Genomic DNA, 46,394 nt, shown 5'->3' with positions numbered 1-46,394 from the left:
GTCAGGCCAGCCTGGCCCGGGCCTTGACCACGCGGGACAGTTCATTCACAAGCCGTTACCGGCAACCTCATTCTGAGTCACCGCGTGCTCAAGACCGGACCTTAACCGCACATCGTGCGGCGCCACCAACCCTGACACTGAGACTCATTCCTGGCGCCTGGCGCCAGGAATGAGTCATTCACTGCAACGGCGGCGCCCCTGCGCGGGTGCCGGCACCGACTTCGGCTGGTTCGCACACCCGGCCGGCGGCGCCCCTGCGCGACTCCGGTGCGGGGTGCGAGGTCCCGAATGAGTCATTCGCGACCACCGGAGGCGACCCCGCGCGGCCCGGCCAAGGGCCGTCGGCACCCACCCTCGCCTGGCCAAACGTCTTGAATGAGTCATTCAGGTCGCCGGAGGTCCTGAATGACTCATTCAGGACCTCCGAGCACCGGAGCGAACCGGCCGGATGATCGAAACCCGCCCCTTCCAAAGTCGTGACCCGCACGCCATCAGGCAACCCGATCCGGGCTTGCCACGTCGGTAAGCTCGCCGGAGTAGTCGGCAGCGAAGATGTCCGCCGGGGTCCTGGGGGCCCGCCCCCGGCGGGTTCGTCCCCCGAGGGAACGGCAGGGACATGCGAGGGGAAGCGGACACCGGTCTGCGAGTGGGCTTGCTCGGCCCCCTGCGGGCCTGGCGCGGGGCGGCCGAGATCGGCCTGGGCCCCGCTCGTCAGCGCGCGATCTTCGCCGTGCTCGCGGTCAACGCCGGCCGCCCGGTCCCGCGCGCCGAGCTCATCGCCGGGGTCTGGGGCGACTCCGCCCCCGCGAGCGTCGAAGGCAGCGTCCACACCTACGTCTCCGGGCTGCGGCGGGCGCTCGAACCCGACCGGTCGCGCTGGTCGGCCGCCAGCGTCCTCGTGTCGGATCCCGCCGGCTACTCGCTGCTGCTCGACGAGGACGCGCTCGACGCCGCCGTCTTCGAGCGGCACCGCGGACGCGCGCAGCAGCACCTCGACCGCGGTGATCCGCGGGCGGCCGTCACCGAGCTCGACGCCGCCCTCGCGCTCTGGCAGGGGGAAGCGCTCTCCGGCGTGCCCGGCGGGTTCGCCGAGCGGCACCGCGAATACCTCGCCGAGCTGCGGCTGAACACCCTGGAGCGGCGGGCCCAGGCGCTGCTGGCCCTCGGCGGCCACCTCGACCTCGCGCCGGAGCTGGCGGTGCTGGCCGGCGAGCACCCGCTGCGGGAATCGCTGCGCGAGTCGCTGATGCTCGCCCTCTACCGCAGCGGCCGGCACGCCGACGCCCTCGACGTCTTCCGCGACGCCCGCGCCACCCTCGTCGCCGAGCTCGGGGTCGAGCCCGGCCCGGCACTGCAACGCCTCCACCAGCAGATCCTCGCCCAGGACCCGGGGCTCGACGCGCCCGCGGCGCCCGTCGAGGTCACCGGGCACCGGCTCTTCGGCCGGGAAGCCGAGACGGCCCGGCTCGCCGAGCTCGTCGCCGACGTCCGGGCCGGGCGCGGCCGGGCCGTGTGGATCGAGGGCGAAGCCGGCATCGGCAAGTCCGAGCTGCTCACCAGCACCCTGCCGGACGGCCCGGGGTTCCAGCGGCTCTGGGCCGCCGCCGACGAGCTGAGCACCCGGTTCCCGCTGCAGGTGATGCTCGAGTGTCTGGCGATCGACGCGCATTCGCCCGACCCGCGGCGCGCGAAGGTGGCCAAGGAGCTCGCCGGTGAAGGCCCGGTGCGGCGCGGCCTCGGGCCGGCCGACCCGGTGCTCGGCGCCGTCGACCGCCTCCTGGCCCTGGTCGACGAGCTGTGCGCGCGCTCGCCGCAGGTGCTGGTGGTCGACGACCTGCAGTGGGCGGACGAGGCGTCCGTGCTGGTCTGGCACCGCCTCTGCGCGGCGACCCGGCAGCTGCCGCTGCTACTGGTGGCCGCGACCCGGCCGGCGCCGGACCGCGCCGAGCTCGCCCAGCTGCGCCGTGGCGTCCAGGCGCGCGACGGCGTCGTGCTCGATCTCGCGCCGTTGACCGGTGAGGACGTCGGACGGCTGATCGAGGACCAGATCGGCGCCGCTCCCGGGCCCGGGCTGCGCGAGCTGGCGGCTCGTGGTGCCGGGAACCCGTTGTACGTCAAGGAGATGGTCGACGTCCTGCTGCGCGCCGGCGCGGTCGAGGTGAGCGGCGGCCTGGCCGACGTCGACGACCCGGCGGAGTTCGAAGCGCCGCGCTCGCTCGTCGCCGCGGTCGACCGGCGGCTCGACTTCCTCCCCGCGCGGACGCAGGAAGTGCTGCGCTGGGGCGCGTTGCTGGGCATGGAGTTCGCCGTCGGGGACATCGCCGCGGTGCTCGGCACGCGGCCGTCGGACCTGCTGGAGCCCCTCGAAGAGGCCGTCGCCGCGAACGTCCTGATCGACACCGGGACACAGCTCGCGTTCCGGCATCCCCTGCTGCGCCAAGCACTTTACGACCGGCTGCTGGCCGGGACGCGGGCAGCACTGCACCGGCAGGCCGCGGAAGCGCTCGCCGGGATCGGCGCGCCGGTCAAGCGCGTCGCCGAGCAGCTGGTGGCCGCACCGGCCACTGTGGACGAATGGGTGCTGGACTGGCTCGCCGCCCACCACGCGGCGGTGTCCAACCGGGCGCCGCTGATCGCCGTGGAACTGCTGGAACGCGCACTGGCCGCGGGCGCCGGAGACCGCCGCGAAGTCCTGCTCGTGGCCCTGGTCAAGGTGCTGTTCCGGCTGGAACGCAACCCGGAATCCCTGGCGCAGCAAGCGCTCGACGTGGCCACCGAACCCGACGCGGTCGAGGAGATGCGGCACATCCTCGCGGCGCTGCGGCACCGTCGTGGCGACACCGAAGGGGCGGTCGCGACGCTCGCCGCGTCGGTCGACGACCCGGCCGTGCCGGAGCTGTGGCGGGGCAAGCACCGGCAGCTGCTGGCGAACTTCCGCCGCGGCGATCTGTCCGATTTGGACACGGCGGAGAAGGCCGCGTACGAGACCAAGTCGTTCGCCGGCGGCGACCGGTACCTGACGGCGCACGCGCTGCAGTCGTTGTGGCTGGTGGATTCCGTCCGCCGCGAGCACGACTCCGCGCTCGCGCACATCGACGCGGCGATCGAGGCCGTCGGCGACGAGCACGAGCTGGCCGACCTGCACCTCGACCTGCTCGACAACCGCGTGTTCACGCTGCAGAACCTCGACCGGCTCGCCGAGGCGGACGCGTCCTTGCGCGCGGCCGGCGACGTCGCGGCCCGGCACTCGATGCCGGTGGGGCTGCAGGTGTCCGTCGCGGTGCACCGGTACTGGGAAGGCCGCTGGGACGAGGCCCTGGTCGAGCTGGACACGGTCACCGAAGACGGCCCGGCGATCACGTTCTACGGCCTGCGCGAGCCCGGGCCGGCCGCCCTGCTGCTGCACGGCGTCGCGGCCCTGATCGCCGGCCGCCGCGACGACCGCGCGCAGGCGGCGGCCCACCTCGACGCGGCGGAGGAGTACGCCCCGGCGACCGGCGCCGAGCGCGAGAGCTTCGACTTCCTGCTGGTCGCGGACGCGCTCGCGGCCGAGCAGCGCGGCGACCGGGCCCGCGCGATGGCCGTGCTCGAACCGATCCTGAACCCGACGTACGCGCAGATGATGCTGCGCCACCAATGGCTCCCGACGTTCGTGCGGCTGGCGATGGAGCAGGACGACGTCGTCCGCGCCCGCCGGGCCCTGGAGGTCTGCGAGGAGGAGGCGGCGAAGGAACGGCGGCCGGCGCGGGCGCACGCGGCGGTGTCGTGGTGCCGGGGGCTGATCGAGGAGGACCCGGCGGCGGTGCTCGCGACGGCGGAGCACTTCCGCGCGGTCGGCCGCCGGCCGGAGCTGGCTTCCGTGCTCGAAGACGCGGCGGAGCTGCTGGCCCGCGCGGGCCGCCTCGACGCGGCGCACGCGGCGTTCGAGGAGGCGGCGGAGATCTACACGGCGCTGGGGGCGCGCTGGGACCTGCGCCGGGCGGAGACGCGGCTGCGGCGGCTGGGTGTCCGGCGCGGGGCGTTGTTCTCGCCGGTCCGGCCGGGCCACGGCTGGGAGTCGCTGACGCCGATCGAGGCCCGCATCGCGAGCCTGGTCGCGGAGGGCCGGTCGAACCCGGACATCGCGGCGGAGCTGTCGTTGCCGCGGCGGACGGTGCAGGCCCACGTGACGCGGTTGCTGGGCAAGCTGGAGACGCCGTCACGCTCGGGCGTCGCCGACGCCTTCCGGCAGCGGCCCTAGGGCGTTGGCCTTGGCGACCCGGCCGAGGAACCGCCCCGAGTCCTTGACCGTCCGCTCCTGCGTGTCGAAGTCGACGTGGACCAACCCGAACCGCTGCGAATACCCCATCGCCCACTCGAAGTTGTCCAGCAGCGACCACGCGAAGTACCCGCGCACGTCCGCGCCGGCCCGAATCGCGGCGTGGACCGCCCCCAGGTGCTCCATGAAGTAGTTCACCCGCGCCGCGTCGAACACGCGGCCGCCGACGACCTGGTCCACGAAGGACGCGCCGTTCTCCGCCACCACCATGGGCAGCCCGCCGGACCGCGACGAGATCCACCCGAGCAGGTCGGTGAAGACAGCAGGCGCCTGCTCCCATCCGAAAGCCGTCAACGGCGGCGGAGCCGGCAGCACGTCCAGGCCCCGCAACCCCGGCAGCGGGCAGTTGCCGTGCACCGAAAGATCCGCGAGGGGCGTCACCCGCGCGGGCGCGTAGTAGTTCACGCCCAGCCAGTCGATCGCCGCCGCGATGGTGTCCGTGTCGCCGTCGCGAATCGACGCCGCGAACCGGCCACCGTGATGAGCCACGTCGGAAAGCACGTCCTCCGGGTAGCCGCGACCCAGCACCGGGTCGAGGAAGAACCGGTTGTGGATCCCGTCGAACTTCCGGGCCGCCTCGAGGTGCGCCGGTGAAGTACCGTCCGGCAGTGCGGGCGCGAAGTTCAACGCCAGTGAGAACTCCTGCCCGGGGCGTGCTGCCGAAGTCAGCGCCCGGGTCGCCAGCCCGTGGCCCAGCAGCAGGTGGTGCGCCGCGACCAGCGCCGTGTCGTAGTCCTGGACGCCCGGCGCGTGCACCCCGCTGCCGTACCCCAGGAACGCCGCGCAGAACGGCTCGTTGATCGTCGTCCACTGGTTGACGCGGTCACCCAGGGCGTCGTGGACGAAGGAAGCGTAGTCCGCGAACCGGTGAGCCGTGTCGCGCGCGGGCCAGCCGCCCGCGTCCTCCAGGGCCTGCGGCAGGTCCCAGTGGTACAGCGTCAGCACCGGCACGACGTCGCGGCGCAGCAGCTCGTCCACGAGCCGGTCGTAGAACGCGATCCCCGCGGACGACGGCGTCCGGCCGTCCGGCATCACCCGCGGCCACGCCACCGAAAACCGGTAGGCGCCCAGCCCCAGGTCCGCCAGCAGCCCGATGTCCTCGGCGTACCGGTGGTAGTGGTCGCACGCGACCTCGCCGGACGCACCGCCGAGGACGGCACCCGGGCGAGCCGCGAAAGTGTCCCAGATGGACGGTCCCCGGCCGCCCTCCGCGACCGCGCCTTCGACCTGGTAGGCCGCGGTCGCCGCGCCCCACAGGAACCCCGGCGGGAAGGAAAGACCGGTCATACTGGCGCCCCTTTCAGGATCCCCCGGACGATGTGGCGGCCCAGCAGCAGGAACAGCGCGATCACGGGCAGGACGCCCACGGTCGCGCCGGTGAGCATGAGCGCGTAGTCGGTGTAGTAGCCGCTGGCCAGCTGCGACAGGGCGACCTGCACGGTCGGCGTTTCGTTCGGGTCGAGTACCACCAGCGGCCAGAAGTAGTCGTTCCACGCGGCCATGAACGTCAGCATCGCCAGCACCGCGGCCGCCGGGCGCAGCGCAGGGACCGCCACGTGCCAGTAGGTGCGCAGGATCGAACAGCCGTCGACGGTCGCCGCGTCGACGAGTTCGGCGCTGATCGCGTTCTCGCACGCCTGGCGCATCCAGAACACGCTGAACGCGCTGAGCAGCCCCGGCACGATCACCGCTTCGAGGCGTCCGTACCAGCCGAGTTCGCCGACCACCAGGTAGAGCGGGATGACGCCGAGCTGCGCCGGCACCATCGCCGAGCCGACGACCAGCAGGAACAGCGTGTTGCGGCCGCGGAACCGCAGCCGCGCGAAGGCGAACCCGGCCAGGCTCGCCAGCACGACGTTGGACACCATCACCGTGCCCGCGACGATCAGCGAGTTGCCCAGCGCCAGCCAGAAGTCGACGGTGTCGAAGACCCGGCGCACGTTCTCGACGAGGTGCCCGCCCGGCAGCAGCAGCGGTGACGTCTCCCCGATCGCCGAGTTGTCGCGGGTGGCCACGACGAACGACCAGTACAGCGGGAAGATCGACGCGCCGAGCACCCCGATCAGGACCGCGTAGACCCAGCCGCCTGGGCGTCTCACGCCGACCTCACGAACCGGCGCACCAGCCGGTAGTTGACCAGCGCGAACAGCGCGCAGATCACGAACATCACCCAGGTCAGCGCGGCCGCGTAGCCGGCGTCGAAGTGCGTGAACCCCTTCTCGTACAGGTACATCACCAGCGTCTGGAACTGGCGGTCGTTGCCGCCGGTCCCGCCCGACCCGCCGGAGTCGAACAGCTGCGGCTCGGCGAACAGCTGCAGGCCGTTGACCGTGCCAGCGATGGCGGTGAAGGCCAGCGCGGGCCGGATGCCCGGCACGGTGATCGACCAGAACGTCCGCCAGCGCGAAGCACCGTCCAGCGCGGCGGCTTCGTAAAGATCGCCGGGGACGGCCTGCATCGCGGCCAGGTAGATCAGCGCGTTGTAGCCGGTCCAGCGCCAGAGCACCATCGACGCCACCGCGAGGTGCGACGTCCAGCTCGACGCCTGCCAGTTGACCGGCGCGACACCGAACCAGCCGAGGACTTCGTTGACGACGCCGTAGTCGCGGCTGAACAGCTGCCCGAACACGAGCCCGATCGCGACGACGGACACCACGTTCGGCAGCAGGATCCCGGTGCGCCACCAGGTCGCGCCCCGCAGCGGCCGGTCGAGCAGCGCCGCGATGCCCAGCGCCAGCAGGAACTCCGGGACCGCGGCGAGCACGAAGATGCCGACCGTGTTGGCCAGCGCGTTGTAGAAGTCCGGGTCCGCGAGCAGCTCGCCGTAGTTCGCCAGGCCCAGGTAGCCCTGGTCGCCTTCCAGCAGGTTCCAGTCGTGCAGCGAAACCCACGCCGTGTAGAGCAGCGGGAAGGCGCCGAAGACGACGAACAGGCCGAAGAAGGGCGCGACGAACAGCAGCGGCGTGGCCTTGCGGTCGAAACGAGCGAGCACGCGCCGGCTACTTCAGGGCGGCTTGCGCCTGCTGGACGGCTTCCGCCCAGGCCTGGTCGACGCCGTCGGTCTTGTCCTCGATCCGCCCGAGCGCGCGGCCGAACTCCGGCCGGACGTCGGCGTCGCGCAGGCCGCGGTAGTTGGGCCGCAGCCGGTCGGCGGACGCGGCGAAGATTCGGCCGATCGGCGCGTCCCCGAAGTACGGGTCGGTGTGCGCGACGACCTGCGGATCCGCGTACACCGACGGCTCGCTCGGCAGGATCCCGTCGGAGAGGAAGAGCTTCTTCTGCTGCTCCGGCGCGGTCAGCCAGCGTGCGAGCTCGTACGCCTCCTTCGGGTGCGCGCCCTGCTTCGGCACGGTCAGGAACGAACCGCCCTGGTTGCCGCTCTTGCCGGGCACGGTCGTGACGTCCCACTTGCCCTTGCCCGCGTCCCCGCCGGCTTCCTTGATCTGGCTGAGCATCCACGCCGGGCAGGCGACGGTCGCGAAGGAACCCTGCTTGATCGCGACGTTCCAGGCCTGCGTGAACGTCGTCGCGGCCGCCGTCTCCCCTTTGGCCGCGATACCGCCGGAGAGGTAGAAAGCCGTGCGCACGCTGGGGTTGCGGTCGCCGATGAAGGAGTCGTCGGCCGCGGAGAAGTAGTTCTCGGGTGACTGGTTGAGCATCGCGGTGTAGACGGTCCCGGCGGAGTCCGCGAACTTGACGTCCGGCGTCTTCTCGGTGAACCGCTCGGCGGTGGCGGCGTAGGCGTCCCAGTCCGGCATCAGCTTCGCGACCTCGTCGCGGTCCGTCGGCAGGCCCGCGGCCTGGAACAGGTCACGGCGGTAGCAAAGGGCGAGGCTGCCCATGTCGGTGCCGAGGCCGAGGACGAACGCGCCGTCGGTGCCCTGCGCCCACTTCCAGGGCGCCCATTGCTTTTCGAGGTCCCGCGCGCCGTAGGCGGCGAGGTCGGCGAACTTGTCCTTCGCCTTCCGGTACTGCGGGATGTACTGCTCTTCGATCGCGACGACGTCGGCGGCGCCGTGGCCGGTGGCGAGCTGCGTCGCGAGACCCTTGTGGTGGGTGTCGAAGTCGGTGACGCGGTTCTGCACCGTGATGTCCGGATGCAGCTTCTGGTATTCGGCGATCAGGGGCGCGTAGCCGAATTCGCCGAAGGTGGCGATGGTGAGCTTCATCGGGCCGCCGGCGTCACCCGGGCTGCAAGCGGCGAGCGGGATCAACGCGGCGACCGCGGCGGCGGTCCGGCGGGCGATCGTGCGCAACGGGCTTCCTCAGATCACACCGGCCCGCACGGCGTAGGCGACCGCGTGCGGCCGGTTGCGCAGGTTGAGCCGGTTGGTCATGGCGTAGATGACGTTCTTCACGGTCCGCTCCGAGTAGCAGAGCTTGCCCGCGATCTCCGCAGTGTCCCAGCCTTCGGCCATCAGGCGAAGCACATCCACCTCGCGCGGCGTCAGCGCCGCCGGCGACCCCTCGTGCGCCAGCGCCTCGACCTGGTCGCGCAGCGACGTCGTGCGCCCCCGCGCGGCGGCCAGCACGCTGTCGGTGAGCCGGTCGAGCGCGGTCCGCGGCAGCACGGCGGAGACGTGGCAGTCGGCGAGCAGGCCCAGGTGCCCGGGGTCGACGTGCCCGGCGACCAGCACGATCGCGGCGGGCGACTCGGCGGACGCGGCCCGCAGCGCGGCGATCGCCTCGCGGTCGACCTGCCCGACGGCGAACACGAGCACGGCCGCTTCGCCCCGCCGGGCGCGCGGCACGACCAGCAGCTCCGGCCGGGACTTCAGGTGGTTGATCAGCCCCGTGAGCGCAATCGGGTCCGACGCCCACGCCGCCACTCGCACCTGGTCCATCTAGGCCCCTCCCCACTGTCCGTGTCCTGGTGGTGCCAGTCTGCTGAGGTCGCCTTCACGAATTCTCTAACCGCGGTGCAGCCCTTCTTCACATCGTGAAGCGGGCCGTCGACTACCGTCGTGGGGCACGCCGACGAGTGAAGGGACCGATGAACCACCGAAGTCTGGCCGCCATGGGGGTGGCCTTCTCCGCCCTGGTCGTGAGTTCCCTGGTCACGGGCTGTCAATCGGACACCGTTTCCGGGCTGGCGATCCCCCGCTCGCCGGTTCCTCCTCCCTCTTCTTCACGGACGGTCGCCCCGGCCTCGCCCTCTTCCCCCGCTCCGACGTCGGGCCTGACACGGCCCGGTGACTGCGCGTCGCTGGTCAACGGCCTCGACGTCCGCGGCCAGGTCGCGCAGCTGGTCGTCGTGGGGGTCTCCGGCGACAACCCGGGCGCCACGGTGTCCCTGGTGCGCGACAACCAGGTCGGCGGGATCTTCATCGGCGGTAACGCAACAGCGTTGTTGAAAGATCGTTCCCTGGACGCCGTGCAGGCCGCGGCCAAGCTGCCGGTGGCCGTGTCGGTCGACGAAGAGGGCGGCCGCGTCCAGCGCATCGACGACCTCGACGGCGACCTCCCGTCGGCCCGCGAGCTGGCCGCGACGAAGACTCCCGCCCAGGTCCGGGCGCTGGCCGCCGACCGCGGCCGCCAGCTGCGCGCCCGCGGCGTGACGGTCGACTTCGCGCCGGACACCGACGTCACGGACGCCCCGGACGACGACGTCATCGGCGACCGCTCGTTCAGCCCCGACCCGAACCGCGTGAAGACGTACGCCGCGGCGTTCGCGGCGGGCCTGCGCGACGGCGGTGTCCAGCCGGTGCTGAAGCACTTCCCCGGCCACGGCCACGGCTCGGGCGACTCGCACAAGGGCACGGTCGTGACGCCGCCGCTCGCGCAGCTGCGGGCGGTGGACCTGGTGCCGTACCGGAACCTCGCGGACTACGGGCCGGTCGCGGTGATGGTCGGCCACCTCGACGTGCCCGGCCTGACCGGCGGTGTCCCGGCGTCGATCTCGCCGGCCGCCTACCGGCTGCTGCGCACCGAGTTCGGGTTCAACGGCCTGGTCCTCACCGACGACCTCGGCGCGATGAAGGCGATCACCGCGCAGTACTCGTTGCCGGACGCCGTCCTGAAGGCGCTGCAGGCCGGGGCGGACGAGGCGCTGTGGTCGTCCGGCGGCCGGGTGGACGAGGTGCTTGATCGGCTGGTGAAGGCCGTCCAGTCCGGCGAACTGCCCAAGACGCGCGTGCAGGAGTCGGTGACGCGGGTACTCCGCGCGAAGGGCGTCTGCGGCTGAGCCTGCCTAGACTCCCTCGCGAAAACGGCACCTACCTGAGGAGCGGCATGGCGAACCTGGGCGGCACCTTCACCCTCGGCGGCGAAGTCCCCGTGACCCGCATGGGGTACGGCGCCATGCAGCTGGCCGGCCCGGGTGTCTGGGGGCCGCCGAGCGACCACGACACCGCCGTCGCCGTGCTGCGCGAGGCCGTCGAAAGCGGTGTCACCCACCTCGACACCAGCGACTACTACGGCCCGCACACCGTGAACGCGCTGATCAAGGAAGCCCTGCACCCGTACCCGGAAGCGCTCACCATCGTCACGAAGGTCGGCGCGCGCCGGACGCCCGACAAGGCCTGGCCGCCCGCGCTGTCCGCGGACGAACTGACGCAGGCCGTGCACGACAACCTGCGGAACCTCGGCGTCGACGCGCTCGATGTGGTGAACCTGCGGCTCAGCAACGACGCCGGCGACTACCCCGTGCCGATGTCGCTCGCCGAACCCTTCGGCGTGCTCGCCGAGCTGCGGCAGCAGGGACTCATCCGGCACCTCGGCGTCAGCCACGTCACCGCCGGGCAGCTCGACGAGGCGAAGGCGATCGCGCCCGTCGTCTGCGTGCAGAACCAGTACAACCTGGCGCACCGCGAAAACGACGACCTCGTCGACAAGTGCGCCGCCGAGGGCATCGCCTTCGTGCCGTACTTCCCGCTCGGCGGGTTCAACCCGCTGCAGTCCGGGATCCTCGACGACTGCGCCGCCCGCCTCGGCGCGACGCCGATGCAGGTCGCGCTGGCCTGGCTGCTGCAGCGGTCGCCGTCGATGCTGCTCATCCCGGGCACGTCGTCGCTGGAGCACCTGCGCGAAAACCTCGCCGCGGCTTCGCTCGAACTCCCCGCCGACGTGCTGGCCGACCTCGACCGGATCGGTACCGCCTGATCGCTACGCTGTGCGTCCGAGCAGGTACGAGAGCGGAGGACCGCGTGGCGAACTGGGGCGATCTGGTCGCTTACATCAGGCAGGCATACCGGGTGGTGCGCGACGAGCCCGACGAGATCCGCATCCGGCTGATCTTCGGCGACGACCCCGACACCGAGCAGCGGGCCCAGATCATGGTGATCGCCCGCGAGATCCTCGACCAGCGCGAGGACTGGGTCCAGATCGCGACGCCGTTCGCCCGCCACGACGAGGTCGACCTCCTCGAGGTGCTCACCGAGGTCGGTGAGTCGACCATCGTGGGCGGGCTCGCGGTGATGGGCGACCACCTCGTGCTGCGCCACTCGCTGCCGCTGATCAACCTCGACATCAACGAGTTCATCGACCCGCTCGAGCTGGTGGCCGGCGCGGCCGAGCTGCTGGAGCAGCAGTTCACCGGCCGCGACGACTACTGAGTGGGATCACCGCGACGGCGGCGGCCACGGTCAACCCGGCGGCGACGCCGAGCGCCGTGGTCGCTGTGCCGGTGCTCAGGTAGAGCCCGCCGAGCAGGGCGACGCCCAGGGTGCCGCCGAGCTGCTGCACGGCGTTGAGCAGCCCGGCGGCCGAGCCCGTCTCGTGCGGCCGGACGCGGTGCAGGGCGGCGGTGAAGAACGGGACCGTGAACGTCCCCATCCCGAGGCCGCACAGTGCCAGCGCCGGCGTCACCCCGGCGGCGACGCCGAGGATCCCGGCCAGCAAGAGGGCCAGCCCGGCGAACATCACGCGCACGCCGAACTTGGGCACCAGCCAGGACCCGGCGAACCACGACGACACCGCGAGCCCGGCCGAGAGCGGCAGCAGGGTCAGGCTCGCGGTGCGGACGTCGACGCCCTCGCCGAGCTGCAGCCGCATCGGCACGAGGAGCATCAGCCCGGTCATCACCGCGAAGTACAGCAGGGAACCGGCGAGGGCGGCCGGGAACCCGCGGTGGGCGAACAGGCTCGGCTCGACCAGCGGCGCGGCCGTGCGGCGCTGCTGGAACCCGAACCCGACGAGCAGTGCGGCACCGGCCGCGAGCAGCGGCCACGCCGTCCCGCCCGGGCTGATCAGCGGGTAGACGAGCAGTCCGGCACCGGCGACGACGAGCGCGGTGCCCACGAGGTCGAGCTTCGGGCGCGTCGCGGCTTTGTCCTCGCGCAGGAACCGCGCGGCGAGCAGGACCGCGAGGCCGAGCGGGACGTTCACCAGGAACACCGCCCGCCACGACAGCGCCTGCGTCAGCAGGCCGCCGAGCAGCGGCCCGGTGACCGCGGACAGGCCCATCACCGGGCCGATGCTGCCGAGCGCCTTCGCGAGTTCGTCGCCGTCGAAGAGCGCGCGGATGAGACCGATCGTCTGCGGGATGATCAGCGCCGCCGCCGCGCCCTGCACCGCGCGGGCGCCGATCAGCAGGCCCGCGTCCGGCGCGGCCGCGCAGGCCAGCGACGCGAGCACGAAGGCCGTGACGCCGATCTTGAACGCCCGGGCCCGGCCGAAGATGTCCCCGAGCCGGCCACCGGTGATCAAAAGGGCCGCGAACGGCAGGGTGTAGGCCGCGCTGAACCACGGGATGCCGGTGGCCGGCCCGGGCAGGCCGTCGTGGATCACCGGGCCCGCGACCTGGACGATCGTGGCGTCGAGCAGGTTCATCGCTTCGGCGGTGAGCAGCACGGCCAGTGCGGCCCAGCGGTACCGGTGGCGGGTCGTGGTCGGCAAGAGGTGCCCCCTTTCGTCGGCACCGACCTTGACCCGCGTCCGGTCACGGATTCCACTTCTTGCCGTCGTCTGGCTGATTTCTTCCACGTCGTGCGCTTTGATGAAAGATATGACCATCCTGGACGACGTCGATCGCGCGGTGATCCACGCGCTGCACATCGACGGCCGGGCGCCGTTCACGAAGATCGGGGACGTCCTGGGCGTCTCGACGCAGACGGTGGCGCGGCGCTATCGCCGGCTACGCGCCGAAGCTGCGCTTCGCGTCGTCGGCTTGCCGGACCCCCAACGCGCCGGGCAGGCCGAGTGGATGGTCCGGCTGACGGCGACCCCGAACGCGGCGCGCGACGTCGCGCTCGCCCTCGCGCGGCGCGCCGACACCGCGTGGGTCAAGCTCGTGTCGGGCGGCACCGAGATCTGCGTGAACGTGTCCACGCCGGCCGCGAGCGACCATTCGCTGCTGCTGCGGGACATCCCGCGCTCCGCGAGCATCACGGCGGTGTCGGCGCACCAGCTGCTGCACCGGTATTTCGGCGGCCCGACGGCGTGGCTCGGCCGGGCCAGCTTCCTGGACGCCGCCCAGGTCGCGGCGCTGACGCCGGCGTTCTCCGGCGAAGGCAAGCCGCTGACCGGCGACGACGACGCGCTGATGGCCGCGCTGCAGCGTGACGGCCGCGCGAGCCTGGCCGAGCTGGCAACGGCCACCGGCTGGTCCGCGGCCACCGTCGCGCGCCGGCTGGCCGACCTGCAGGCCGGTGGCACGGTGTTCTTCGACCTGGAGGTCGACCCGGCGGCCCTGGGCGCGACGACCCACGCCCTGCTGTGGATGTCGGTCGCCCCGGCGCACCTCGACGACGTCGCCCGGGAGCTGGCCACGCACCCGGAACTGGCGCTCGTCGCGGCGACGACCGGGCCGGCCAACCTGGTCGCGCACGCGCTCTGCCCGGACGCGGCGGCGCTGCACCACTACCTGACCCGCCGACTGGGCGCGCTCCATGCGGTCCACACGCTGGAGACGGCGCCGGTCCTGCGGACCATCAAGGCGGCCGCGTCCCGCTGAAGCGCTTTCACGTGAAAGCTCCGAGCCCTGCTTTCACGTGAAAGCGGCGGATCAGCGCGCCTGGGGAATCCGCACCTTCACAGCCGGGGCCAGCTGCGCGATCCGCTGCAGCCGGGCCCGGCCCAGCCGGTGGAGCATCTCCCCGAGCTCTTCCGGCGCGATGCTGCTTTCGAGGTCGAGCCGCGTCACCTTGACGACGCGGTCGATCTCCGCGGCGGGGAGCCGCCCCACGAACTCCCCCGCCAGCCACACACCGACTTCTTCGACGACGTGGTCCGCCTGGTGGCTTCGTACGGTCATCGCTCTCTCGCTCTCCTCGTTCCGGATCGCCTTCGCCTGGTCGGAGCCGGAAAATCCCGGCCCGACGCAGGTCGGACGAGCCCACCCCCGACCCATGACGCCGATTCGCGGAAATTAGGGGCAGAAAAGCTTTGCGTGTCCGGACCGGTGAGTACCGTGACGATCTCGGTTCACTCACATGGGCTGTTTGCCGCCCCAAGTTGTCGGCCGATCGGGTGGAAAACGGGAGAACAGTGCCCGGACCGCGCGTGCGTCAGGACTCTGGAGACGTCCGGTAGTGCGGGCGTTCCCGTGCGGGACGCGGAAACGGAGACGCGATCCATGGCCCGGTACGACCGGACCGACCTCGGGGCGTACAGCCTGGGGTTGCTCGACGCCGCCGACTCGGCCCAGGTGGAGCGGCACCTTTCGGCGTGCCCGGACTGCCGCCAGGAGGTCCGGGAGTTCGAGGCCGTCCGCTCGATGCTCGACCACCTCGGCCGCCTTGAGTCCACATAGGACTGATCCGGGAACTGTCGGTGCCCGCCGGTACCGTGCGCGCCGTGACCGACTTCCTGACCACGACCCGCCACGCCTATTCGATCGTCGCCGAGACCTACGCCCGGTTCTCGGCCCCCATCACCGAGGACCTCCAGGACCGCGCGCTGCTCACGGCGTTCGCCGACCTCGTCCGCGCGGACGGCGGCGGCCCGGTCGCCGACCTCGGCTGCGGAACCGGCCGGGTGACGGCGTACCTGGCCTCGGCGGGGCTCGACGTCACCGGCATCGACCTGACGCCGGAAATGCTCGCCGTCGCCCGCCGCGACCACCCGGAGCTGCGGTTTTTTGAGGGGTCGCTGCTCGCGCTGGACCTGCCGGACGGTGGTCTCGCGGGCGCGGTGGCGTGGTACTCGATCATCCACACGCCGCCGGCCCGGCTGCCGGAGGTGGGCGCGGAGTTGTTCCGGGTGCTGCGCCCGGGAGGCCACCTGCAGCTGGCGTTCCAGGTCGGCGACCTGCGGCAGCACCTGACCGAATGGCACGGCCACGACGGGCTTTCGCTGGACGCCTACCGGCAGCCGGTGGAGCGGGTGTGCGAGCTGGTGGCCGGCGCCGGGTTCGAGGTACTGACGCAGGTACTGCGCGACCCGGCGGCGCGGGTGCCGCAGGGCCGGGTGCTGGCGCGGAAGCCGGCCGGAGAGCCCACGGCCGACTGAGCCCAGCGCCGGGCCGCCGGGTCGCGCGGGGCCGACGCCCGGAACCCGGGCGTTCGGCGGCAAGTCCGCCGGACGCCAGGCCGTGGCGCGCACACCCGTTGCCCAAGGCTGGCAGGCTTGCACGCCCCTCGGCACCCGGCCCGCCCAATCGAGCGGGGCGACGCGCCAGGCCGCCGGGCGCGCAGACCCGTTGCTCGAGGCGGGCAAGCTCGCGCGCCGGCAGCAGACCACTTGGCACCGGTGCAGCGGCTCACGCCGGTCGGCTGGACCGGAGAGCCCGCGGCGGGCTGAGCCCGGCGCCGGCCCACCCGATCACGCGGGACCGACGACCGGAACCCGGCATTCGGCAGCACGTCCGCCCGGCGCCAGGCCGAGGCGCTCAGACCCGCTACCGGAGGCGGGCAAGCTCGCGCGCCAGCAGCAGATTTCTCGGCGCCGGCACCCGATCAAGCGCGGCCGACGCCCGGAACCCTGGCGTTCGGCGGCAAGTCCGCCCGACGCCAGGCCGGGCGCGCAGACCCGCCGCCCGAGGCGGACAAGCCCGCGCACCGGCAGCACGCCCCCTCGGCACCGACGCGGCGGCTCACGCCGGTCGCCCCCGGCGCCGCCCGGCCGGCGTCGTGATCGCCGAAACCCCTTCCGCCATCCGGTTCAACTCGGGAGTCGTTCGCGCACACCCCTTGCCCGGACCACCCGAATCCTTGACTGGACTAGACCAATCTGCTCTAGTGACCGGTGTCACCCTCGTTCCGGCCGGTCGAGCACACCCCCTCCGACACCGGGCGCCCCCGCGTCCGGACTCCGTCGTGGCCGAAGGAGTGAGCCAGTCTTGAGAAGACGTCTTGTCGCGGTCCTGTCAGCATTCGCCGCCGCCGCCGCACTCGTGCTCGGCGTGCCCGCCGCCACCGGTCAGGCCCCGCAGGCCGCGGCCGCCGCCTGCAGCGGGCCCAACTGGGTCGCGGGCCAGTGGTACGACGTGGGCGCGGTCGTCAAGTACACCAACGGCAGCTATTACCGCGCCAAGAACGCGAATCCGGGTTACGACCCGATCATCAGCACCTGGTACTGGGAGCCCTACAGCTGCGACGGCGGGGGCGGCGGCACCACCTGCAACGCGCCCAACTGGGTCGCGGGCCAGTGGTACGACGTCGGCGCGGTCGTCAAGTACACCAACGGCGGCTACTACCGGGCCAAGAACGCCAACCCGGGCTACGACCCCGTCATCAGCACCTGGTACTGGGAGCCCTACGACTGCGGCGGCGGCACGAACCCCGGCAACCCGGGCTCGTTCGTCATCAGCGAAGCCCAGTTCAACCAGATCTTCCCGGGCCGCAACAGCTTCTACACCTACAGCGGCTTGACCGCGGCCCTGTCGGCCTACCCCGGCTTCGCCACCACCGGCAGCGACACGGTGAAGAAGCAGGAAGCCGCCGCGTTCCTCGCGAACGTCAACCACGAAACCGGCGGCCTGGTCTACATCGTCGAGCAGAACACGGCCAACTACCCGCACTACTGCGACTACGGCCAGCCCTACGGCTGCCCCGCCGGCCAGGCCGCGTACTACGGCCGCGGCCCCATCCAGCTGAGCTGGAACTTCAACTACAAGGCCGCCGGCGACGCCCTCGGCATCGACCTGCTCGGCAACCCCTGGCAGGTCGAGCAGAACGCGGCCGTCGCCTGGAAGACCGGCCTCTGGTACTGGAACACCCAGAGCGGCCCCGGCACGATGACCCCGCACAATGCGATCGTCAACGGCCGCGGCTTCGGCGAGACCATCCGCAGCATCAACGGCTCCATCGAGTGCAACGGCGGCAACCCGGCGCAGGTCCAGAGCCGGGTCGACAAGTACCGCCAGATCACGTCGCTCCTCGGCGTCGACCCCGGCGCCAATCTCTACTGCTGATCCGACGCGAGCGGCTCACCCGTCCACTGGGTGAGCCGCTCGCCGATCAGTCCGCCCACCTCCCCGAGGTTGTCGTTCAGGTAGAAGTGACCGCCCGGGAACGACTTCAGCTCGAAGGGCCCGGACGTGTGCTCCGCCCACCGCCGCGCCTGGACCTCCGTGACCCTCGAATCACGGCCGCCGAACAGCGCGAAGACCGGGCAGGAGATGTCGAGCCCCGGCCGGTAGTGGTAGCCCTCCGCCGCCTTGAAGTCGTTGCGCAGCACCGGCAGCACCAGCCGAAGGAGCTCGGGGTGCGCCAGCACCCGCGGATCGGTGCCGCCGATCCGCCGGACGTCGGCGAGCAGCTCGTCGTCGGTCCGCTCGGGGACCGGCCCACCGGAGAATGACACCGATGCGCGGCGCCCCGACACGAACAGGCCGAGCAGCCCGGGTCCGAGCCGCCGCGCGACCTCGAAGGCCAGGCTGGCGCCCATGCTGTGCCCGAAGAACGCCGTCGGCCCGGTGACCTCGGCGGCGAGTACCCCCGCCAGCCGGTCGGCGAGCAGGAACAGGTCGTCCACCAGCGGTTCGGCGTGCCGGTCCTGCCGGCCCGGGTACTGCACGGCCAGCACGTCGACCGCGGGGGCCAGCGTGGCCGAGAGCGAGTGGAAGTAGCTCGCCGTCCCGCCGGCGTGCGGGAAGCAGACGAGCCGCGGCGCGCCGGGCTCGGCCGGGTGGAAGCGCCGGAACCACGCTTTCGAATCCGTCATACCGGCGAATCTCCCAGGCCCGCGCGGGCCGGGTCGACGCCAATCGTGCGGAAGTCCGGCGCGTCCCTCCTCAGGGGCTCACTCCGCCCGCCACAGCGCGGGGACGGCCGGTGGTTCCCAGCCCGGCTGAGCGGTGTGCGCCTGCAGGCACACGTAACCGCGGCCGCCGTAGGTGACCCGCGCACCCGCCGCGTAGCCGGTGCCCGCCGCCCACGTGGTGCCTCCAGGCGGCGTCGAGGTGGACGTCGGTGGCGTCGAAGTGGACGTCGGAGACTGCGGGACGTTCAGCACGAAGTCGAACGCGGCTTCCTTCGCGGTGCCGTTGTCCCGCACGGTCATCAGGAGCCGCGCGTCGAAGATCGTGTCGGTGTTGTTGCGCGGCTCGTTCGGGAAGTAGAGCTGAGTGGTGAGGATCGGCCGGCCGGGCGCCTGCACCTTGACGTGGATGTGCCGGGTGCGGCCGGGGTAGAGGCCGGGCACGATCGTCGAGAGCCGGAACGCGCCCCGGGCGTCGGTGTACTGGTGGCCGCGGAAGGTGTAGCCGGTGTTGTCGTACGCGCCGTTGACGTCCGCCTGCCAGAAGTCCAGCAGCGCGCGGTTCACCGGCAGGCAGGCGAGCCCGAAGACGTAGCCGCTCACCGTCAGGCGCGTGCCCTGCGTGCCGGGGGTGACCAGGTCGGTCCGCTCCGGCGAGTTCGGCTTGAAGTAGGGGCCTTCGGTCTGGGCCGGTGTCGGATCGTCGTCGTCGTGGCACGCCGGCGTCAGTTCCGGGGCCTGGCCGCCGGCGACGGCCGTGCGGGCGAGCGCCGGCCCGCCGATCAGCGCGACCGGCGCGGCGACACCCGCGGCCAGCGCGGCGCGCAGCACCGTCTTGCGGCTGAGCTTGGTCTCTTCGTCCATGCCTGCTCCTCGTGGGGGCTTCGGGAATCCCCTCGAACGTAGGCAGCGCACCGGGTGCGCGACGATGGACTGACTCGGTCAGTCGTGGTGATTCTGCCCGCCGCGGCGGAAATCGCCGGGGCTCAGCCCGGTTTCGCGGCGGAAGAACCGGCAGAAGTAGGCCGGGTCGGCGAACCCGACGCGGGTCGCGACCTGGCGCACGGTGAGGTCCGTCCGGAGCAGGAACCGCTGGGCTTCCCGGATCCGTGCCTCGCGCAGCAGCTGCGCGGCCGTGCGGCCGGTCGCCGCCTTCACCGCCTCGGTGAGGTGACCCGGCGTGACGCCGATGCGCCGGGCGTGCGCGGACACCGACCACGACCCGGGGTCCGGGCGGCCGGTGAGCCGGGCGAACTCCGCCGCCACCGCTCCGGCGGGCGCGGGCGGCGGTGTCCCCAGCAGCCGTCCGGCGCGCACGACCAGGACGTGCACCAGCGCCCGCAGCACGGACTCTTCGCCGTGGCGGTGCTCCTCTTCGAGGTCGGCGATCACCCGTGTGACGGCCGCGCCGGCGTGCGCGTCCAGCCGGAGGCACGGCTGTTCGCTCAGCCGGCGCAGCAGGTCGCGGTCGGCCGGGTGGTCGAGGAGGAAGTCGTCGGTGAACAGGACGACGTGGCCGGTCAGGCCGCGCACGCCGGCCCACTGGTGCACCTGCCCCGGCGCGATGACGGCGAGCTGCGGTGGCCGCAGCGGCCGGCGCGTCAGGTCGACGACGTGCGCGCCGGTGCCGCCGGTGACGTGGACGAGCTCGTGGAAGGTGTGCCGGTGCGGGAACTCCGCGCGCGAAAGCGGCCCGATCTCGTCGAACGTGCCGACCGCGAACGGCGGCGCGTGCGGGGCCGGCACCTCCAGCCGGTGCATCGGCAGCTCCCCCGCCCGCGGCCGTTCGCAGGGCGTCCCGGGCGGAACGGTCGTACCGCGCATGGCCTCGTCCCTTCGCCGTCCGGGCGAAAAGTCTAGACCAATGCGGGTGCGGTTCGCCGCTTTCGCCCCGATGGTCGCAATCCGATGGTCGGGTACGAAAACGGGGCCGGTCCACTGTGGACCGGCCCCGTTCCCGGGTACTGCTTGCTGCTTACGCGCGGCTGCGACGCCGGTTCACCAGCAGCATCAGCGCGCCGCCACCGAGCAGCAGGCCGCCCACGGTGAACGGAACCGCGGCGTCGACACCGGTGTTGGCGAGCTCGCCGCCCCCGCCGTTCGAGCCGGCCGGGGTGGTGCTCGGCGCGGTGGTCGGGGCACCGGCCTCGGTCCAGCTGGCGGGCGCGTTCGCGGTGACCTCGGTCTTCTCCGAGTCGGCGACGATCAGCGACTGCGCCGGCTTCTTCGCGTAGTTCTCGGCGACGAACAGGCGGCCGGTGTCCAGCTCGCCGGTGGCCTTGAGGGTGAAGGCGCCCTTGCCCGGCTTGGTGCCCGCCGGGATGTCGACGAACAGCTTGCTGCCGTCCTTGACGTCCGTGCCCTTCAGCTCCTTGCCGTCGGCGTCGGTGATCTTGACACCCTCGGGCAGCTGGCTGGTCAGCGAGGTGATGTCCCCGCTGGTGGCGACGCTGTACGGGCCGACCTTGGAGCCGGCGGTGCCCTCGGTCTTGTCCGCGGCGATGTTCAGCGTCGGCTTCGGCTGCTCGCCGATGCCCTTGTTCTGGTCACCGGTGAAGTAGGCGTAGAGCGCGGCGACGTCGGCGTTGGCGTCGGCCGACTTCTCCTCGGCCAGCGGCTTGGTGGCGTCCAGGTTCACGCCGTCGCTGAAGTGCCACACGGCGGCCTGCGTCGCGGCGATGGCCTCGCGCTCGGAGACGCCGTCGTGGACCTCGACGCCGGCCTTCTTCAGCGCCTTGCCCAGCGCGTCGAGGCCGGTGCCCGGGTAGCCGTTGTGCAGCACCCAGTTGATCTTGGTGTTGTTCTTTTCGAACGGCGAGTTCTCGGCCGGGTACTTGCTCCACGGACGCTCGACCATGTCGACGTCCGTGCGCAGGCCGACGGTGATCTGCACGCAGTAGAGCTTCAGCGTGCTGCCGTTGGACAGCTTCATCTCGAACAGCTCGGCGATGTAGTCGCCGCCCTTGCCGAGGTTGAGCCGGTAGCCGACGGTGGCCTTGGCGTTGCCGTGGTCGTCCGCGACGACGCGGCCGCGCGCGGCACCGTCGTCGGCGAGGGCGGCCGGCGAACCGATCATGACGGCGGCGGCCGCGGCGAGAGCCGCGATCCCGCCACGCACGAGAGTGGACCTGACCTGCATAAATCTCCTATCCGAGCCCGAACCGACGACGTAGCAGCCATCCACCCCCGCAGGCGGCCACTGATTCGGGTGAGTGATCACCCGGTCAAGCGAAACCGGAGCCTACACGGACCTCACAAGTACTACTCAGGGTGTCCCCGTTATCTCGAATGGGTCAGAAAACCGAAAGAAACGGCGTTCAGGAAAGCCGCAGGCCACGGATTCACGTGACGACGGGCCGCAATCCCGAAGCCATCCTCCCGATCACCGCCGCATACTCCGATTTGAGCCGCGATTTGTCCGAATCGGCCGCTTCGGCCAGCGCCATCCCGGCCGTGCCGAGCATGCCGAACACCAGGCGCGTCGTGGTTTCCAGTGGCTGGTCGTCGATGTCGCCGCCCTCCACCAGGGCCTTGATCAGCTGCTCGACGAGGCCGTACGCGTACTGCTCCTCGGCCGCCTGCCAGCGCAGCCAGCCGAGGGCGAGCGGCGCCTCCTGCCAGACGAGCTTGCCGTACACCGGGTCGCAGCAGCGGTCGAGGAACACGTCGAGGGCCGCGAACGCCGCCGACCAGGGGTCCGCCGCCCGCGCCGCCGCGGCCGCGGACAGCTCCATCGCCTCGGTTTCGAGCTGCGCGAAGACCGCCTCGAACAGCGCCGTCTTGTTCGCGAAGTGGTGGTAGATCGCGCCGCGCGTGGCCTGGATGTCGCCGGCGATGTCCTCCAGGGCCGCCCCGGCGAAGCCGTGCTCGGCGAACCGGCGCGTGGCCGCCGCCAGCAGGGCGGTCCGGGTGGCCTCGGAGTACTGCTCCCGCCGGCTCTTGACCGTCGACATGCGCAAAGCATAGGACATACACTGCGCATGTCACCGACACAGTGCATGTGGGGGTTGCCATGACCGACGTCAACGAGCTCCTGTTCAACCCGTTCGCGCCCGGCTTCTTCGAAAATCCGTACGAGCAGTACAAGACGCTGCGCGACGAGGACCCGGTGCAGGAGCACCCGCTGGGGTTCTGGTTCGTCACGCGTTACGAAGACGTCTCGGCGCTGCTGAAGGCCGGCCTCTCGGTGGAAATCGGGAACCTGGCGCCCGGGCCGTTCCTCGACCAGGCCACCGCGTTCACCCCGGACGCCGATCGGGGCGCGCTGAACCTCTCGATGCTCGACCGCGACCCGCCCGACCACACGCGGCTGCGCTCGCTGGTGACGAAGGTGTTCACCCGCCGCGCGATCGCCGCTTTGGAGCCGAAGATCGTCGGCCTCGTGGACGCCGCACTCGACCGCATGGCCGAAAAAGGCGACTCGGACCTGGTCGAGGAGCTGGCGTTCCCGCTGCCGTTCGCCGTGATCTCCGAGATGCTGGGCATGCCGCCGACGGACCACTCCCGGATCCGGGAGCTGAGCGGAACCCTGGTGCGGTCCTTGGAGGTCGTCGCCGACGAGGAGACGGCCCGCGCGATCATGGCGGCGGACGCGGAGCTGACGGCGATCACGCGCGACGTGATCGCCTGGAAGCGCGATCACCCGGCGGACGACCTGCTCACGGCCCTGATCCAGGCCGAGCACGACGGCCAGGTCCTCGACGGCGACGAGCTGGTCGCCCAGGTGGTCCTGCTCTACGTGGCCGGCCACGAGACGACGGTCAACCTGATCGCCAACGGCGTCAACGCGTTGCTGCGCCACCCCTCGCAGCTGGCTTTGCTGAGGGCACAGCCGGATCTCGCCGCGAACGCGGTGGAGGAGTTCCTCCGCTACGACTCCCCGGTCCAGCAGACCCGCCGGATCACGACATCCCCGTACGAAGTGGCGGGCAAGGAGATCCCGGCGGGCACGTTCGTGCTGGCGTGCTTGGGTTCGGCGAACCGCGACGAGCGCTTCTTCGGCCCGGACGCCGCCGAGCTGCGCCTGGACCGGCCGAACGCGCGCCACCAGGTGTCGTTCGGCGCGGGGCCGCACCACTGCCTCGGCGCGGCACTGGCCCGGCTCGAAGGCCAGGTCGCCGTCAGCCGGCTGGTTCAGCGGTTCCCGGAGCTGCGCTTCGCGGGCGAGCTGACGTGGAACGGCCGGATCAACCTGCGCGGGCCGGCGAAGTTCCCGGTCACCGTGCACGCCTGACGGGGCGCGGGCCGCCGGCTCAGCCGACCGGGCCTCGGCGTTCGAGGAACACGGTGTCGTGCCAGACACCGTCGCGCCGCGCGATGCGTTCCCGGACACCGAGGGTCCGGTAGCCGGCCGCGCGGTGCAGGGCGATCGAGGCGCGGTTCTCGGTGAAGACGGACGTCTGCAGCGTCCAGAGCCCGGCGGCGTCGGCTTCCGTGACCTGCGTGCGGATGAGGGCTTTGCCGACACCGCGGCCTCGGTGGCCTTCACCGACGTAGATCGAAGTTTCGGCGACGCCGGAGTAGCACTCCCGCGCGGACACCGGCGTGGCGGCGGCCCAGCCGACGACCTCGTCGTCGATCTCGGCGACCCAGCGGTGGCCGGGCAGCCACTTCGCGTGCAGCTCGTCTCGGCTGGGCACCGCGGTTTCGAACGTGGCGATGCCGGTCGCGATGCCTTCGGCGTAAATGCGCCGGACCGCGCCCCAGTCTCCCCGGCCGAGAGGGCGCACGGCGACGTCGTCCGGGACGTCTTCGGGGCAGCAGGGCCGCGGCGCGAGCAGGCCCATGACCGCGTCAGCCGCATGCGGGAGTCCGACACAGCAGGCTTCGTTGACCGTGACGACGGTGGCGGTGCCCCGTTTCCGCAGGAGCAGGAACCCGACGTCGGCGAGCTTGCGGACGTGGTGGGACACGTTGCCCTGGCTGATGCCCATGATCTCGGTCAGCCCGCCGATGGTGAGCTCGCGGTTCGCGGTCGCCACGGCGTGCAGGATCTTGACCCGCGTCGGCTCGGCCAGGCAGGAGAACCACTCCGCGTACGTGGCGGCCTCGGCGTCGGGCAGCACCGGCGGCGTGACCGGCAGGGTCGTCGTCATGCCGTCGAGTATTGACGGTGATCGATGGTTGCGTCAATCGATGACGGTCGATACATTGCTCGGCAGCTCCATCGAGCGATATCGATGAAAGGATCTGGGGATGGACGAGTTGCCTGTTGTCGTCGTGGGCGCCGGCCCGGTAGGGCTCGCCGCGGCCGCCGAGCTGCTGGAACGCGGCCTCGAGCCGCTGGTGCTCGAACGTGGCGCCCAGGCCGGCGCCGCGGTGGCGGAGTGGAACCACGTCCGGCTGTTCTCCTCGTGGTCGGAGCTGGCCGCCCCGGCGGCCGCACGCCTGCTCGAGCCGACCGGCTGGACCCGTCCGGACGGCGGCAGCTACCCGACGGGCCGCGAGTGGGCACAGCACTACCTGCGGCCGCTCGCCGAAGCACTCGGCGACCGCGTCCGCTTCGGTACCGAGGTGGTGGGGGTCGCGCGGCGGGGCCGGGACCGGATCGTCGACAGCGGCCGCGACGACGAGCCGTTCTCCGTGCACGTCCGCACCGCCGACGGCGAAGGGCGCGTCCTGGCGCGGGCGGTGATCGACGCGTCCGGGACCTGGACGACCCCGAATCCCCTGGGTGGCGAGGGCCTTCCGGCGATCGGCGAGCGCACCGCGGCCGACCGGATCTCCTACCGGGTCCCGGACCTCGCCGCCGAGCGCGCGCGGTACGCGGGCAAGCACGTGGTCGTGGCGGGCAGCGGGCACTCCGCGCTGACGGCGCTGGTCGCGCTGACCGCGCTGGGCGGTGGCACGCGGATCACCTGGGTGCTGCGCCGCGGCGGCATCGGAGACACCTTCGGCGGCGGTGAAGCCGACCAGCTGCCGGCCCGTGGGGCACTCGGCCTGCGCGCGAAGGAGGCGGTCGACGCCGGGCTCGTCACGGTCGTGACCGGCTTCCGCACCGAAGCGGTCGAGCGCACCGGCGGATCGATCGCGCTGGTTTCGGCCGCCGGGCGCCGGATCGGGGACGTCGACGAGGTGATCGCGCTGACCGGGTTCCGGCCTGAGCTGTCGTGGCTGTCGGAGATCCGCCTGGAGCTGGACCCGACGCTGCAGGCGCCGGTCGCGCTGGCCCCGCTGGTCGACCCGAACGTGCATTCCTGCGGCACGGTCTACCCGCACGGCGCGAAGGAACTGTCCCACCCGGAGCGGAACTTCTACCTGGCCGGGATGAAGAGCTACGGCCGCGCGCCGACGTTCCTCGCCCGGACCGGCTACGAGCAGGTCCGCAGCATCGCGGCCGCCCTCGCCGGCGATCACGAGGCGGCCACCCGGGTCGAGCTGATCATGGCCGAAACCGGGGTCTGCGGCGGCGCCGGGCTGTTCGACGAAGCCGCGCCTGCCGCCGGCGGGTGCTGCGGCGCTCCCGAGCCGGAGGTGCTGACGCTGTCGGCGCCGCCCGCCGCGTCGCACTGACCCGGTGCCGGCGAGCACGGGCGCCACGTCCTTGAGCAGGTCGGGGCTGCGCCGGGTGCTCGCGATCTTGTGCGTCACGCAGATCACGAGCTGGGGAATCCTCTACTACGCCTTCCCGGTGCTCGCCCCGGACATCGCCCGCGCGACCGGCTGGCCGACCACGGCGGTGGTCGCGGCGCTGTCCGGCGCGCAGCTGGTCACCGCCGTGGCGGGGATCCCGGTCGGGCGGTGGCTGGACCGGCGCGGGCCCCGCGCGGTGATGACCACCGGCTCGGTGCTGGGGGTGTGCGCGCTGGTCGCGATCGCGACGGCGCAGAACCTCGCGTGGTTCGTGATCGCGTGGGCGGTGGCCGGCGCGGCGATGAGCGGGGTGCTGTACCCGCCGGCGTTCGCGGCGTTGACCCGCTGGTACGGGCCGCGGCGGGTGTCCGCCCTGACCGTCCTCACCCTGGCCGGCGGTCTGGCGAGCACCGTGTTCGCGCCGGTCACTGCGCTGCTGGCCGCGCACCTGGACTGGCGCCACACCTATCTGGTGCTCGCGTTGGTCCTGGCGGCGATCACCATCCCGTTGCACGCGTGGGGGTTGAAGGGTCCGTGGCCGGAGGCCGGGCTTCCGCCGGCGGACCACGCCGATCCGCGGCGGATCGCCCGCAGTGGCGCGTTCGTGGTGCTGGTCGTCGCGCTGAGCATGGCGACGTTCTCGGCGTTCGCCGTCGTGGTGAACCTGGTGCCCCTCCTGACCGAACGCGGCGTCGGCCCCGGAATCGCCGCGGTCGCCCTCGGCCTTGGCGGCGCCGGGCAGGTCCTCGGCCGCCTCGGGTACGCCACGCTGTCGCGGCGCACGAACGTCCGCGCCCGCACGGGGTTGGTCCTGCTGGCCACGTCGGTCACCACGGCGCTGCTGTCGGTTCTGACCTCGGTGGTCGCCTTGATCGCCGCGACGGTCGTGGCCGGGATGGCCCGCGGGGTGTTCACGCTGCTGCAGGCCACCGCGATCACCGACCGCTGGGGTGCTGTCCACTATGGACGGCTCAGCGGGCTGATGTCCGCGCCGATGACCATCACCATGGCGCTGGCCCCGTTCGCGGGCGCGGCGTTCGCCGACGTGCTCGGCGGCTACGCCCACGCTTTCCTCGTCCTCGCCGCGGTCAACGCCGCGGCCGCCGCGCTGGCCATGGCCGGCAACCCGTCTCCCAGGAGAACCCCATGAGCAAGCACGACGCGATCGTCATCGGCGGCGGCCAGACCGGCCTGACCTTCCCCGGCTGCCTCGACGCCGACATCCGCACCCACCGCCGGGTCGACGCGGTCACCCGTGACGACGGCGTGTTCACCGTCCACACCACCCACAAGGAGTCTCAATGACCAACGAGACGGTCGGCGGATTCGCCGGCGACCCGGCCGAAGCCTTCACCCCGCCCGCTTCCAGCGGCTGTTGCGGCTCCACGCCCGCCACGGCGACCGCGACAACGTGCTGCGGCACCACCGAGGCCGCGACCGCGGCCGGCACCTGCTGCGACCCGGCCGCCAAAGCCGACGGCGCCGGCTGCTGCGGATGACCACGACCCGCCCCGCACCGGCCGTCTCCGGTGCCCGGCTGCGGGCCACGGTGACCACGCTGGCCGAGGACCGCTTCACCGGCCGCCGGGTCGGCACCGCGGGCGGCCGCGCAGCCGCCACCTGGCTCGCCGGGCAGCTGCGGGCGATCGGCGCGACGGTCACCACCGACGAGTTCCCGGTGCCCGGCGTGCGGGAGCTCTACCGCACGCCCCAGCTCACCTGGGATGGCCGGGCGCTGGTGCACCGCCGGGATTTCGTGGAACACCTCGCGTCCGCGGACCTGCCCGCACTCCGTACCGGCGAGCTGGTGCGCGCCGATGCGGAGGAGCTGGGTGGTCGTTGGGTGCTCGCGCCGGACCTGGGGGTTTCGGCGCGAGCATCCCGCGAGGGCGCAGTGGGTCTGCTGGTGCCGCGGGGGACCGACGAGGCCGGGTGGATGCCGAAGATGATCGCCGGCCCGCCGCCCGGCGACCTTCCGGTCCTCGCGGTCCGCACCGAGCTGCACCGGCAGCTGGCGGACGCGTCGACGGTGTCCGCGTCGGTGCCGCTGCGCACGGTCGACGTCACCGGCTCGAACGTGCACGGCGTGCTCCACCAACCTGCTGCGCAGGGAGTGAACGTCTTGCTCACCGCGCACTTCGACGGCGTCGGGGACGATCCGGACCAGCGGCTGCCCGCCGCGGCCGACAACGCCTCCGGTGTCGCCGCTGTCCTCGAAGCCGCCCGTCTCCTCGCACCGGCCATGCCGGACGGCGCGGGGCTCGCGGTGGCGTTCCCCGACGCCGAGGAAGCCGGCGCGCGCGGCTCCGCTCACCACGCTCCGGCCGTGGCGCCCGGCACGGTGGTGATCAACCTCGACGGCGCAGCCGAGCTCGGCGACGCCGCGGCCGTGGAAGCCGGCGGTCCGGCCCACGCGCTGCTGGCCGCGCTCGACCAGGCCGGCCGCGAGACCGGAGTTCCACTGCGGGCCGGCGCGATGGCGTCGGACAACCGCCGCTACGCCGCGGCCGGCCTGCCCGCGGCCGGGATCGGCATGGGTATGCCTGGCTACCAGACCCCGGCCGAGACACCCGGCCGCGTCGAGACCGGCACCCTCGTCGCGGCGACCCGGCTCGTCGTTGCCACGGTTCGGCAGCTGGTGGCTCCGGTCACCGGCTGAGGGTGAGCTGGCGCTGGTGGAAGGCGAAATGCTGGGCCGGATAGCGGTAGAGGTCGGCGAGGGTCATGTACGGCTGGAAGAACGGGTCCCAGCGCGGCGGATAGTGCATCCCGCGCGCCAGGGCCGCGTCGTCGGCCCGATCCAGGCTTCGGTGGAGCGAGGCGATGATGCGGTCGAGCCAGCGGCCCGCCCGGCGGGGTCCGATCAAGCCGCCTCCGCAGGAACCGAGGTAGTTGATCACGTGGAACGGCGGCGTCGCCGCGTTCAGCACCGCGGCGAACCCGCGGCTCACCGGGTCCGGCAGGCGCCCGAACACCCGGACCAGCACCAGCAGCGCGCGCACGATCTGGTAGCCGAACACCAGGTGGAACAACAGCTGCTGGTTGGTCCACCGGGTGCCGTCCGACCGGCGGCGCAGATCCGCGGTCGTCGCGGCGGCCACCAGTTCGTGGAACGTCGCCCGGTCCTGTTCCCACTGCTCGTGCACAGCCTGCCGGTCCATCGCCCAACCTTCCGGGTGCCCCGGACGAGCATCTCATCGAACAGCTGAAGCCGCTCTCAGTCAGCTGACCGGAGGAGGTCACTTGGGTTGCGGGGTCTTCTCGACCCAGCGTTTGCGCAGCCACAGGCTCACGTACACCAAGCCGACCAGTACGGGTACCTCGATCAGCGGGCCGACCACACCCGCGAGGGCCTGGCCGGACGTCACGCCGAACACGCCGATCGCCACCGCGATCGCCAGCTCGAAGTTGTTGCCCGCGGCTGTAAACGCCAGCGTCGTCGTGCGCGCGTAGGACAGCCCCGAGGCTTTGCCGAGCAGGTAGCCGCCGCCCCACATGATCGCGAAGTAGGCCAGCAGCGGCAGCGCGATCCGGGCGACGCCCAGCGGCCGCGAGGTGATCGTTTCCCCCTGCAGCGCGAAGAGCACGATGATCGTGAACAGCAGCCCGTACAGCGCGATCGGGCCGATCTTCGGCAGGAACTCGCCCTCGTACCACTCGCGGCCCTTGCTGCGCTCCCCGATCCGCCGCGACAGGTAGCCGGCCGCGAGCGGGATGCCGAGGAAGATGACCACACTCAGCGCGATCTCCCACGGCGAGAAGCTGACGCTGGTCGTGTCGAGACCGAGCCAGCCGGGCAGCAGGTCGAGGTAGAACCAGCCCAGCACGCCGAACATGATCACCTGGAACACGGAGTTCAGCGCGACCAGCACCGCGGCGGCTTCGCGGTCACCGCAGGCGAGGTCGTTCCAGATGATCACCATGGCGATGCAGCGCGCGAGCCCGACGATGATCAGCCCGGTCCGGTACGCCGGCAGGTCCGGCAACAGCAGCCACGCGAGCGCGAACATCAAGGCAGGGCCGAGAATCCAGTTCAGGACCAGCGACAGGACCATGGTGCGCTTGTCGCGGGTGACGGTGTCGAGCTTGTCGTAGCGGACCTTCGCCAGCACCGGGTACATCATCAGCAACAGCCCGAGCGCGATCGGCAGCGACACCTGCCCGATCTTTACGGCTTCCAGTACGCCTTGCAGGCCGGGGATCACGCTGCCGAGCCCCAGCCCCGCGGCCATCGCGGCGATGATCCAGACGGGCAGGAACCGGTCCAAGAAGGACAGTCGATGCAGAACGTCGGCGTCAGCGGTCCGAGTCACGGACCGGACCTCCTGGCGAATCGTCGAGGAGCTCGGCGACGAGTCCGCGGACGCGGCGGTCGATCTCGTCGCGGATCGGGCGGACGGCGTCGACGCCCTGCCCGGCCGGGTCGTCGAGGGGCCAGTCCAGGTATCGCTTGCCGGGAAAGATCGGGCAGGTGTCGCCGCAGCCCATGGTGATGACGACGTCGGAGGCTTCGACGTCCTCTGTGGACAGCTTGGCCGGCACCTCGGCGGTGATGTCCAGGCCCCACTCGGCGAGCGCCTCGGCGGCGGCGGGGTTGACCTTGCCGGCCGGTTCGGACCCGGCCGACCGCACGGCGATCCGGCCGAGTGCGTAGTGCTGCAGCAGCGCGGCGGCCAGCTGCGAGCGGCCGGCGTTGTGCACGCAGACGAACAGCACCTCGGGAGTGCGGGACATGAACGGTCCTTCCGGAGTCGAGCGGACCGGCTGGATCGAAGTCCGCCGATGCAATTGAAGACGTTTGGATCGACACTTGTCAATCCAGCAGAGGTACGATCGAGATCACCCGGCCGTCGAGGAGGAGTCATGGCCGCGCACAACGGTCACGTCCGGGCGAAGCCGGTGACTCTCCTGCTGGCCGAGCCCGCCGCCGTCGTCACGGATGCCGAGGCCGAGACGGCCGCGAAGCTGTTCAAGGCCCTGTCCGACCCGGTCCGGATCCGGCTCGTGTCCCTGATCCGGCACTCCCCCGGCGGCGAAGCGTGCTTCTGCGACCTCGCCGAGGACTTCGACATGCCGCAGCCGTCGCTGAGCCACCACCTGCGGGTCCTCGTCACGGCCGGCGTCCTCACGCGCGAGCGCCGCGGCACCTGGAGCTGGTACAGCCTCGTGCCCGAGCCGCTCGAGGCCCTGGGCCACCTGCTCCGCGAGGGCGGCCCCCTCGCCGACCGGCTCGCCCGGTAGCCGCTGACACCGATCAGAAATCCTCCGCCACGTCGTCAGTTCTGGTAGCCCCGCACACCGGTGGAAGGATTGACGACCATGACCGACGCCAGGCCGCCGGCCGCCGACGAAGCCACGTTCATCGCGGCGGTCCGCTCGGGCGATCCGGCGCGGTTCGCGCTCATCACGGAGCGCCACCGGCGTGAGCTGCAGGTGCACTGCTACCGGATGCTCGCGAACTACGAGGACGCCCAGGACATGACGCAGGAGACGTTCCTGCGAGCGTGGAACAAGCGGGAGACGTTCAAGGGCCACGCCGCGCTGCGGACCTGGCTGTACCGGATCGCGACGAACGCCTGCCTCGACTTCCTGGACAAGCGCGAGGACCGCACACCCGTGCCGTCCGGGCTGGCGGACTCCGAGGTGCTGTACCTGCAGCCGTACCCAGACCGGATGCTTCCCGAGGACCCGCAGGAATCGGTGGTGGCGCGGGAGACGATCGAGCTGGCGTTCATCGTCGCCGTCCAGCACCTGCCGCCGCGGCAACGGGCGGTGCTCATCCTGCGTGACGTCCTCGGCTGGCCGGCGTCAAAGGCCGCCGAGGCCCTCGAGCTGACCGTCGCCTCGGTGACGAGCGCCCTGCAGCGGGCGCGCGTGACGATGCGCGAACAGCTGCCCGGCCGCCGCCTCGACTGGCGGAACCCCGAGCTGTCGCATGACGAGCGCGACGTGGTGAAGTCCTACATCGACGCCCACGAGCGCAACGACCTCGCGGGGCTGACGTCCCTGCTGCGCGAGGACCTGCGCTTCGCGATGCTGCCCGAGGCGGGCACCTTGACCACGACGGCAAAGGACGCGGTGGACGGCTGGGTCTCCGGCGGGCTCTTCCAGCCCGGCCACGACGACTGGCGCGGCATCCCCACGACGGTCAACCGCATGCCGGCCGCCGCGCTGTACCTCCGCACCCCCGACGACCCGGAGTACCGGCTGTTCGCCATCGCGGTCCTGCACGTCGTCGACGGCAAGATCGCCGAGCTCACCGGATTCGACGCGACCGGCAAGCCATGGCTGGACCTGCCCCCGACGCTGTGATCTTGTCCCGCGCTCATCGCTTCGTCTCGTAACGGGTCAGCACCACGCCGCCGGGAAACGTCCGCGTCTCCACGAGGGTGAGGTGTACCCAGCTGTCCAGCGCGGTGAAGAACGGCGTGCCGCCGCCCACCAGGACCGGCACGGTGGCCAGCACGTACTCGTCGACAAGCCCGGCCCGCACGGCAGCCCCGGCGAGCGTCGCGCCGCCGATGTCCATTGGGCCGCCGTCCTCGGCCTTGAGCCGGGTGATCTCGGCGACCGCGTCGCCGGTGACCAGGCGGGTGTTCCAGTCGACGTCGTCGATGGTCGAGGAGAACACCACCTTCGGCATGTCCCGCCAGCGACGGGCGTATTCGATCGCCGCCGAGGTGGCGCCGGGCTGCCGGTCGGCGGTCGGCCAGTGGGAACTCATCGCCTCCCACAGCTTGCGCCCGTACAGAGCCAGGCCCGTCGCCGCCACCCGATCGGACCACCACTGGAACAACTCATCACTCAGCGGCCCGCCCCAGCCGATGTCGCCGCCGGGCGCGGCGATGTAGCCGTCCAGGGTCACGTTCATGCCGAAGGTCAGTTTCCGCGTCATGCCAGCCTCCTGTGTGTCGATCTCACACGTAGAGACGGCCGCGGCGCGAAAACCTGATCGGTGCGCGGTGAGCCAGGTGTGGTGCCCCCGACGGGGTTCGAACCCGCACTTTGTCGATTTTAAGTCGACTGCCTCTGCCAGTTGGGCTACGGGGGCACCGCACACTCTAGGTGATGGTCGTCAGTGCAGGGTCCACGACTGGTTCGCCGCTCCCGTGCACGTCCAGATCTGCAGCGGTGTTCCGTCCGCCGAACTCGGGCCCGTTGCGTCCAGGCACTTGCCTGACGCGGGGTTCACCAGCTGGCTTCCCGAGGCCGTCCACTGCTGGGCGCCCGTTCCGTTGCAGTCGTACAGCTGGACGCGAGATCCGTTCGCCGTTCCCGCCGAGGCGACGTCCAGGCACTTGCCGAGCGCTCGCAAGGTTCCCGAAGAAGCTGTCCACTGCTGCGCGTTCGTCCCGTTGCACGTGTACAGGTCGACCACGGTTCCGTTGGTGGCAGAAGCGCCAGCCACGTCCACGCACTTGCCGCCGTAGCCGGTGATCGTGCCGCCACCGGCAGGCGGCGGTGTTGTCGTGCCGCCCGTGATCGCGTTGAAGATCCTCGAGTACGCGTACCCCGTCGCGCGGTCGTAGTCCTGGAGCTCCCAGAACGACAGCTCCGCGACGCCGTTCTGAGAAGCGAACGTCTCCAGCTGCTGGGCGTCCGACTGGCTGAACTGCGCGCCGTCGTCGTTGCGGCCCGCGATCGGGGTCAGACCCATCATCGCGTACGCCGCCGACGTCGAGATCCCGTACAGGCTCGCCAGTTGCGACGCCGATGCGCGCGCCGCCGAGAGGGCGTCGCCCAGGACCGGCTGGCCGTCGTAGAAGTCCATCACCATCAGGTTGACCACGCTGACCTTGACGCCCTTGCTCTTCGCGTCGCGCAGGAGGTCGAGCTCGTTCGACGGGATGCCCGTCGGGTCGACGGCGAGGGTGTAGTCGACCTGGACCGCCGGGTTCTGCTGCTGCAGCGCGGCCAGAGCGGAGTTGCGGCGCTGGTTCGACGCCGTGTCGTTCAGGACGCCGCCCTCGATGTCGAAGTCCAGGCGCGGGGTGCCGTAGGTGTTCACGACGTTGGCGTACGCCGCTGTCAGGCTCGCGGTGTTCGTGCAGGTCTGGGCCAGCTCGCCGCCCTCGGCGCCGCCGAACGACGGGATCACGTTGCCGCCCGCCGCCTGCAGGGCGCTGATCTGCGCCTTGAACGAGCCGACGCCGGTGCCGTTCGCCTCCCACACCGGCGTGCAGCCGGACTGCGGGGTCAGGAACGCCAGCGTGAAGAACTTCGTGCCGGTCGCGTTCATGTCGGCGGCCATCTGGCCGGCGTCGGCGTCGCTGATCTGCAGGTACGGCGCCGCGTAGTGGGCCGGGAAGGCCGGGCCGGCCGCCTCGGCGGTGGACGGTGTCAGAGCGAGAGCGGCGACGACGGGCAACGCCGCCACGAGTGCCGCTCTGGTACGGGAAAAGGACATGAAGAGCTCCAAGGGGGACCGTGGGGAGAGGAGCCGGAGCGGACTTATTCCGCGTTGTGAAGAAAGGGTTTACCCGCTCAGCCGCCCAGTTGTCCAGACCATGTCGCTCACCGGCACACAGCCGGTCATTTCCCTGCAATAGCCCCGAAAACGACGAAAGCCCCCGGCCATCACGGCCGGGGGCTCTCAGCGAAGGAACGTCAGGACTTCGAGACGCGCGCGAACTCGTCCTTCGGGTTGTTGATCTGCCCGAGCGAGATCACCTCACGCCGGAACAGCCCGCCGAGGATCCAGTCGAACAGGATGCGGATCTTGCGGTTCCACGTCGGCATCGCCTTGAGGTGGTACGCGCGGTGGAAGAGCCACGCCGGGAAGCCCTTGATCTTCAGGTTCAGCGCGTCGGCCACGCCCTTGTGCAGGCCGAGGCTGGCGACCGCGCCGAGGTTCTTGTGGTAGTAGTCCTTCGGCTTGCCGCCGCGGAGCACCTTGATGATGTTCTTCGCCAGCAGCGTCGCCTGGCGGACCGCGTGCTGCGCGTTCGGCGGGCACGTCGCCGTCGGGTCCTCCTCCGTGCGGGAGAGGTCCGGGATCGCCGCGTTGTCGCCCGCGGTCCACACGTCCGGGTGGCCGACGACCTGCATGGCGGCCGTCGCCTCGAGGCGGCCGCGCTTGTCGACCGGCAGGTCCGACTGGCCCACCACCGGGTTGGCCTTCACACCCGCGGTCCAGATGATCGTGTCGGTGTCGAACTCCGTGCCGTCCGAGAGCACGACGTGACCGTTCTCGAACGACTTCGCCGCCGTCGACAGGTACACCTCGATGCCGCGCTTCTCCAGCTGCTCGACCGTGTACACGCCCAGGGTCTCGCGGACCTCGGGCAGGATCCGCCCGGCGGCCTCGACGAGCACCCAGCGGACGTCGGACGGCTGGATGTTCGGGTAGTAGTTCTCCACCGCGAACCGGGTCATGTCCTCGAGCTCGGCCAGCGCCTCGATGCCGGCGAACCCGCCGCCGACGACGGTGAATGTCAGCAGGCGCTTGCGCAGCTCGGGGTCCAGCGTGCTGGCGGCCTCGTCGAGCTTGGTCATGATGTGGTTGCGGAGGTAGATCGCCTCGCCGATGGTCTTGAAGGCGATGCCCTCTTCGACCAGGCCCGGGATCGGGAGGATGCGCGCGACGGCGCCCAGCGCGACGACCAGGATGTCGTAGCCGAGCTGCTCGATGTGGCCGTCGGCCGCCTCGACCGTCACCGACTTCTTCTCGTTCTCGATCTTGGTGACGCGCGCGGTCAGCACGTGGCAGCGCTTGAGCACGCGACGCAGCGGCACGACCACGTGCCGGGGTTCGATCGCGCCGGCCGCGGCCTCCGGGAGGAACGGCGCGTAGGTCATGTGGGGCTGCGGGTCAACGACGGTCACGGAGGCCTCGTTGGCCCGGAGCATCTTCTGGAGGCCGTACGCCGTGTAGAGCCCGACGTACCCACCACCGAGGACGAGGATCCGAGTCGGTTCCGACTTCGACTTCGCAGCAGCCATGTCCTCATGGTGACACCTTCCGGAGCACCTCGCTCGGGGACCCCATCCGGCTGTGACCAGCGTCGCTGCGGTTTCCGTAACGATTCAGTCCGGCCCTGTCACCGAGGTCGCGGCACGGAAGACGTCGGCCACCATGGCGTGGGTCACGAGCCGAGTCTGGACATTCCGCGGCGATACGTGGTAACAGCCGAAAAGCCGCAGGTCGTCCAGTTCCACGACGGCGCCGTGCGCGAAGACCGGACGCGGCCGCGGCACCGGCCAGCCGGCCTCGGCGAGCACGGGCAGTAACGCCTGCCAGCCGAACGCGCCGAGCACGACGATCGCGCGCAGTGTCGGACGTAACAGCGCCAGTTCCTCCGCGAGCCACGGACGGCACGTGTCGCGCTCGGCCGGCGTCGGCTTGTTCTCCGGCGGGGCGCAGCGCACCGGCGAGACGAGCCGCGTCCGGTACAGCTCGAGGCCGTCGCCGAGCCGCTCCGACGTCGGCTGCGACGCGAGCCCGACCTCGTGCAGCACCCGGAAGAGGAAGTCACCCGATGGGTCACCGGTGAACATCCGGCCGGTGCGGTTCGCACCGTGCGCCGAGGGCGCGAGCCCCACCACGGCGATCGACGCGTCCGGCGGCCCGAAGCCCGGCACGGGCCGCGCCCAGTACTCCTCGCCGCGGAAGGCCACCTTCGTGCCCGCGACGCCTTCGCGCCAGGTCACCAGCCGCGGGCAGGCGCGGCACCCGGCCACGGCGGCGTCCAGCTCGGCCAGTGACCTCATGCCAGCGCCGCCCGATCGGTCGGCAGTCGGGACTCGCGCAGGCAGGAGCCCGAGGTCGAGCAGCCGGTGTGGACCACGCTGCGGTGACCGGTCGCGAGGTACCCGGGCCTGCTGCCGTCGTGGAATCGCCCGACCGAGCCGACCGGGGGCACCCGGGGGCGGTGCAGATCGGACTCGTCGCGCCCATCGACGGACCAGGGCTCGAGGATGCCGGACGCCGGGCACCCGGTCAGCAGGCCGGCGCGGCGGGCGAAGGCGAAGCGCCGAGACCGCGCGGCACCGTGGCTGCCGTCGCCCAGCACGCCGCGCTGCTGGTCCAGCGGGATCGACACCGGCTGCACCTCGTGGAGAGCGTACGGACCGGCCTTGCCCGTGACCCCGGCTCGCGCGCGCCCCGTCCGCTTCCGGGTCTCCGAGATTACGGTCGGCACGGCAGCCCGGTGCTCGACCTCGGCGCCGGCCACTCCCGCCTCGGGGAGGTCGTCGGTGAGGTCGACCCGGCCGCGCAGCCGTTCCTGCACGGCGAGCGCGTCTTCGACCGTCGCCGGCCAGTCCCCGGTGTGCACCAGGTCACCCTGCCACAACTAGGTTGGGTCCATGGCGGACACGACCCCCGAAGAGGCCCCCGAGAAGAAGGCTGGATCTCCCTCGGAAGCGACCGAGATCCCGGCCGAGCCGACCGACGACATCGTCACGACCCAGCACACGATCACCGTGAAGCGGAAGAAGCTCGCGTACACGGCGAAGGCGGGCCGGATCGTCCTCCGCAAGGAGATCGTCAAGGACGGCAAGTCGGAGGGGCACAAGGCGAAGGCGGAGGTGTTCCTCACCTCCTACACCCTCGACGACGCCGATCCGGGCACGCGGCCGGTGACGTTCGCCTTCAACGGCGGCCCCGGCTCGTCGAGCATCTGGCTGCACATGGGCCTGCTGGGGCCGCGCCGGGTGCTCTCGGGCGACGTCGACGACCTCGTGCCGCCGCCGTACGGGCTGGCCGACAACCCCGAGACGCTGCTGGCGCACAGCGACCTCGTGTTCATCGACCCGGTGTCGACCGGCTACTCGCGCGTTTCGGGCGGCGAGGAGACGAAGGACTTCCACGGCTTCAAGGGCGACATCGAGTCGGTCGGCGAGATCATCCGGCTGTGGGTGTCCCGGCACCAGCGCTGGCTGTCGCCGAAGTTCCTGGCCGGCGAGTCGTACGGCACGCTGCGCGCCGCCGGGCTGGCCGCGCACCTGCAGGAGCGGCACGGGCTCTACCTCAACGGCCTGCTGCTGATCTCCTCGGTGCTCGACCTCGGCACGCTGCGGTTCACCGAGGGCAACGACCTGCCGTACTCGCTGTACTTGCCGACGTACGCGGCGATCGCGCACTACCACGGCCTACACGGCGACCGGCCGCTCGACGACGTCCTGGCCGACGCCGAGGACTTCGCGGCGAAGGAGCTGCCGTACGTGCTTTCGCGCGGCGCGCGGCTGTCCACTCAGGACCGCGCGGAGGCGGTCGCCACGCTGGCGTCGCTGACCGGGCTCACCGAGTCCTATGTGGACCGGGTGAACCTGCGGATCGAGCACGTCCGCTTCTTCACCGAGCTGCTGCGCGACCGCGGCCTGACGGTCGGCCGGATGGACGGCCGCTTCACGACGTGGGAGCCGGACGGCGGCCGCGAGCACATGAGCGACGACCCGTCGATCTCCCGCGTGATCGGCGCGTACGCGGCGGCGTTCAACCACTACGTGCGGGCCGAACTCGGGTACGAGAACGACCTGCCGTACGAGCTCATCCACGAGGACACGTTCAAGGCGTGGTCGTACTCGGACTTCGAGGGCCGCTCGGTGTCGGTGGTCGATTCGCTGAGCGCGGCGATGCGCGCGAACCCGCACTTGCAGGTCCACGTGGCGTTCGGCCACTACGACGGCGCGACGGCCTACTTCGCGGCCGAGCACGTGCTGGCCCACCTGCAGATCCCGGAGGAGCTGCGCGACAACATCGACACGGCGTACTACCCGGCCGGGCACATGATGTACGTCCACGAGCCGACGCGGGTGCAGCAGGCGAAAGACCTCGCGAAGTTCGTCAAGAAGGCCTCGAACCGCTAGCGCTCTCCGGTGGCGTCCGGTCCGGACCGGGCGCCACCGTCCGCGTGGCTTGCCGGTGGTGACCAGTCGACGGGCGTGCCCGGATCCGGCGGCAGCGGTCTCCCGTAGTGGCCCGGTGGCAGCCTCCGCTGCCGGCGCCAGTGCAGGATGCCGCTGATCGTCTGGAGGACCACGACCACCGCGATGTAGCGGACCAGCCACGGCGTGACCTCCGCGGGCGGCCGGTAGTCGGGCAGTAGCACCAGCTCCATCGCGATCGGGAAGACCACGAACGCCGGCATCGCGAGGTAGATCCGCTCGGTTCGCAGCGCGCGCTGGACGGCCAGGGACTCCGGGGCCTCGCCGAAGACCGGGCCGCGGAGGACGCCCGTCAGGATCCAGCCGCAGCAGAGCGCGTTCAGGACGAGCAACCCCAGCCAGCTCACCGCGTACGTCCGGGCCGGTGTCGTGAAGTACATCGTGACGGCGAGCGCGACCCCGCCGCCGAACGCGGCCACGAGGGAAGCCAGGTACCAACCACCCAGGACCCGCCGCCAGGGCTCGGCCGAGCTCCGCGACGGTACCGACGCGCCGAGTTTCCGCTCGCGCTGCCGGATGCCGTCCCACAACGCGAGCTGGATCCCGAAGTAGATGAAATACCCGACGCCGCTCTGGGTCGCTCCGGAAAAACCGAACAACACCGGATAGCCACCGCCGAGGATGCCAACGCCGATCACGATCGCGAAGTAGCGCCTCATACCGCGACCTCGCGGATGTCTCAGGGCGATCAGCGCGGTCAGCAGTGGCATCGGGCGTCCGACGCGCTGCCCCCGCTTGGCGAGCCACCTCAGCGCGGCCCCCTCCTCGGACGACGTCACTTCGATCATCGGGCCTCCCGCGGCGGCGACCAGTCGACGGGCGTGCCCGGGTCCGGTACCGGCGGTGTGCCGTAGTGGCCCGGTGGCAGCGTGCGGCGCCGGTACTGCGTGTAGCGGCCGACGAGCAGGGTCGCGAAGGCGAGAACGACATAACCGATGAGCCACGGCGTGAACTCCGGCGCACGCCACTCCGACAAGAGGGGGTCGACGAGCACCGGCAGGGCGAACAGTCCCGGCATGGCGATGAGCGGATCTTCGGCGCGCACCACCGCATCGATCCTCAGTGACGAGTCGTCCTCGGCGATGACCGGCCGCCGGAACACGCCGTTCAGGACCACCGCCACCACGACCGCGCCCGACGCCAGCAGGGCCAGCCAGGTCAGCGCCCAGACCCACCGGAAGGTCACCACGCCCATCACGACGGCCAGGACCGCACCACCACCGAAGGTGATCAGCACCGACGTCAGGTACCAGCCGTTCACCGGCTCCCGCCACGACGGCCGTGACACGTCGAGGCGCCGATCGCCCAGCCACGTCGCGGCCCGCCGGTCGGCCGACCGCACCGGGAGCCAGATGAACAGCACCAGGCCGGCGTATATCAAAAAGATCCAGCTGCCCTGGAACCGGTCGGCGCGGGCCACGCCGAGCAGGAGGGGCAGGAGCTGGAGGACGACAGCACCCACTATCAGCACCACCACCATCACCACGTACCTGGCCCAGTAGTCCGGCGAGCGCGCGCCGCGGCGGACACCCAGCCGCAGCGCCAGCAACGGCGTCGGCTCCGCCACGTCGACGCCGCGCTTGGCCAGCCACTTCCTGGCGGCTCTGACTTCGGTCTCGGTCGGTCCGTCCACGTACTGCCCCCTCACGTCGGGGAGTACACGCACGAACCCGCCGAAAGGTTGACCCGAAAACGGCCCGCTCCCTCGCAGGAGCGGGCCGTTCGCGTGAGAACTGCTACTTCAGGTACTGCGTCCCGCGGGTCACCGCCGCGTACGCGTCGACCGCGCCGTGGCCGTAGAAGCCGTTGAACGACGGGTCACCCTGGCAGGTCGCCGTGAACTCGGGCCCGCGGCCCTCGTCCACGTAGTCCACCGTCCGCGGCGTCGGGCAGGCGACCTCCGTCGCCGTGCCTTCGAGCACGCGCTGGACCTTGTCCGGGTCCAGCCCGAAGCCGGAACCCGACTTCTTGCCGTACTGCGAGACGATCAGCGCCGAGACACCCGTCGCGTGCGGGGTCGCCATCGACGTGCCCTGCAGCCACTGGTAATAGCCGACCCGGCCGTCGGCCGCCGTCGCCTTCTGGACTCCGAGCGCGACACCTTCCGGCGTCACGTTGCCCGCCGCGTCGATATTGCCCTCGGCCACACCCACGTTCTTCGGGTACGTCGAAAGGATCTCGTTCTCGACCGTGCGGAACCACGGCGTGCCGAAACCGTCGCGGAAGTAGCCGCCCGGCGCGGAAACCGAGATCTGCTCGGTGCCGTAGTTCGAGTAGTCCGCCTTCGCCTGCGACGGGCCGAAAGCGCCGACGCCGATCGTGTGGTTGCCCTCGACCGGCAGGTTGAGGCACGAGGTGTTGTCGACCGTGCGCGGGTGCGTCGAGTTGGCCGGGTAGTCCGGGCTCGTCGTGTCCGGCTGCGGCGCGCCGAGGTCGGTGTGCTGGTTGCCCAGCGCGACCACCATCGTGACGCCCTTGCGGTGCGCGTAGTTCAGCGCGCGCTGGGTCGCCTCGATGATCGTGCGCTGCTCGGCCTGCTCCGCGGCCGAGTCGGCCGGGTTCGCGGCACAGTTGTACAGCCACGGATCCGTGTAGAAGCTCATGTTGACGACGTCGATGCCCGCGTCGCCGGCGTAGGTCAGCGCGTCGACGGTCGGCTGCAGGAAGAAGTAGCCCGAGTCCTGGCCGGCGCGGATGTTCACCAGCGTCACGTTCGGCGCGACACCCGAGACGCCGAAGCCGTTGGCCGCGGCGGCGATGGTGCCGGCGACGTGCGTGCCGTGGCCGCCGTCGTCGTGGTCGGCCGGGTCGACGCAGCCGCGGAACTCACACGGGCCGTCGACCTCGACGCCGTTGACGTCGAACGGGATGTCCTTGGTGAAGTTGCGCGAGTCGGCCGCGTCGAAGTTCGGCGCGATGTCCGGGTGCGTGCCGTCGATGCCGGTGTCGATGACCCCGACCTTGACCTGCTTGCTGCCCGCCTGCTTGGTGCGCGCGAGGTCCGAGCGGACGGACTTGAGGCCCCAGAGCTGGTCGTCCAGCGGGTCCATCCCGACGGCCTTGTTCGCCGAGGCCTTCTTCGAGGCGGCGCCGCGGCCTTCCTTCTCCGCGTTGTCGTTCTTGGCCTTCTTGCCGTTCTTCGGCAGCGAGCCGATGACCTGGGCCTTGGCCGCGCCGAACACGGCCCGGTCCGCCGAGACGCGCTCGGTGAATCCGGTCGCCGGGGCGCTGGCCTTGATGAGGCCGACGGCGGTGTTCGTCTCCAGCACGGTGCCGCCCGCGGCGCGGATGGCCTGCTGGGCGGAGCCGATGCTCTGCGCGTCCTTGGCGAGCACGGTGAACTCGGTCGCGGGGCCGGCCAGCGCGGGCTGCGCCGACGCGACCGGGACCGCGACCGCCGAGAGCGCCCCGAACAGCGGGACGGCCATGGCCGCGGCGAGAAGCCTGGGTCTCTTCACTTTTCTCCTCCTCGGGAAAGCGGTTCCTGCACCGTATAGACCGGACATAGCGCAAACAACGGCCAAACGTACGTTATGGAACAACCGACTTCTGCTCCGCGAAGTGACAAGCTGACAAGTGACCGTCCGTCCTCGGCACCAGCTCCGGCACTTCCGTCGCGCACCGGTCCTGCGCCTTCCAGCAGCGCGTGCGGAACCGGCACCCGGACGGGGGATCCAGGGGACTCGGGACATCGCCCTCGAGCCGGATGATCTGCCGCTGCCCGCGCACGGCCGGGTCCGCGACGGGCACCGCGGACAGCAGCGCCTGGGTGTACGGGTGGGACGGTCGCTCGTAGATCTCTTCGTCCGTCCCGATTTCGACGATCTTGCCGAGGTACATCACCGCGACCCGGTTGGACAGGTGCCGCACCACCGAAAGGTCGTGCGCGATGAACACGTAGGACAGGCCGAACTCGTCCTGCAGGTCGCCGAGCAGGTTCATCACCTGCGCCTGGATCGAGACGTCCAACGCGGACACCGGCTCGTCGCAGATGATCACCTTCGGCCGCAGCGCGAGCGCCCGCGCGATGCCGATGCGCTGGCGCTGCCCGCCGGAGAACTGGTGCGGGTAGCGGTTGAGGTGCTCGGGGTTGAGCCCGACGACCTCCAGCAGCTCCTGCACCTTCTTGGCCCGCGAGCCCTTCGGCGCGACGTCGGAGTGGATTTCGAACGGCTCGCCGACGATGTCGCCGACCGTCATCCGCGGGTTCAGCGACGTGTACGGGTCCTGCAGCACGATCTGGATCTCGCGCCGCAGCTTCCGCAGTTCGTTGCCGCGCAGCGAAAACATGTCGCGGCCTTCGAACTTCGCGCTGCCGCCGGTCGGCTCTTCGAGGCGCATCAGGACCTGCGCCAAAGTGGACTTGCCGCAGCCGGACTCGCCGACGACCCCGAGCGTCTCGCCCGGCATCAGGTCGAACGAGACGCCGTCGACCGCCTTGACCTGGCCGATCGTGCGCTTGAACAGGACGCCGGTGCGCACCGGGAAGTACTTCTTGAGGTCGGAGACCGAAAGGATGGGATCAGGCACGGGTGTTCACCACCACTTCTTCGGCGAAGTGACACGCGCTGGTCCGGCCGAACCCGATGCCGTGCTGCGCCGGCACCTCGACGGAACAGCGGTCTTCGGCTCGCTTGCACCGCGGGTGGAACGGGCAGCCCGGCGGGATGTCGAGCAGGCTCGGCGGCAGGCCCTTGATGGTTTCCAGCGTCTGTCCTTTGAGGTCGAGCCGGGGCAGGGAGTCCATCAGCGCGGCGGTGTAGGGGTGGGCGGGCGCGCGGAACAGCTCGACGACGTCGGCCTGCTCGACGATCCGGCCCGCGTACATCACCGCGATCCGGTCGGCGACTTCGGCGACGACGCCCAAGTCGTGCGTGATCAGCACCAGGCCCATCTTGCGTTCGGCCTGGATTTCGCCCAGGAGGTCCATGATCTGGGCCTGGACGGTGACGTCGAGCGCGGTGGTCGGCTCGTCGGCGATGAGCAGGTCCGGGTCGAGCGCCAGGGACATCGCGATCATCGCGCGCTGGCGCATGCCGCCGGAGAACTGGTGCGGGTAGTCCTTGATTCGCCGGTCCGCGGCCGGGATGCGGACGGTGTCGAGCAGTTCGATCGCGCGCTTGCGGGCGTCCTTCTTGGACATCCCGAGCCGGACGCGCAGCTGCTCCTCGATCTGGAAGCCCACGGTGAACACGGGGTTCAGCGCGGAGAGCGCGTCCTGGAAGATCATCGCGATCTCGCTGCCGCGCACCTCGCGGCGGCGCTCGTCGGACGCGGTCAGCAGGTCCTCGCCGCGCCAGCGCACCGCGCCGCCGGTGATCACGCCGGGTGGCGTGTCGAGGATGCCCATCACCGTCTGCGCGGTGACGCTCTTGCCGGAGCCGGACTCGCCGAGCACCGCCAGGGTTTCCCCGGCGTGCACCGCGTAGCCGACGCCGTTGAGCACGTTCGCCACGCCGTCGGAGGTCCGGAACTCGACGTGCAGATCCTCTACTTCGAGCAGGAGTTCGTTGTCGGACAAGGGGATCTACCTCGACTTCGGATCGAGCGCGTCGCGGATGCCGTCACCGAGCATCACGAAGGCCAGCACGGTCAGGGTGACGAAGGCGCCGGGGAACAGCAGCATGTGCGGGTCCACCCGGAAGTAGTCCCGCGAGTCGCTGATCATCACGCCCCACGAGATCACCGGCGGGCGCACGCCGATGCCGAGGTAGGCCAGCGTCGCTTCGGCGCCGATGAACGCGCCGAGTGCGATGGTGGCGTACACCAGCACCGGGGCGAGAGTGTTCGGCAACAGGTGCCGGAAGATGATCCGCGGGGTGCTCGCGCCGAGGCCGCGCGCGGCCTTGACGTAGTCGAGCTGCTTGGCCACCAGCGTCGCCGAGCGCATGATGCGCATGGCCACCGGCCAGCTCAGCACGGCGATGGAGCAGACCACCTGGACGATGATCGTCACCGCGCCGGGGTTCGAGCCGGGCGCGTTGAACGTCGTGAGGATGACGATCGCGCCGAGCACGAACGGCAGGCCCGCGAAGATGTCGCCGAAGCGCGACAGGATGCTGTCGACGAACCGCCCGTAGTAGCCGGCGAAGATGCCGACGAGCGATCCGAAGAGGACGGTCAGCAGCGTCGAGAACACCCCGACCAGCAGGGACGCGCGGGCGCCGTAGATGGTGCGGGCGTAGACGTCGTAACCCTGGTTGTCGTAGCCGAACCAGGCGTCCGCGGACGGGCCTTCGTTGGCGTGCGTCAGGTCGCTGAAGCCCGCTTCCCGCGAGCTGAACAGGCCGGGCGCGATGGCGATCAGCACGATCAGCAGGATGATCACGGCGGAGATGACGAACGCCGGCTTGCGCCGCAGCTGGCGCCACGCGTCGCTCCACAGGCTGCGGGGTTTCTGCGGGCCGGTGCCGGAGTCGTCGATGCGGGACAGCTCGGCCGCGTCGGCACCGCCGCCGCCCACCAGGTTCGGGTCAGTCATAGCGGATCCTCGGGTCGAGAACGGCGTACAGCAGGTCGACGACGAGACTCATCAGCAGGTACACCAGCACCAGCAGGACGACCACACCGACGACGGTCGCGCTCTCCCGGTTCTGGATGCCGCGGAAGATGAGCCCGCCCAGGCCGTTGATGTTGAACACGCCCTCGGTGACGATCGCGCCGCCCATCAGCGCGCCCAGGTCGGTGCCGAGGAAGGTCAGCACCGGGATCACCGAGTTGCGGAGCAGGTGGACGCCGACGACCCGGCTGTTCGGCTGGCCCTTCGCGATCGCCGTCCGGACGTAGTCGGCGCGGCGGTTTTCGGCGATGCTCGTTCTCGACAGCCTCGCGACGTAGGCCATGGACAGGCTGCCGAGCGCGATGCCGGGCACGATCAGCTCGCCGACGCTCGGGTTGTCGGACACGCTCGCCTCGATCAGGCCCAGGCCGTTGCTGCCCAGGGCGAGCTGCAGCACGATCGCCGTGACGAACACCGGCAGCGAGATCAGGAACGTGGTCGAGACCAGGACCAGGTTGTCGAGGAAACCCTTGCCGCGCAGGCCGGTCAGTACCCCGGCGGTGAGCCCGATGAGCGCCTCGATGACCACGGCGATCACGGCCAGGCGCAACGTGATCGGGTACGACGTGGCGATCAGCTCGCCGACGGAGGTGCCGTTGAAGGTCTCGCCCCAGTCGCCGGTGAACAGGCTCCCGAGGTACTTGAAGTACTGGACGAAGAGGTTGTCGTCGAGGTGGAACTTCTCCGTCATCTGGGCGATGTAGGCCTTCGGGCAGGCGGTCTGGCCGCACTTGCCCGAGAACGGGTCGCCGGGCACGGCCCAGACCAGGACGTAGATGAGGAAGGTGGTGCCGAAGAACACCGGGATCAGCTGGAGCAGCCGTCGCAGGACATAACGGATCATGACGTTCCTAGTGCGCGCCGGGCGGGGGGGGGGGGGGGGTGTGGGTGTGTTATCATGGAGTTATAAGAAACAAAACAGTGGGGTGGGGGGGGGGGTTTTGGGGGGGGCGATTTTTAGTATAAAAATCTTATTTG

At 71.2% G+C, this 46,394-nt stretch carries 45 protein-coding genes and 1 tRNA gene; 17 read left to right on the top strand and 29 right to left on the bottom strand.

Going from position 1 to position 46,394, the window contains the following annotated elements; translation table 11 throughout:
* Positions 1 to 616: 616 nt before the first annotated feature.
* Positions 617 to 4,240 carry a BTAD domain-containing putative transcriptional regulator gene (locus AB0M83_RS36115; RefSeq protein WP_364524134.1) on the top strand — a complete coding sequence of 1,208 codons (3,624 nt, stop codon included), beginning with the start codon at positions 617 to 619 and terminating at the stop codon, positions 4,238 to 4,240.
* Here the strand turns inward: AB0M83_RS36115 and AB0M83_RS36110 are convergent.
* From AB0M83_RS36110 to AB0M83_RS36090, 5 genes are read right to left on the bottom strand one after another with little or no spacing between them, the layout of a single operon-like run.
* Positions 4,199 to 5,605 carry a GH1 family beta-glucosidase gene (locus AB0M83_RS36110; RefSeq protein ID WP_364524132.1) on the bottom strand — a complete coding sequence of 469 codons (1,407 nt, stop codon included), beginning with the start codon at positions 5,603 to 5,605 and terminating at the stop codon, positions 4,199 to 4,201. The two genes, AB0M83_RS36115 and AB0M83_RS36110, sit on opposite strands and share 42 nt — an antisense overlap.
* Complete coding sequence (locus AB0M83_RS36105) at positions 5,602 to 6,417, bottom strand: carbohydrate ABC transporter permease (protein WP_364524130.1); 816 nt, start codon at positions 6,415 to 6,417, stop codon at positions 5,602 to 5,604. The genes AB0M83_RS36110 and AB0M83_RS36105 overlap by 4 nt, the downstream gene beginning before the upstream one ends.
* Positions 6,414 to 7,310 carry a sugar ABC transporter permease gene (locus tag AB0M83_RS36100; RefSeq protein ID WP_364524128.1) on the bottom strand — a complete coding sequence of 299 codons (897 nt, stop codon included), beginning with the start codon at positions 7,308 to 7,310 and terminating at the stop codon, positions 6,414 to 6,416. The genes AB0M83_RS36105 and AB0M83_RS36100 overlap by 4 nt, the downstream gene beginning before the upstream one ends.
* A 7-nt stretch (positions 7,311 to 7,317) precedes the next feature.
* On the bottom strand, positions 7,318 to 8,574 hold the full coding sequence (locus AB0M83_RS36095; RefSeq protein WP_364524126.1) for an extracellular solute-binding protein: 1,257 nt from the start codon (positions 8,572 to 8,574) through the stop codon (positions 7,318 to 7,320).
* A gap of 9 nt (positions 8,575 to 8,583) precedes the next feature.
* Positions 8,584 to 9,162, bottom strand: coding sequence for a LuxR C-terminal-related transcriptional regulator (locus AB0M83_RS36090; RefSeq protein WP_364524124.1), 579 nt, complete (start codon positions 9,160 to 9,162; stop codon positions 8,584 to 8,586).
* A 149-nt stretch (positions 9,163 to 9,311) separates the two neighbouring features.
* Here AB0M83_RS36090 and AB0M83_RS36085 point away from each other — a divergent pair, with 149 nt between their 5' ends.
* Genes AB0M83_RS36085 through AB0M83_RS36075 form a run of 3 tightly spaced genes read left to right on the top strand, consistent with a single transcriptional unit; the run spans position 9,312 to position 11,871 of the window.
* Positions 9,312 to 10,502 carry a glycoside hydrolase family 3 N-terminal domain-containing protein gene (locus AB0M83_RS36085; protein ID WP_364524122.1) on the top strand — a complete coding sequence of 397 codons (1,191 nt, stop codon included), beginning with the start codon at positions 9,312 to 9,314 and terminating at the stop codon, positions 10,500 to 10,502.
* 47 nt (positions 10,503 to 10,549) lie between these two features.
* On the top strand, positions 10,550 to 11,419 hold the full coding sequence (locus AB0M83_RS36080; RefSeq protein WP_364524120.1) for an oxidoreductase: 870 nt from the start codon (positions 10,550 to 10,552) through the stop codon (positions 11,417 to 11,419).
* Positions 11,420 to 11,463: 44 nt separating this feature from the next.
* Complete coding sequence (locus AB0M83_RS36075; RefSeq protein WP_364524118.1) at positions 11,464 to 11,871, top strand: hypothetical protein; 408 nt, start codon at positions 11,464 to 11,466, stop codon at positions 11,869 to 11,871.
* On the opposite strand, the gene AB0M83_RS36070 is transcribed toward AB0M83_RS36075, so the two are convergent.
* Positions 11,849 to 13,153 (bottom strand): MFS transporter, encoded by a 1,305-nt coding sequence (locus AB0M83_RS36070; RefSeq protein ID WP_364524116.1) that lies wholly within the window; start codon positions 13,151 to 13,153, stop codon positions 11,849 to 11,851. The two genes, AB0M83_RS36075 and AB0M83_RS36070, sit on opposite strands and share 23 nt — an antisense overlap.
* Before the next feature lie 109 nt (positions 13,154 to 13,262).
* Between AB0M83_RS36070 and AB0M83_RS36065 the strand changes: the two genes are divergently transcribed.
* Complete coding sequence (locus AB0M83_RS36065; protein ID WP_364524114.1) at positions 13,263 to 14,210, top strand: AsnC family transcriptional regulator; 948 nt, start codon at positions 13,263 to 13,265, stop codon at positions 14,208 to 14,210.
* Positions 14,211 to 14,261: 51 nt separating this feature from the next.
* Here the strand turns inward: AB0M83_RS36065 and AB0M83_RS36060 are convergent, their stop codons facing one another.
* On the bottom strand, positions 14,262 to 14,510 hold the full coding sequence (locus AB0M83_RS36060; RefSeq protein WP_364524113.1) for a hypothetical protein: 249 nt from the start codon (positions 14,508 to 14,510) through the stop codon (positions 14,262 to 14,264).
* A 321-nt stretch (positions 14,511 to 14,831) separates the two neighbouring features.
* Here AB0M83_RS36060 and AB0M83_RS36055 point away from each other — a divergent pair, with 321 nt between their 5' ends.
* The 3 genes from AB0M83_RS36055 to AB0M83_RS36045 all read left to right on the top strand — a co-directional run bounded on the left by AB0M83_RS36055 (position 14,832) and on the right by AB0M83_RS36045 (position 17,609).
* The gene (locus tag AB0M83_RS36055; protein WP_364524111.1) at positions 14,832 to 15,008 is read left to right on the top strand and encodes a zf-HC2 domain-containing protein; all 177 of its coding nucleotides are present in this window, start codon (positions 14,832 to 14,834) and stop codon (positions 15,006 to 15,008) included.
* A 44-nt stretch (positions 15,009 to 15,052) separates the two neighbouring features.
* Positions 15,053 to 15,706, top strand: coding sequence for a methyltransferase domain-containing protein (locus AB0M83_RS36050; protein WP_364524109.1), 654 nt, complete (start codon positions 15,053 to 15,055; stop codon positions 15,704 to 15,706).
* An 883-nt stretch (positions 15,707 to 16,589) separates the two neighbouring features.
* Positions 16,590 to 17,609, top strand: coding sequence for a chitinase (locus AB0M83_RS36045; RefSeq protein WP_364524138.1), 1,020 nt, complete (start codon positions 16,590 to 16,592; stop codon positions 17,607 to 17,609).
* On the opposite strand, the gene AB0M83_RS36040 is transcribed toward AB0M83_RS36045, so the two are convergent.
* The 5 genes from AB0M83_RS36040 to AB0M83_RS36020 all read right to left on the bottom strand — a co-directional run bounded on the left by AB0M83_RS36040 (position 17,600) and on the right by AB0M83_RS36020 (position 22,350).
* Positions 17,600 to 18,361 carry an alpha/beta fold hydrolase gene (locus AB0M83_RS36040; protein WP_364524107.1) on the bottom strand — a complete coding sequence of 254 codons (762 nt, stop codon included), beginning with the start codon at positions 18,359 to 18,361 and terminating at the stop codon, positions 17,600 to 17,602. The genes AB0M83_RS36045 and AB0M83_RS36040 overlap by 10 nt on opposite strands.
* Before the next feature lie 78 nt (positions 18,362 to 18,439).
* On the bottom strand, positions 18,440 to 19,261 hold the full coding sequence (locus AB0M83_RS36035) for a carbohydrate-binding protein (protein ID WP_364524105.1): 822 nt from the start codon (positions 19,259 to 19,261) through the stop codon (positions 18,440 to 18,442).
* 78 nt (positions 19,262 to 19,339) lie between these two features.
* The gene (locus tag AB0M83_RS36030) at positions 19,340 to 20,221 is read right to left on the bottom strand and encodes an AraC family transcriptional regulator (RefSeq protein WP_364524103.1); all 882 of its coding nucleotides are present in this window, start codon (positions 20,219 to 20,221) and stop codon (positions 19,340 to 19,342) included.
* Between the two features lie 151 nt (positions 20,222 to 20,372).
* Positions 20,373 to 21,536, bottom strand: a complete 1,164-nt coding sequence (locus AB0M83_RS36025; RefSeq protein WP_364524101.1) for a thioester domain-containing protein — start codon at positions 21,534 to 21,536, stop codon at positions 20,373 to 20,375.
* Positions 21,537 to 21,738: 202 nt separating this feature from the next.
* Positions 21,739 to 22,350, bottom strand: a complete 612-nt coding sequence (locus AB0M83_RS36020) for a TetR family transcriptional regulator (protein WP_364524099.1) — start codon at positions 22,348 to 22,350, stop codon at positions 21,739 to 21,741.
* A 59-nt stretch (positions 22,351 to 22,409) separates the two neighbouring features.
* Here AB0M83_RS36020 and AB0M83_RS36015 point away from each other — a divergent pair, with 59 nt between their 5' ends.
* Positions 22,410 to 23,630 carry a cytochrome P450 gene (locus AB0M83_RS36015; RefSeq protein ID WP_364524097.1) on the top strand — a complete coding sequence of 407 codons (1,221 nt, stop codon included), beginning with the start codon at positions 22,410 to 22,412 and terminating at the stop codon, positions 23,628 to 23,630.
* Between the two features lie 19 nt (positions 23,631 to 23,649).
* On the opposite strand, the gene AB0M83_RS36010 is transcribed toward AB0M83_RS36015, so the two are convergent.
* Positions 23,650 to 24,492 carry a GNAT family N-acetyltransferase gene (locus AB0M83_RS36010; protein WP_364524095.1) on the bottom strand — a complete coding sequence of 281 codons (843 nt, stop codon included), beginning with the start codon at positions 24,490 to 24,492 and terminating at the stop codon, positions 23,650 to 23,652.
* Between the two features lie 100 nt (positions 24,493 to 24,592).
* Here AB0M83_RS36010 and AB0M83_RS36005 point away from each other — a divergent pair, with 100 nt between their 5' ends.
* The 5 genes from AB0M83_RS36005 to AB0M83_RS35985 are packed head-to-tail and all read left to right on the top strand — an operon-like array spanning position 24,593 to position 28,628.
* Positions 24,593 to 25,909: an FAD-dependent oxidoreductase gene (locus AB0M83_RS36005; protein WP_364524093.1), complete on the top strand. Its 1,317-nt coding sequence runs from the start codon at positions 24,593 to 24,595 to the stop codon at positions 25,907 to 25,909.
* Between the two features lie 4 nt (positions 25,910 to 25,913).
* On the top strand, positions 25,914 to 27,119 hold the full coding sequence (locus AB0M83_RS36000) for an MFS transporter (protein WP_364524091.1): 1,206 nt from the start codon (positions 25,914 to 25,916) through the stop codon (positions 27,117 to 27,119).
* Positions 27,116 to 27,274: a hypothetical protein gene (locus tag AB0M83_RS35995; RefSeq protein WP_364524089.1), complete on the top strand. Its 159-nt coding sequence runs from the start codon at positions 27,116 to 27,118 to the stop codon at positions 27,272 to 27,274. Before AB0M83_RS36000 ends, AB0M83_RS35995 begins: the two co-directional genes overlap by 4 nt.
* A complete protein-coding gene (locus AB0M83_RS35990; protein WP_364524087.1) occupies positions 27,271 to 27,468 on the top strand; it encodes a hypothetical protein in 198 nt (65 codons plus the stop codon). The genes AB0M83_RS35995 and AB0M83_RS35990 overlap by 4 nt, the downstream gene beginning before the upstream one ends.
* Positions 27,465 to 28,628 (top strand): M28 family peptidase, encoded by a 1,164-nt coding sequence (locus tag AB0M83_RS35985; RefSeq protein WP_364524085.1) that lies wholly within the window; start codon positions 27,465 to 27,467, stop codon positions 28,626 to 28,628. The genes AB0M83_RS35990 and AB0M83_RS35985 overlap by 4 nt, the downstream gene beginning before the upstream one ends.
* Here AB0M83_RS35985 and AB0M83_RS35980 read toward each other — a convergent pair.
* From AB0M83_RS35980 to AB0M83_RS35970, 3 genes are all read right to left on the bottom strand, one after another.
* Positions 28,618 to 29,130 carry a DinB family protein gene (locus AB0M83_RS35980; protein WP_364524083.1) on the bottom strand — a complete coding sequence of 171 codons (513 nt, stop codon included), beginning with the start codon at positions 29,128 to 29,130 and terminating at the stop codon, positions 28,618 to 28,620. The genes AB0M83_RS35985 and AB0M83_RS35980 overlap by 11 nt on opposite strands.
* 78 nt (positions 29,131 to 29,208) lie before the next feature.
* Positions 29,209 to 30,282 carry an ACR3 family arsenite efflux transporter gene (arsB, locus tag AB0M83_RS35975; RefSeq protein ID WP_364524081.1) on the bottom strand — a complete coding sequence of 358 codons (1,074 nt, stop codon included), beginning with the start codon at positions 30,280 to 30,282 and terminating at the stop codon, positions 29,209 to 29,211.
* Complete coding sequence (locus AB0M83_RS35970; protein ID WP_364524079.1) at positions 30,266 to 30,703, bottom strand: arsenate reductase ArsC; 438 nt, start codon at positions 30,701 to 30,703, stop codon at positions 30,266 to 30,268. Before AB0M83_RS35970 ends, arsB begins: the two co-directional genes overlap by 17 nt.
* A 129-nt stretch (positions 30,704 to 30,832) precedes the next feature.
* Here AB0M83_RS35970 and AB0M83_RS35965 point away from each other — a divergent pair, with 129 nt between their 5' ends.
* A complete protein-coding gene (locus tag AB0M83_RS35965) occupies positions 30,833 to 31,210 on the top strand; it encodes a metalloregulator ArsR/SmtB family transcription factor (RefSeq protein WP_364524077.1) in 378 nt (125 codons plus the stop codon).
* 78 nt (positions 31,211 to 31,288) lie between these two features.
* On the top strand, positions 31,289 to 32,281 hold the full coding sequence (locus AB0M83_RS35960; RefSeq protein ID WP_364524075.1) for an RNA polymerase subunit sigma-70: 993 nt from the start codon (positions 31,289 to 31,291) through the stop codon (positions 32,279 to 32,281).
* A gap of 13 nt (positions 32,282 to 32,294) precedes the next feature.
* Here the strand turns inward: AB0M83_RS35960 and AB0M83_RS35955 are convergent, their stop codons facing one another.
* From AB0M83_RS35955 to AB0M83_RS35930, 6 genes are all read right to left on the bottom strand, one after another.
* Complete coding sequence (locus AB0M83_RS35955; RefSeq protein ID WP_364524073.1) at positions 32,295 to 32,864, bottom strand: dihydrofolate reductase family protein; 570 nt, start codon at positions 32,862 to 32,864, stop codon at positions 32,295 to 32,297.
* A 79-nt stretch (positions 32,865 to 32,943) separates the two neighbouring features.
* Positions 32,944 to 33,020: transfer RNA gene (locus AB0M83_RS35950), tRNA-Leu, on the bottom strand.
* A gap of 24 nt (positions 33,021 to 33,044) precedes the next feature.
* Positions 33,045 to 34,376 (bottom strand): ricin-type beta-trefoil lectin domain protein, encoded by a 1,332-nt coding sequence (locus tag AB0M83_RS35945; protein WP_364524071.1) that lies wholly within the window; start codon positions 34,374 to 34,376, stop codon positions 33,045 to 33,047.
* A 200-nt stretch (positions 34,377 to 34,576) separates the two neighbouring features.
* Positions 34,577 to 35,911, bottom strand: coding sequence for an NAD(P)/FAD-dependent oxidoreductase (locus tag AB0M83_RS35940; protein WP_364524069.1), 1,335 nt, complete (start codon positions 35,909 to 35,911; stop codon positions 34,577 to 34,579).
* An 84-nt stretch (positions 35,912 to 35,995) separates the two neighbouring features.
* Positions 35,996 to 36,679 (bottom strand): uracil-DNA glycosylase, encoded by a 684-nt coding sequence (locus AB0M83_RS35935; RefSeq protein ID WP_364524067.1) that lies wholly within the window; start codon positions 36,677 to 36,679, stop codon positions 35,996 to 35,998.
* Complete coding sequence (locus AB0M83_RS35930) at positions 36,676 to 37,245, bottom strand: hypothetical protein (protein ID WP_364524065.1); 570 nt, start codon at positions 37,243 to 37,245, stop codon at positions 36,676 to 36,678. The genes AB0M83_RS35935 and AB0M83_RS35930 overlap by 4 nt, the downstream gene beginning before the upstream one ends.
* A 31-nt stretch (positions 37,246 to 37,276) precedes the next feature.
* Here AB0M83_RS35930 and AB0M83_RS35925 point away from each other — a divergent pair, with 31 nt between their 5' ends.
* Complete coding sequence (locus AB0M83_RS35925) at positions 37,277 to 38,779, top strand: peptidase S10 (RefSeq protein WP_364524064.1); 1,503 nt, start codon at positions 37,277 to 37,279, stop codon at positions 38,777 to 38,779.
* On the opposite strand, the gene AB0M83_RS35920 is transcribed toward AB0M83_RS35925, so the two are convergent.
* The 7 genes from AB0M83_RS35920 to AB0M83_RS35890 all read right to left on the bottom strand — a co-directional run bounded on the left by AB0M83_RS35920 (position 38,776) and on the right by AB0M83_RS35890 (position 46,260).
* On the bottom strand, positions 38,776 to 39,516 hold the full coding sequence (locus tag AB0M83_RS35920; RefSeq protein WP_364524062.1) for a hypothetical protein: 741 nt from the start codon (positions 39,514 to 39,516) through the stop codon (positions 38,776 to 38,778). The two genes, AB0M83_RS35925 and AB0M83_RS35920, sit on opposite strands and share 4 nt — an antisense overlap.
* Positions 39,517 to 39,641: 125 nt before the next feature.
* Positions 39,642 to 40,490 (bottom strand): hypothetical protein, encoded by an 849-nt coding sequence (locus AB0M83_RS35915; RefSeq protein WP_364524060.1) that lies wholly within the window; start codon positions 40,488 to 40,490, stop codon positions 39,642 to 39,644.
* Positions 40,491 to 40,593: 103 nt separating this feature from the next.
* Positions 40,594 to 42,285 carry a S8 family serine peptidase gene (locus tag AB0M83_RS35910; protein WP_364524136.1) on the bottom strand — a complete coding sequence of 564 codons (1,692 nt, stop codon included), beginning with the start codon at positions 42,283 to 42,285 and terminating at the stop codon, positions 40,594 to 40,596.
* A 103-nt stretch (positions 42,286 to 42,388) separates the two neighbouring features.
* Complete coding sequence (locus AB0M83_RS35905; protein ID WP_364524058.1) at positions 42,389 to 43,387, bottom strand: dipeptide ABC transporter ATP-binding protein; 999 nt, start codon at positions 43,385 to 43,387, stop codon at positions 42,389 to 42,391.
* Positions 43,380 to 44,378, bottom strand: coding sequence for an ABC transporter ATP-binding protein (locus AB0M83_RS35900; RefSeq protein WP_364524056.1), 999 nt, complete (start codon positions 44,376 to 44,378; stop codon positions 43,380 to 43,382). Before AB0M83_RS35900 ends, AB0M83_RS35905 begins: the two co-directional genes overlap by 8 nt.
* A gap of 6 nt (positions 44,379 to 44,384) precedes the next feature.
* Positions 44,385 to 45,338, bottom strand: a complete 954-nt coding sequence (locus AB0M83_RS35895) for an ABC transporter permease (protein ID WP_364524054.1) — start codon at positions 45,336 to 45,338, stop codon at positions 44,385 to 44,387.
* Positions 45,331 to 46,260, bottom strand: a complete 930-nt coding sequence (locus AB0M83_RS35890) for an ABC transporter permease (RefSeq protein WP_364524052.1) — start codon at positions 46,258 to 46,260, stop codon at positions 45,331 to 45,333. The genes AB0M83_RS35895 and AB0M83_RS35890 overlap by 8 nt, the downstream gene beginning before the upstream one ends.
* Positions 46,261 to 46,394 lie beyond the last annotated feature (134 nt).

It is taken from the genome of Amycolatopsis sp. NPDC051106, assembly GCF_040682775.1.
Lineage (GTDB): Bacteria > Actinomycetota > Actinomycetes > Mycobacteriales > Pseudonocardiaceae > Amycolatopsis.
The sequence above is the reverse complement of the archived record's forward strand: the minus strand, read 5'-3'. Positions and strand labels throughout refer to the sequence as shown.

Bases quoted from the DNA above. Each gene is read 5' to 3' on its own strand.
- AB0M83_RS36115 (WP_364524134.1), top strand. From the start codon at position 617: ATGCGAGGGGAAGCGGACACCGGTCTGCGAGTGGGCTTGCTCGGCCCC.
- AB0M83_RS36110 (WP_364524132.1), bottom strand. From the start codon at position 5,605: ATGACCGGTCTTTCCTTCCCGCCGGGGTTCCTGTGGGGCGCGGCGACC.
- AB0M83_RS36090 (WP_364524124.1), bottom strand. From the start codon at position 9,162: ATGGACCAGGTGCGAGTGGCGGCGTGGGCGTCGGACCCGATTGCGCTC.
- AB0M83_RS36085 (WP_364524122.1), top strand. From the start codon at position 9,312: ATGAACCACCGAAGTCTGGCCGCCATGGGGGTGGCCTTCTCCGCCCTG.
- AB0M83_RS36080 (WP_364524120.1), top strand. From the start codon at position 10,550: ATGGCGAACCTGGGCGGCACCTTCACCCTCGGCGGCGAAGTCCCCGTG.
- AB0M83_RS36065 (WP_364524114.1), top strand. From the start codon at position 13,263: ATGACCATCCTGGACGACGTCGATCGCGCGGTGATCCACGCGCTGCAC.
- AB0M83_RS36060 (WP_364524113.1), bottom strand. From the start codon at position 14,510: ATGACCGTACGAAGCCACCAGGCGGACCACGTCGTCGAAGAAGTCGGT.
- AB0M83_RS36055 (WP_364524111.1), top strand. From the start codon at position 14,832: ATGGCCCGGTACGACCGGACCGACCTCGGGGCGTACAGCCTGGGGTTG.
- AB0M83_RS36040 (WP_364524107.1), bottom strand. From the start codon at position 18,361: ATGACGGATTCGAAAGCGTGGTTCCGGCGCTTCCACCCGGCCGAGCCC.
- AB0M83_RS36035 (WP_364524105.1), bottom strand. From the start codon at position 19,261: ATGGACGAAGAGACCAAGCTCAGCCGCAAGACGGTGCTGCGCGCCGCG.
- AB0M83_RS36030 (WP_364524103.1), bottom strand. From the start codon at position 20,221: ATGCGCGGTACGACCGTTCCGCCCGGGACGCCCTGCGAACGGCCGCGG.
- AB0M83_RS36025 (WP_364524101.1), bottom strand. From the start codon at position 21,536: ATGCAGGTCAGGTCCACTCTCGTGCGTGGCGGGATCGCGGCTCTCGCC.
- AB0M83_RS36020 (WP_364524099.1), bottom strand. From the start codon at position 22,350: ATGTCGACGGTCAAGAGCCGGCGGGAGCAGTACTCCGAGGCCACCCGG.
- AB0M83_RS36015 (WP_364524097.1), top strand. From the start codon at position 22,410: ATGACCGACGTCAACGAGCTCCTGTTCAACCCGTTCGCGCCCGGCTTC.
- AB0M83_RS36010 (WP_364524095.1), bottom strand. From the start codon at position 24,492: ATGACGACGACCCTGCCGGTCACGCCGCCGGTGCTGCCCGACGCCGAG.
- AB0M83_RS36005 (WP_364524093.1), top strand. From the start codon at position 24,593: ATGGACGAGTTGCCTGTTGTCGTCGTGGGCGCCGGCCCGGTAGGGCTC.
- AB0M83_RS35995 (WP_364524089.1), top strand. From the start codon at position 27,116: ATGAGCAAGCACGACGCGATCGTCATCGGCGGCGGCCAGACCGGCCTG.
- AB0M83_RS35990 (WP_364524087.1), top strand. From the start codon at position 27,271: ATGACCAACGAGACGGTCGGCGGATTCGCCGGCGACCCGGCCGAAGCC.
- AB0M83_RS35985 (WP_364524085.1), top strand. From the start codon at position 27,465: ATGACCACGACCCGCCCCGCACCGGCCGTCTCCGGTGCCCGGCTGCGG.
- AB0M83_RS35980 (WP_364524083.1), bottom strand. From the start codon at position 29,130: ATGGACCGGCAGGCTGTGCACGAGCAGTGGGAACAGGACCGGGCGACG.
- AB0M83_RS35970 (WP_364524079.1), bottom strand. From the start codon at position 30,703: ATGTCCCGCACTCCCGAGGTGCTGTTCGTCTGCGTGCACAACGCCGGC.
- AB0M83_RS35965 (WP_364524077.1), top strand. From the start codon at position 30,833: ATGGCCGCGCACAACGGTCACGTCCGGGCGAAGCCGGTGACTCTCCTG.
- AB0M83_RS35960 (WP_364524075.1), top strand. From the start codon at position 31,289: ATGACCGACGCCAGGCCGCCGGCCGCCGACGAAGCCACGTTCATCGCG.
- AB0M83_RS35955 (WP_364524073.1), bottom strand. From the start codon at position 32,864: ATGACGCGGAAACTGACCTTCGGCATGAACGTGACCCTGGACGGCTAC.
- AB0M83_RS35945 (WP_364524071.1), bottom strand. From the start codon at position 34,376: ATGTCCTTTTCCCGTACCAGAGCGGCACTCGTGGCGGCGTTGCCCGTC.
- AB0M83_RS35940 (WP_364524069.1), bottom strand. From the start codon at position 35,911: ATGGCTGCTGCGAAGTCGAAGTCGGAACCGACTCGGATCCTCGTCCTC.
- AB0M83_RS35935 (WP_364524067.1), bottom strand. From the start codon at position 36,679: ATGAGGTCACTGGCCGAGCTGGACGCCGCCGTGGCCGGGTGCCGCGCC.
- AB0M83_RS35925 (WP_364524064.1), top strand. From the start codon at position 37,277: ATGGCGGACACGACCCCCGAAGAGGCCCCCGAGAAGAAGGCTGGATCT.
- AB0M83_RS35920 (WP_364524062.1), bottom strand. From the start codon at position 39,516: ATGAGGCGCTACTTCGCGATCGTGATCGGCGTTGGCATCCTCGGCGGT.
- AB0M83_RS35910 (WP_364524136.1), bottom strand. From the start codon at position 42,285: ATGGCCGTCCCGCTGTTCGGGGCGCTCTCGGCGGTCGCGGTCCCGGTC.
- AB0M83_RS35895 (WP_364524054.1), bottom strand. From the start codon at position 45,338: ATGACTGACCCGAACCTGGTGGGCGGCGGCGGTGCCGACGCGGCCGAG.
- AB0M83_RS35890 (WP_364524052.1), bottom strand. From the start codon at position 46,260: ATGATCCGTTATGTCCTGCGACGGCTGCTCCAGCTGATCCCGGTGTTC.